53 protein-coding genes and 1 pseudogene (1 of these 54 cut by a window edge) are annotated in these 57,307 nt (G+C 59.9%); 26 read left to right on the top strand and 28 right to left on the bottom strand.

What is annotated here, in order from left to right:
• The 6 genes from NKL04_RS00270 to NKL04_RS00245 form a co-directional block, all read right to left on the bottom strand.
• On the bottom strand, window positions 1-984 hold the 5' portion of the coding sequence (locus NKL04_RS00270) for an ABC transporter ATP-binding protein (protein ID WP_023686268.1). The gene continues 21 nt to the left of window position 1, outside the view; 984 of the gene's 1,005 nt are visible here — the first part of the coding sequence; it begins with the start codon at window positions 982-984; its stop codon lies off the left edge, out of view.
• Window positions 977-2,005 carry an ABC transporter ATP-binding protein gene (locus NKL04_RS00265; RefSeq protein WP_031202375.1) on the bottom strand — a complete coding sequence of 343 codons (1,029 nt, stop codon included), beginning with the start codon at window positions 2,003-2,005 and terminating at the stop codon, window positions 977-979. The genes NKL04_RS00270 and NKL04_RS00265 overlap by 8 nt, the downstream gene beginning before the upstream one ends.
• Entirely contained in the window at window positions 2,002-2,877 is an 876-nt protein-coding gene (locus NKL04_RS00260) for an ABC transporter permease (protein ID WP_023683335.1), read from the bottom strand. Before NKL04_RS00260 ends, NKL04_RS00265 begins: the two co-directional genes overlap by 4 nt.
• Window positions 2,878-2,879: 2 nt before the next feature.
• The gene (locus tag NKL04_RS00255; protein ID WP_023686269.1) at window positions 2,880-3,818 is read right to left on the bottom strand and encodes an ABC transporter permease; all 939 of its coding nucleotides are present in this window, start codon (window positions 3,816-3,818) and stop codon (window positions 2,880-2,882) included.
• A gap of 64 nt (window positions 3,819-3,882) precedes the next feature.
• The gene (locus NKL04_RS00250) at window positions 3,883-5,445 is read right to left on the bottom strand and encodes an ABC transporter substrate-binding protein (RefSeq protein ID WP_031202376.1); all 1,563 of its coding nucleotides are present in this window, start codon (window positions 5,443-5,445) and stop codon (window positions 3,883-3,885) included.
• A gap of 171 nt (window positions 5,446-5,616) precedes the next feature.
• Entirely contained in the window at window positions 5,617-6,774 is a 1,158-nt protein-coding gene (locus tag NKL04_RS00245) for an NAD(P)/FAD-dependent oxidoreductase (RefSeq protein ID WP_081727304.1), read from the bottom strand.
• A 227-nt stretch (window positions 6,775-7,001) separates the two neighbouring features.
• On the opposite strand from NKL04_RS00245, the gene NKL04_RS00240 reads away from it, so the two are divergent.
• Both NKL04_RS00240 and NKL04_RS00235 read left to right on the top strand, forming a co-directional pair.
• Entirely contained in the window at window positions 7,002-8,012 is a 1,011-nt protein-coding gene (locus NKL04_RS00240) for an ornithine cyclodeaminase family protein (RefSeq protein ID WP_050593520.1), read from the top strand.
• Between the two features lie 4 nt (window positions 8,013-8,016).
• The gene (locus NKL04_RS00235) at window positions 8,017-9,153 is read left to right on the top strand and encodes an aminotransferase class V-fold PLP-dependent enzyme (RefSeq protein WP_023699720.1); all 1,137 of its coding nucleotides are present in this window, start codon (window positions 8,017-8,019) and stop codon (window positions 9,151-9,153) included.
• Between the two features lie 39 nt (window positions 9,154-9,192).
• On the opposite strand, the gene NKL04_RS00230 is transcribed toward NKL04_RS00235, so the two are convergent.
• Together NKL04_RS00230 and NKL04_RS00225 are read right to left on the bottom strand one after the other, a co-directional pair.
• Window positions 9,193-9,648, bottom strand: a complete 456-nt coding sequence (locus NKL04_RS00230; protein WP_245261772.1) for a RidA family protein — start codon at window positions 9,646-9,648, stop codon at window positions 9,193-9,195.
• Between the two features lie 40 nt (window positions 9,649-9,688).
• On the bottom strand, window positions 9,689-10,657 hold the full coding sequence (locus NKL04_RS00225; RefSeq protein ID WP_023699721.1) for a LysR family transcriptional regulator: 969 nt from the start codon (window positions 10,655-10,657) through the stop codon (window positions 9,689-9,691).
• A 684-nt stretch (window positions 10,658-11,341) separates the two neighbouring features.
• Here NKL04_RS00225 and NKL04_RS00220 point away from each other — a divergent pair.
• Genes NKL04_RS00220 through NKL04_RS00195 form a run of 6 tightly spaced genes read left to right on the top strand, consistent with a single transcriptional unit; the run spans window position 11,342 to window position 16,749 of the window.
• Window positions 11,342-12,913, top strand: a complete 1,572-nt coding sequence (locus NKL04_RS00220; protein WP_023686273.1) for an ABC transporter substrate-binding protein — start codon at window positions 11,342-11,344, stop codon at window positions 12,911-12,913.
• A 21-nt stretch (window positions 12,914-12,934) separates the two neighbouring features.
• Window positions 12,935-13,267 (top strand): ABC transporter permease family protein, encoded by a 333-nt coding sequence (locus NKL04_RS00215; protein ID WP_352629518.1) that lies wholly within the window; start codon window positions 12,935-12,937, stop codon window positions 13,265-13,267.
• A complete protein-coding gene (locus tag NKL04_RS00210) occupies window positions 13,264-13,869 on the top strand; it encodes an ABC transporter permease (protein ID WP_352629521.1) in 606 nt (201 codons plus the stop codon). The genes NKL04_RS00215 and NKL04_RS00210 overlap by 4 nt, the downstream gene beginning before the upstream one ends.
• Window positions 13,866-14,786 (top strand): ABC transporter permease, encoded by a 921-nt coding sequence (locus NKL04_RS00205; RefSeq protein ID WP_023683345.1) that lies wholly within the window; start codon window positions 13,866-13,868, stop codon window positions 14,784-14,786. The genes NKL04_RS00210 and NKL04_RS00205 overlap by 4 nt, the downstream gene beginning before the upstream one ends.
• Window positions 14,783-15,772, top strand: a complete 990-nt coding sequence (locus tag NKL04_RS00200; RefSeq protein ID WP_023683346.1) for an ABC transporter ATP-binding protein — start codon at window positions 14,783-14,785, stop codon at window positions 15,770-15,772. The genes NKL04_RS00205 and NKL04_RS00200 overlap by 4 nt, the downstream gene beginning before the upstream one ends.
• Window positions 15,773-15,777: 5 nt before the next feature.
• Entirely contained in the window at window positions 15,778-16,749 is a 972-nt protein-coding gene (locus NKL04_RS00195; protein WP_031198302.1) for an ABC transporter ATP-binding protein, read from the top strand.
• Between the two features lie 156 nt (window positions 16,750-16,905).
• Here the strand turns inward: NKL04_RS00195 and NKL04_RS00190 are convergent, their stop codons facing one another.
• On the bottom strand, window positions 16,906-18,105 hold the full coding sequence (locus NKL04_RS00190; RefSeq protein ID WP_023683349.1) for a trans-sulfuration enzyme family protein: 1,200 nt from the start codon (window positions 18,103-18,105) through the stop codon (window positions 16,906-16,908).
• Window positions 18,106-18,846: 741 nt separating this feature from the next.
• Window positions 18,847-19,722, bottom strand: coding sequence for a LysR substrate-binding domain-containing protein (locus NKL04_RS00185; protein ID WP_023686274.1), 876 nt, complete (start codon window positions 19,720-19,722; stop codon window positions 18,847-18,849).
• 416 nt (window positions 19,723-20,138) lie between these two features.
• Between NKL04_RS00185 and NKL04_RS00180 the strand changes: the two genes are divergently transcribed.
• Window positions 20,139-21,539: a M20/M25/M40 family metallo-hydrolase gene (locus NKL04_RS00180; protein WP_023686275.1), complete on the top strand. Its 1,401-nt coding sequence runs from the start codon at window positions 20,139-20,141 to the stop codon at window positions 21,537-21,539.
• Between the two features lie 1,339 nt (window positions 21,540-22,878).
• Here the strand turns inward: NKL04_RS00180 and NKL04_RS00175 are convergent.
• Genes NKL04_RS00175 through NKL04_RS00155 form a run of 5 tightly spaced genes read right to left on the bottom strand, consistent with a single transcriptional unit; the run spans window position 22,879 to window position 27,448 of the window.
• The gene (locus NKL04_RS00175) at window positions 22,879-23,262 is read right to left on the bottom strand and encodes an acyl-CoA thioesterase (protein WP_081731284.1); all 384 of its coding nucleotides are present in this window, start codon (window positions 23,260-23,262) and stop codon (window positions 22,879-22,881) included.
• Between the two features lie 41 nt (window positions 23,263-23,303).
• Window positions 23,304-24,239, bottom strand: coding sequence for a 3,5-dioxohexanoate:acetyl-CoA acetone transferase (kce, locus tag NKL04_RS00170; RefSeq protein WP_023683354.1), 936 nt, complete (start codon window positions 24,237-24,239; stop codon window positions 23,304-23,306).
• Between the two features lie 31 nt (window positions 24,240-24,270).
• On the bottom strand, window positions 24,271-25,377 hold the full coding sequence (locus tag NKL04_RS00165) for an ABC transporter ATP-binding protein (protein WP_023683355.1): 1,107 nt from the start codon (window positions 25,375-25,377) through the stop codon (window positions 24,271-24,273).
• Window positions 25,377-26,114: a GntR family transcriptional regulator gene (locus NKL04_RS00160; protein ID WP_023683356.1), complete on the bottom strand. Its 738-nt coding sequence runs from the start codon at window positions 26,112-26,114 to the stop codon at window positions 25,377-25,379. Before NKL04_RS00160 ends, NKL04_RS00165 begins: the two co-directional genes overlap by 1 nt.
• Window positions 26,114-27,448 (bottom strand): aspartate aminotransferase family protein, encoded by a 1,335-nt coding sequence (locus tag NKL04_RS00155; protein ID WP_023699722.1) that lies wholly within the window; start codon window positions 27,446-27,448, stop codon window positions 26,114-26,116. The genes NKL04_RS00160 and NKL04_RS00155 overlap by 1 nt, the downstream gene beginning before the upstream one ends.
• A gap of 121 nt (window positions 27,449-27,569) precedes the next feature.
• On the opposite strand from NKL04_RS00155, the gene NKL04_RS00150 reads away from it, so the two are divergent.
• From NKL04_RS00150 to NKL04_RS00120, 7 genes are all read left to right on the top strand, one after another.
• Entirely contained in the window at window positions 27,570-28,625 is a 1,056-nt protein-coding gene (locus tag NKL04_RS00150) for an ABC transporter substrate-binding protein (RefSeq protein ID WP_023683358.1), read from the top strand.
• 115 nt (window positions 28,626-28,740) lie between these two features.
• Window positions 28,741-29,856, top strand: coding sequence for an ABC transporter permease (locus tag NKL04_RS00145; RefSeq protein WP_198029275.1), 1,116 nt, complete (start codon window positions 28,741-28,743; stop codon window positions 29,854-29,856).
• Window positions 29,853-30,662: an ABC transporter permease gene (locus NKL04_RS00140; protein WP_023683360.1), complete on the top strand. Its 810-nt coding sequence runs from the start codon at window positions 29,853-29,855 to the stop codon at window positions 30,660-30,662. Before NKL04_RS00145 ends, NKL04_RS00140 begins: the two co-directional genes overlap by 4 nt.
• The gene (locus tag NKL04_RS00135; RefSeq protein WP_023686281.1) at window positions 30,659-31,837 is read left to right on the top strand and encodes a M20 aminoacylase family protein; all 1,179 of its coding nucleotides are present in this window, start codon (window positions 30,659-30,661) and stop codon (window positions 31,835-31,837) included. The genes NKL04_RS00140 and NKL04_RS00135 overlap by 4 nt, the downstream gene beginning before the upstream one ends.
• Window positions 31,837-33,270 carry an NAD(P)/FAD-dependent oxidoreductase gene (locus NKL04_RS00130; RefSeq protein ID WP_023683362.1) on the top strand — a complete coding sequence of 478 codons (1,434 nt, stop codon included), beginning with the start codon at window positions 31,837-31,839 and terminating at the stop codon, window positions 33,268-33,270. The genes NKL04_RS00135 and NKL04_RS00130 overlap by 1 nt, the downstream gene beginning before the upstream one ends.
• A 3-nt stretch (window positions 33,271-33,273) precedes the next feature.
• A complete protein-coding gene (locus NKL04_RS00125) occupies window positions 33,274-33,636 on the top strand; it encodes a EutQ-related cupin domain-containing protein (RefSeq protein WP_023683363.1) in 363 nt (120 codons plus the stop codon).
• Window positions 33,637-34,049: 413 nt separating this feature from the next.
• Window positions 34,050-34,949 carry a LysR family transcriptional regulator gene (locus tag NKL04_RS00120; RefSeq protein ID WP_198027037.1) on the top strand — a complete coding sequence of 300 codons (900 nt, stop codon included), beginning with the start codon at window positions 34,050-34,052 and terminating at the stop codon, window positions 34,947-34,949.
• Here NKL04_RS00120 and NKL04_RS00115 read toward each other — a convergent pair.
• The 9 genes from NKL04_RS00115 to NKL04_RS00075 form a co-directional block, all read right to left on the bottom strand.
• Window positions 34,933-35,637 carry a peroxiredoxin-like family protein gene (locus NKL04_RS00115; RefSeq protein WP_023686283.1) on the bottom strand — a complete coding sequence of 235 codons (705 nt, stop codon included), beginning with the start codon at window positions 35,635-35,637 and terminating at the stop codon, window positions 34,933-34,935. The genes NKL04_RS00120 and NKL04_RS00115 overlap by 17 nt on opposite strands.
• A 291-nt stretch (window positions 35,638-35,928) precedes the next feature.
• Window positions 35,929-37,323 carry an NAD(P)/FAD-dependent oxidoreductase gene (locus NKL04_RS00110; RefSeq protein WP_023686284.1) on the bottom strand — a complete coding sequence of 465 codons (1,395 nt, stop codon included), beginning with the start codon at window positions 37,321-37,323 and terminating at the stop codon, window positions 35,929-35,931.
• Window positions 37,324-37,362: 39 nt separating this feature from the next.
• Entirely contained in the window at window positions 37,363-38,520 is a 1,158-nt protein-coding gene (locus NKL04_RS00105) for a patatin-like phospholipase family protein (protein WP_023683367.1), read from the bottom strand.
• A gap of 22 nt (window positions 38,521-38,542) precedes the next feature.
• Window positions 38,543-39,325, bottom strand: coding sequence for a 3-hydroxybutyrate dehydrogenase (locus tag NKL04_RS00100; protein ID WP_023686285.1), 783 nt, complete (start codon window positions 39,323-39,325; stop codon window positions 38,543-38,545).
• A gap of 370 nt (window positions 39,326-39,695) precedes the next feature.
• Window positions 39,696-40,160, bottom strand: a complete 465-nt coding sequence (locus NKL04_RS00095) for a DUF302 domain-containing protein (protein ID WP_023683370.1) — start codon at window positions 40,158-40,160, stop codon at window positions 39,696-39,698.
• 99 nt (window positions 40,161-40,259) lie between these two features.
• Entirely contained in the window at window positions 40,260-41,462 is a 1,203-nt protein-coding gene (locus tag NKL04_RS00090; RefSeq protein WP_023686286.1) for an MFS transporter, read from the bottom strand.
• A 91-nt stretch (window positions 41,463-41,553) separates the two neighbouring features.
• A complete protein-coding gene (locus NKL04_RS00085) occupies window positions 41,554-42,036 on the bottom strand; it encodes a cupin domain-containing protein (RefSeq protein WP_023683372.1) in 483 nt (160 codons plus the stop codon).
• Between the two features lie 192 nt (window positions 42,037-42,228).
• Window positions 42,229-43,143 carry a LysR family transcriptional regulator gene (locus NKL04_RS00080; protein WP_023683373.1) on the bottom strand — a complete coding sequence of 305 codons (915 nt, stop codon included), beginning with the start codon at window positions 43,141-43,143 and terminating at the stop codon, window positions 42,229-42,231.
• A 237-nt stretch (window positions 43,144-43,380) separates the two neighbouring features.
• Window positions 43,381-43,812, bottom strand: a complete 432-nt coding sequence (locus NKL04_RS00075) for a hypothetical protein (protein WP_245261696.1) — start codon at window positions 43,810-43,812, stop codon at window positions 43,381-43,383.
• A 76-nt stretch (window positions 43,813-43,888) separates the two neighbouring features.
• Here NKL04_RS00075 and NKL04_RS00070 point away from each other — a divergent pair, with 76 nt between their 5' ends.
• The 5 genes from NKL04_RS00070 to NKL04_RS00050 all read left to right on the top strand — a co-directional run bounded on the left by NKL04_RS00070 (window position 43,889) and on the right by NKL04_RS00050 (window position 47,561).
• The gene (locus NKL04_RS00070; RefSeq protein ID WP_023699724.1) at window positions 43,889-44,728 is read left to right on the top strand and encodes a patatin-like phospholipase family protein; all 840 of its coding nucleotides are present in this window, start codon (window positions 43,889-43,891) and stop codon (window positions 44,726-44,728) included.
• Between the two features lie 229 nt (window positions 44,729-44,957).
• Entirely contained in the window at window positions 44,958-45,227 is a 270-nt protein-coding gene (locus NKL04_RS00065) for a BufA1 family periplasmic bufferin-type metallophore (protein ID WP_023683376.1), read from the top strand.
• Window positions 45,228-45,272: 45 nt separating this feature from the next.
• On the top strand, window positions 45,273-46,301 hold the full coding sequence (bufB, locus tag NKL04_RS00060) for an MNIO family bufferin maturase (RefSeq protein WP_023686289.1): 1,029 nt from the start codon (window positions 45,273-45,275) through the stop codon (window positions 46,299-46,301).
• The gene (locus NKL04_RS00055) at window positions 46,288-47,073 is read left to right on the top strand and encodes an HvfC/BufC N-terminal domain-containing protein (RefSeq protein WP_023683378.1); all 786 of its coding nucleotides are present in this window, start codon (window positions 46,288-46,290) and stop codon (window positions 47,071-47,073) included. Before bufB ends, NKL04_RS00055 begins: the two co-directional genes overlap by 14 nt.
• A gap of 11 nt (window positions 47,074-47,084) precedes the next feature.
• A complete protein-coding gene (locus NKL04_RS00050; protein WP_023686290.1) occupies window positions 47,085-47,561 on the top strand; it encodes a DoxX family protein in 477 nt (158 codons plus the stop codon).
• A 343-nt stretch (window positions 47,562-47,904) separates the two neighbouring features.
• Here NKL04_RS00050 and NKL04_RS00045 read toward each other — a convergent pair whose 3' ends face one another.
• The 3 genes from NKL04_RS00045 to NKL04_RS00035 form a co-directional block, all read right to left on the bottom strand.
• On the bottom strand, window positions 47,905-49,275 hold the full coding sequence (locus NKL04_RS00045; RefSeq protein WP_023691684.1) for a chloride channel protein: 1,371 nt from the start codon (window positions 49,273-49,275) through the stop codon (window positions 47,905-47,907).
• 188 nt (window positions 49,276-49,463) lie between these two features.
• Complete coding sequence (locus NKL04_RS00040) at window positions 49,464-49,763, bottom strand: hypothetical protein (protein WP_023683381.1); 300 nt, start codon at window positions 49,761-49,763, stop codon at window positions 49,464-49,466.
• 132 nt (window positions 49,764-49,895) lie between these two features.
• Window positions 49,896-50,801, bottom strand: a complete 906-nt coding sequence (locus NKL04_RS00035; protein WP_023683382.1) for a LysR family transcriptional regulator — start codon at window positions 50,799-50,801, stop codon at window positions 49,896-49,898.
• 172 nt (window positions 50,802-50,973) lie between these two features.
• On the opposite strand from NKL04_RS00035, the pseudogene NKL04_RS00030 reads away from it, so the two are divergent.
• From NKL04_RS00030 to NKL04_RS00010, 5 genes and pseudogenes are all read left to right on the top strand, one after another.
• Window positions 50,974-52,049: pseudogene (locus NKL04_RS00030) on the top strand (class I SAM-dependent methyltransferase).
• A 42-nt stretch (window positions 52,050-52,091) separates the two neighbouring features.
• Window positions 52,092-52,391, top strand: coding sequence for a putative quinol monooxygenase (locus tag NKL04_RS00025; RefSeq protein ID WP_023686292.1), 300 nt, complete (start codon window positions 52,092-52,094; stop codon window positions 52,389-52,391).
• A 142-nt stretch (window positions 52,392-52,533) separates the two neighbouring features.
• Window positions 52,534-53,172, top strand: a complete 639-nt coding sequence (locus NKL04_RS00020) for a DUF1326 domain-containing protein (RefSeq protein WP_023683386.1) — start codon at window positions 52,534-52,536, stop codon at window positions 53,170-53,172.
• A 9-nt stretch (window positions 53,173-53,181) separates the two neighbouring features.
• Window positions 53,182-54,045 (top strand): DUF2182 domain-containing protein, encoded by an 864-nt coding sequence (locus NKL04_RS00015; protein ID WP_245271337.1) that lies wholly within the window; start codon window positions 53,182-53,184, stop codon window positions 54,043-54,045.
• A gap of 121 nt (window positions 54,046-54,166) precedes the next feature.
• Window positions 54,167-55,612, top strand: a complete 1,446-nt coding sequence (locus NKL04_RS00010) for an adenylate/guanylate cyclase domain-containing protein (protein WP_023686294.1) — start codon at window positions 54,167-54,169, stop codon at window positions 55,610-55,612.
• Between the two features lie 698 nt (window positions 55,613-56,310).
• On the opposite strand, the gene NKL04_RS00005 is transcribed toward NKL04_RS00010, so the two are convergent.
• On the bottom strand, window positions 56,311-57,307 hold a 997-nt coding region (locus tag NKL04_RS00005; protein ID WP_352723107.1), incomplete at its 5' end, for a GNAT family N-acetyltransferase.

Here is a 57,307-nt window from a genome sequence, read left to right as displayed (position 1 = left end):
GTATTCCTGCAGGATACCCGCTTTGATCCGACCAGCGAAATGACAACTTGCGAGATGCGATTCCGACAAGCTGTTGACCGGAGGCGATGTCTCACAAACACTTTGCACGGCAGGGCAGCGCGTACGAAAACGGCATCCGGTCGGCGGATTCACAGGGCTTGGCACATCTCCCTTTAGAATGATCCGCTGACGTTCGCGCTCCTCAACTGGATTTGTCGACGGGACCGCGCTGAGCAGCGCCTGTGTATACGGATGTGCGGGCTGGCTATAGAGCGCGCCGCTCTCACCTTCTTCCATGACGCGGCCGAGATACATCACGTAGACGCGCTGTGCGGCCTGGCGAACGATGGCCAGATCGTGCGCAATGAGAAGACATGACATTCCGAAATCATCGCGCAGCTTCAGAAACAGGTTCATGATTTGCGCTCTGATGGAGACATCGAGCGAACTGACAGGCTCATCGCATATGAGTACGGTTGGGTTGGCAGCAAGCGATCGCGCGATACACACGCGTTGACGTTGGCCACCCGACATCTCGCGCGGATAGCGCTCCATTATCTGTTCGGGCAGCCCCACTTGGTCCAAGAGTTCTTTGACATGTGCCGCCCGCGCGGAATGGTTGTTCTCCCCATTGATGAGCAGCGCTTCATCGATCGCCTGACCAATCGTCTGTCGGGAACTCAGCGAGGAAAGCGGATCCTGAAAGATGTATTGGATCTTGCGCCTTCGTTCGAACAAATGCTTGCCGCTCATAGCCAGGAAATTTTCGCCCTTGAATCGGATCTCTCCGGATTTGGCGCTCTCGAGACCGACGATCGTGCGACCCAGTGTCGATTTTCCGCATCCCGACTCCCCGACCAATCCTACAATCTCGCCCGCGCCAATCTTCAGGCTCACGCCATCACAGGCCTTAATCTCAGCCCCTGTGTGGCGGTCGCGAAAGTGAGTTTTGAGATCGACGATCTCAATGAGGTTCTCAGGCATCTTCCATCACTCGCGCAAGCTTGTTGATGATGACCGGGCATGCGGCGACGTGCGTCGACGACTCTCCTGGTACTGAAAGCAAGTGCGGTTGAGTGGCGCTGCAGCTCTGCAGCGCCGAAGCGCAGCGTGGCGTGAACGCACAACCGCGTATCAACCGAGACAGATCTGGCGGCTGGCCAGGAAGACCAATAAATTTCGAACCAATGTCTGCATTTAGCGATGGAACTGAACCGAGCAGACCTTTGGTGTAGGGGTGGACCGGCGTCATCAGCACGTCGTCCACCGGACCCAGTTCTGACAGCCGGCCGGCGTACATCACCGCCACCTTGGTCGCCATGCCGGAGACCACACCAAAATCGTGAGTGATGATGACGATGGCCATCTGCAGGCGCCTCTGTAGGTCTTTCAGCAGCTCCACGATCTGAGCCTGAACCGTGACATCGAGCGCGGTGGTAGGCTCATCCGCTATGAGGAGCTTGGGCTCGCCGGCAATGCTCATCGCTATGCCAACGCGCTGGCGCATACCCCCGGAAAGCTCGTGCGGATACTGCTGCAGTCGGCTTAGTGGATCGGGTAGCCCGACCAACGCCAGCAGTTCGGCGGCTCGTTTGTCGGCCTGCGCCGCAGTCATGCCAAGGTGCAATTCCGAGACCTCGGCGATCTGCCTTCCAATGCGTCGGACCGGGTTGAGAGAACTCAACGGATCCTGAAATATGACGCCGATCTCGCCGCCACGCAGTTTGCGCATTTGTTGCTCAGGCGCTCGCAGGATGTCGAGGCCGTTGAATTTCACCGTCCCCTCTATTTCAGCGTCGAGTCCCGTCGGAAGCAGAGATAGCGGCGCCATGTTGAGGATGGTCTTGCCGCTGCCGCTTTCGCCGACAATCGCCAGGACCTCGCCTTCGTTCACACGGTAGCTCACGCCATCGACCGGCTTGACGCTGGTTCTCGCCGTATGGAGCGTCACCGACAGATTGGAGACTTCGAGCAATGCAGGTGTTGGGGAACTCCCAGTGCTCATGTCGCGATCTCCTTCATGAACAGTTTCTTGCGGGCGGCCAAGCTCCGCTTGGTCATCCGGCGCGGGTTCTTGGACAGCGCGATCTTCTCGCCGAACAGGTTGAAACCTACGACCATGATGGTAAGCGCGAGCCCCGGAAGGATCACCAGGCGCGGTGCTTCTTCAAGATAGGGCAGGCTCGAAACCAGCATCTGTCCCCACTCCGCTTGCGGCGGCTGCACACCGAGCCCCAGAAAGCTCAAGTTAGCGATCGCGAGGGCCAAAATACCGACGTCCGCGCTCGCGTAGATCAGCACGGATCCCAATGCGACCGGCACCAGATGTTTGAATATGATCCTGAGTCGGCTGGCGCCCAAAACGCGAAGGCTTTCGATATGCGGCTGGTTTACTGCCGCCGCCACCACACCTCGCGTCAGCCGGGCATAGATTGGCGTCCAGGCGATCGCCAGCGCAATGATCATATTCCAATAGCTAGGACCGAATACACCAACGATCGCCAGCGCCACCACGAGACTAGGCACACTGAGGCCGAAGTCGACCATACGCATGAGGATTTCGTCGATCCAGCCACCGAAATAGCCGGATATGGTCCCAACCAACATTCCAAATATGCCGGCAAGAAACAGGACAATGGTCACACCCACGAGCGTGGTCTGGGCACCCGCAATAAGTCGGCTGAGCACGTCGCGCCCGAGGTTGTCGGTGCCCAGCCAGTAGACTCCTGAAAACGATTCAGTTGGAGCAAGGAGGTTTTGCGTATTCGGGTCATAAGGGCTGACCAGTGAGCCGAAGGTCGCGATGAAGACAAAGAACCCGATCATCAGCGAGATCGGCCAGCCGACGCTGCGAAAGAATGATTTTATCGAACTCATGATCAGGCCCTCGCAGCTCGACGTTGAAGCGGATCGACGACAATGACGATCAGGTCGACGACGAGATTCACCACAATGAACAGCACGGAGAAGATCAGCAGGCACGCCTGCAGTACTGGGAGATCCCGGAAGCGAGCTGCCTCAACAAAATAGGCGCCAAGACCTTGCCACGAAAAAATCGGTTCGATGATGAACGCGTTGGGCACCATCTGGGCCAGCGCCATTCCAAACGCTGTCAAAACGACCGGGACGATATTCGGCAAGGCGTCGCGAAACAGAATTCTTCGTCTGCTGAAGCCTTTGCTGATCGCGGTGATGACATAAGGCTTGCTCATAGTTTCCTCCAGCGCGACCCGTGCGACGCGGCTGAGGAGCGCACCTGGAACAACCCCAATGGCGATGCTCGGCAAAATCCAACTGGAAAGTCCCCTGAAGCCGAAAGTGGGAAACACGTTCCACGTCACGCCGAACGCATAAATGAGCATTGATGCTAGGAAAAATTTTGGGATCGACACGTTCAAAACGGCGAAGGCGCGGATCATCCGGTCTGTCGTTCCGTTAGGCCACATGGCACCCATGAAGCTGAGCCCGACACCAACGATCAGCATGACAATGCCGCCGCCAGCAATAAGAACCAGAGTGGGCTCAAGGCGTTCCATTATGGCTTCTGAGACCGGCTGACCGGTTCGCAGCGACCTTCCGAAATCGCCCTGCAACACATCGCCGAGCCAGTGCACATATCGCAATGGCAGCGGATCGTTCAGGCCGTATTCGATCGCCACCTGCTCAACGACCTTGTGCGACACAAAGCCGCCTCTCAACTCAGCTATGAGCGCGGCCACGTTTCCGGGAAACGCTGCGATCAAGATGAAAGAGAACACAGAGGCGATGGCGATGAGGATGGCGGCGGAAACACCGCGCTTCATGGCTATTCTCAGCATGGCGAACCTTTGGCTTTCCTGAGACTGCGGGTGCCTCGGCGCGAAGCCGAGGCACAGGTACAGCTTAAAGAGATATGCCTTTCAGCGGCATCTCGTATTCTGTCGCGGGTATGGCAAAAGCCTTGACGCGATCATTGTGCGCCCAGATTCGCTGGGCGTGGAACAGCGGCATCATCGCCCAGTTGTCATGCAGCCAGGTGAAAACGGCCTGGAATGCCTCAGCCCGCTCGGGCTCCGGAGCCGAGAGTGCCTTGAGGATCAGTGGGTCAACCGCCTTGTCCTCGTAGATCTTTCCGTCCGTTCCCGGTTCGATCGTCGAGAGGACCATCAAACCAATTGAATTGAAGGGGTCATACGGCGCGCCGTTGGTTATAAACAGCGAGAGATCATACTTGAACTCCGGAATATCACCGTGACGCGTAGCGTGGTCGACGTTGCGCAACTTCACGCCGATACCGGCTTCCGAAAGCAACGCCTGTATAACCTCGCCTAGGGCCCGGGAGCTCGGGACCGCGTCTTCGGATATGACAAGATCGATGTTCAGCTGCTTGCCGTCCTTGGATCGGACAGGCTCTCCAACCCAACCGGCCTCGTCGAGCAGGCTCTTAGCTTTTTCCAGGTCACGCTTCGGAACTTCAAATCGGGTTCCCGAATAGGCGATCACCTCGGGATAAAGGTTCATCGTAGGCGTGGCAAAACCCTTCATCACTGCCTTGCAGATGCCCTCGCGGTCGATAAGCAGGTTGAACGCCTCGCGAACACGCACATCCTTAAAAGTATCGATGCGCGGGTTGAAGCCGAGCACAATCGTATCCGTGCCCGTGTCGGTCACCACGGTCATGCCGGAAGACTCAAGGGTCTTCGCATCCTGAGGACTGACGGGAGCGATGAACTGTCCGCCCATCGCGTCGATGTCGCCTGCTCGTAGCGCCGACATCCGACTGCGTGCGTCCGGCATGACAATCAGCGAAACCTTGTCAACAGAAGGCTTTGCCCCCCAGTACTTTTCGTTGGGAATGAGGTCGGTGCCCTCAGGCGCGTCCTTCTCGATCTTCCACGGACCGGTTCCCACAGGAGATGCGTACTTACCCTCTCCATCAACTGCTTTAGGGCTCAGGAACCTTACGGGCCTGACATAGGAAAACTCTACGAGAGCCGTGGGAGTCGGCTGCTTGAAATGGATTGCGATCGTCATCGGGTCGACGATCTCGATCTTGTCGAGATTCGCGCTGATACGCATCCAGTTGTAGTCTTCCTTCGGAAGCCAGCGATCCAGATTCCACTTTGCCGCTTCGGCGTTCCAAGGCTCGCCATCCGTGAACGTCACCTCGGGGCGAAGCTTGAACGTGTATACTTTGTCATCGGGTGACTTGTCCCACGAGGCAGCCAGAGCCGGTTCGATCTTGCCGCCCGAAGAGTAGTGCACGAGCGGGTCGAAGATCATATCCTGCACGGCGAAGATGCCGACATAACGCTGCGGATCGAGATTTCCCGCTGCGCGACCGATCGGCAGTCGCAACGTGTTGCCTTCTTCTGCCGAAGCTTGATTCGTACCAACACCGGTGACCAAGAGGCCGCCAATGGCCGCCGATCCCAGCAATAGAGTTCTGCGTGAAAGAAGTGTCATCTGAGTTCCCCTGTTATGGTTATGACCTGTCTTCTGCGTAGCCTTCGACCCTTGCGCTTCCTTTTGATTGTCGCCCCTTTCCGAGGCTGCGCTCATTTGTTCGATTCGAATTCCGGACTGGTTGATCTCCTACGGCAGCGCCACACCTCGGTGCTTGACTTGCCTGAATGCTCAGTCGTGGCTGGGGCCGGCAACCGCGGATTTGGGTACGACGCTGCCAGGGGCTCCGCCGAAGAAGCGCGCTGGTCTGAACATGGCGAGTTCTTCGCGGATGTTCCCGTGAACAATCTCATCAGCCAGCAACCGCGCCATCTGCGGGGCGATCGTGACACCGCTATGTGTCACGCCAACATAATACCCATCGACTTGCGGCATCGGGCCGGCGCAGCTCAATCCGTCGCCGGGAATCGGGCGAACCGTCGTCCTGACGGCCTCGATGCTGACTGCCTCGAGCGCTGGAAGCAGCTCACGTGCAGCATTGAGGATGGTGGTCGCTTCGATGCCATCGGGCCGAAGCAGTTTCGGTTCGGAGAGCTGATCGTCGACTGATATTTTATGAAGCATCAGGCGGCCTGCGCCGTCGGGACGGACATCGAGATCGTCAGCGTGGAACTGCCGTCTCAAGGTCATCGCCACTGGCTGAGTGAACGCCAGAACGCCGATTGACGACTTCATTGGGATGCCGGGAATCTCGCCCAAGCTGTCTTTGGATGCCCCCCCTGCGCAATTCACCACAATGTCAGCTTCAAATCGTTCGCCGGCCGCCGTGCGCACGCCTGAAACGCGTCCAGACCGCGTCTCCAACGACTTGACTTGCGTGCCGGTGTACACCTGCGCGCCCCAGCGTTCGCACGCACTGCGCAACAGGCAAGCTGCGTACAGAACTGGATCGATCCAGCCCTCTTCGGGGTAATAGACGATAGGCGCCTCACCTATCGCCCGAACATCGAGGTCGGGCTCCATCGCGGCAACGCGATCCCGGGAGATGAAATCGACGCCATACCCCCATTCCTGTTCAAGCTTTACTCCCGCCAGCTGCTTTGCCTGTGCAGCCTCCGTGGTCCACCATTCGAAACTGCCTGTTTGGTTGAACCAGCCCGCGCCCTCGAACTCACGGGCGAGATCGATATAGGCGCGCATACCAGCGACATTGAGCGCATGGTATTCGCGAGGTCTTTTGCCGTTGGCATTGGTCCAAGCAAAACTTACCGCGGAAGCGCCAGAAGCAACTCTACCCTGCTCAAGGACAGAAACTTTCGCTCCCGCTTTCGCCAACTCGTATGCAACGGAGGTACCAATAACTCCTGATCCTATAACGATAGCACGCATATATTATTGCTCCGAGCGCTTTATCCCAGGAATGCTTTCGGCATCTCAGCATGCAGCCGAGTTCGTCTTGGAAGCGGCTGTCTCTGCTGGCGTATTCTGCTGAGAGCGACATGCATCGTCAACGATCCAGCAACGTGTGGTTTATGCTTTAAAGTTATGAACTTCGCGGATGAGTCCGGTAGTGCCGGTGATAGGCTGCACGAAAATTGCCCAGGGACGCATGCATCATGAGTGCCGATCATCAAGCACCAGCTTTTATGGTGCTCGACAAAAATGCCATTCGAGCTGCGCTCTCGATCGAACTGTCGCTCGAGATCGCAGAAGCAGCCCTACGCAAGACGTCGAACGGCGTTGCGAGCCAAGATGTCCGACGAACGCTGACGCTGCCTGGGTCGGAAGGAACTTGCCTATCCGTAATGTACGCGGCGCTCTCCGACCGTGACCTGTTCGGTGCGAAAGTCCTCTCTATCTTTCCTGACAACTTCGCCCTGGGGCTGCCTTCTCATCGAGGAGCTATCATCCTCTTTGATAAGGAAAATGGCAGTCCGGTTGCACTGGTCGATGGCGGGGAATTGACCGCCTGGCGCACAGCGGCAGCGAGTGCCGTCGCTACCAGAGCACTATCTCGCGCCGACTCCTCAATCCTTGCGATCTTTGGATATGGCGAACAGGCGCGACGCCACATAGAAACGATCTCGAAGGTGCGGCCTATCAAGCGGCTTCACATCTGGGGGCGAAATCCTGGGAAGGCGTCGCGTTTCGCCGAAGAACAGGCGAGCGCAGGCTTTCAGACATTGGTCTTCCCATCCGCAAGAGACGCCCTGGTAGAAGCGGACATTGTCTGCACCACAACCTCGGCGCAGGAGCCGGTACTGTTCGGCGAATGGCTGCCTCCGGGGATTCACATCAACGCCGTCGGCGCAAGCGTGTCTCAATGCCGCGAACTCGACCAGGAATGCGTGCGCAGATCGAGCATTTGGGTCGACTACATGCCAATGGCGCTCATCGCGGCCGGAGAGATGGTCGAAGCTTTCAAGCTCGGGGTTGCTAGCCGAGACGACATCCGCGGAGAAGTCGGCGCGATGTTGGAAGGCGCCATCCCCGGCCGCACTACCGATGCGGAGATCACTCTATACCGTTCTCTCGGCGTCCCGGCGCAGGATATCGAACTTGCGAATTTCGTTTACTGCGTTGCCCGCGAAAAGTCGCTTGGCACGCCCATTGATTTCGAGGTGTGATCGTATGCTGGACTGCCAACGTGATCTTTTCGATCTCCCAAGGTCGATCTCCTATCTCGACGCCGCATACATGTCTCCAATCCCGAAAATATCGCTGCAGGCTGGCATAGCCGGGACGGCGGTGAAAGCGTCGCCCTGGAAGATGTCCATCGGGTCGTACTACGACGAGGTCGAGGATGCACGGACACTGGCCGCTTCGATGATCAACGCGGATGCGGACGATATCGCAATCGTTGCTGCCACAAGCTACGGTACAGCAGTTGCCGCGGCCAACGTGCCTGTGGAGCCCGGCTCGACGATCATCCTCATGGAGAACGAACATCCGTCGCATCGGTATGTCTGGTACGAACTTGCGGAGAAAAAAGGTGCGTCGATCACAATCGCGAAACGGCCCGCCGACAATGACTGGACGTCTGCGATCATCTCGACGATCGGGTCGTCCAGCGTGCCGGTCGCTGTCGTCGCAGGTACGATGGTGCACTGGTTCGAGGGAATGTCGGTTGACCTGGAGGCAATCGCATCCGCCGCACGGGAGGTTGGCGCCTGTGTCGTCGTCGATGGAACCCAGTGGGTGGGAGCGCTGCCTTTCGATGTCAAGACGGTGCGTCCGGATTTTCTCGTTTTCGCGACCTACAAATTCCTTCTCGGGCCATATCGGCTCGCGTTTCTTTACGCGGACCGCCGATGGCATTCGACAGGCAAGCCTCTCGAACACCATTCGTGGAACCGTGTAGGCGGCGATAAATCGGACTTCTATGCGGTAGATGTGGCTGAGTTTCTACCAGGCGCCCGGCGATTTGACATGGGCGAACGCTCCGATTTCGCGGTACTGCCAGTTGCGACCGCTTCTCTTCGCCTCTTGAGTGAGTGGAGCGTCCCAACCGTGTTTTCCCGGCTTGATTACCTCAACCAATTGATCTGGGACGAAGCTGCGAAGCTCGATGTAACGGTGTCTGACAACCGCTTTCGAGCCCCGCATATTGCAATCGTCGATCTTGGCGACAGGCCGATAGAGGGACTTTCCGAACACCTCAAGAGCCAGGGAATTTTTGCGACCGTGCGTGGAAAGAAACTACGGATCTCTCCTCACGTCTATAACGACGAAGAGGATGTGAAGCGCCTCTTCGCAGCTATTGCATGAATTGCGGGGCCGCAAGACCCCTCCCCTTCGCTGACACGGTCAGACGGCGGCAGTGAATTGGATTTCCACATGGATGTCCGGGAGCGCGAAGGTCGCGCCCACGGTAGCGCGTGCGGGAGGAACCGTGCCTTCGAGCCATGTGATCCATGCCCTGTTCATCTCATCAAACTCGTTGATGTCGCGCATCCAAATTTGCGCTGACAGAATTTTCGATTTGTCCGACTGAGCCTTGCCAAGAAGCGCGTCAGCCTTCCGCAGCACCTGTAGAGTCTGCCCGAAAGCATCGGCACTTCTGTCATCGGCTGTCAGGCCCGAGAGATATGCCACCCCCTGATGGATAACCACACGGCTCAATTTTTCGTTTGTTTCTAGCCTTTGGATGTCTGACATCAATTTGGTTTCCATTGCTGTTGCATCGGCGGCCAGAGCTTGCTGAACTAGCTTTTTGCTGCCGCCAGATGCGGCGACAGTCGCTTCGGGATCAAAATCGGTCAATTGAGTTGGGGCCGCACGCATCGGGCGAAAAGTTATGAACTCAGCGCACGAGGTTCAGGATGCCTTCCTCTACCCCGTTCATATAGCTGCGCGTGCCCTGGATGAGATGTTCGGTGAACGCATCGGCTGCCGTGGATGCGATCACGCCCCATGGTCGATAGACACTGAGATTGAGATCGAGATGAGGCCGGAAATCCCTGATCTCGATCGGTAGGTCGCGCGCCGTCCAGGCGGACAAGCGATCAACGACGGTTACGCCCATGCCGCACGCCACAAGACTGATGCAGGTACTTGAAAGGCTCGACTCCACTTTGAGTGAACGGTTCACCCCACGCTCCACGCACAAGGCGTCGAGTTGCCGCCGCATTGGATCTGATGATCCCATCGAAATGAAGTTGATGCCGTCGAGATCGTCCGCCTGAATGACCTGCAATTGTGAGAGCTTGTGGCCGGCAGGCATCACGCAAACCGGCGGAGTTGCCGTCAAGGCGCGGCGAACGATTGATGGGTTTTCTTCCGATGAGGTAACGCCGATTCCGATGTCCAACTGGTTACGGCTCGCCCGCTGGATAACGGTTATCGAGCTCCGGATCTCCAGCGAGATCGAGACTGATGGATGAAGTTGGGAAAAGCTGGTGATCAGCGACGGAAGTAACGTGAGTCCAAAAGCTGGTAATGCACATACGTTCAGCCGGCCGCTGCGTAGTTCACGGATATCTCTAGCCGCACGCGAAATAACTCGTGCCGACTCAAAAACCCGTTGCACTTCAGCGTGCAGCATATGCGCCTCCGGCGTCGGAATGAGACGTTGCCGGGTCTTCCTGAAAAGCTGGAAGCCGGCCTTCTCCGCAAGGTGCTGCAGCATCTTGCTAACGGCCGGTTGCGTGATGTCCAGAGCGTCCGCTGCCTTCGTCGTTGTTCCGTGCAGCATAACCGAGGCGAACACCTCGATTTCGCGGGGAGTGAATTCCTCGTGTTTCCCTGGATCAGTGGCACTTCGATTGCCCATCCAGAACCACCCTTGTTATCAAAAACCAGATACTTGACGCTATGGCCAGGCGAGTGTCTCTACTAATAACTTTGGGGAATAATCTCATGCAAGCAGTTCATAGATAATGAGATCATTGCCAGCCGTTCGTATCTTTGGCCCTTTTTGCAGGCGAACATGAGGGTGCGTTGTGGCCGCGCTGCCTCAAGGATGCGCCCGCAAGCCTTGCGATCCTGATCGGCGATCACACAAAATCGGAGAAAACCTCACGGGCGCTTGGGGCGATGCCTCGCCATTTCGCCTGCCCGTTACCTCGGAGAGCGGGCGGAGGGAGGCCAATCATCCCTGCGGTATGGGAGATTCTGCCAGGGTCAACGCAATCTCATTGCCCCGACTTTATGAACGTCGATGATCCCATCCTATAACCCTCGAGAATAGCTCGTGCTGATAAAAATATTAGACGGCATGATCTGCGCCATGTCACCTTCCTTAAAATTACATGTGACAGCTGGAGTGGATACCGGCCGTGCCGAATTGGAAAGAGGTTCTGCCCTTGGTTCGGACGGCGTTTGCGGAAACGATCGCGGCAACACCACTTCGGCGACTCACCAAAATAATCCGGCAAGAGGAAAGATCGGAACCGCGCGGAGGCAGCCCGTCCGGCTCGCGAGGTAAAATGGGGAAAAGGGCGATGGAGAAAGCTCAATGACACTTACGCGTCGCAACATTCTAACGTCTTTCGCCACTGCACCACTCCTGTTGGGGTTGGACGGCCTGATCAGGTCTGCCATGGCCGACAACCACACGGGAACCTTGCGTGTCGCGGTGGCCAAAGCGTCCACCAATCTGGACGCGCGTGACTATGTCGCCCAGTTCCAACTGCAAGATCTCATTTACGAGCCATTGATCAGATATGGGGAAAGGGGTGCTCCGGTACCCTGCCTCGCAGAATCCTGGAGCCTTTCCGACAACGACACTCGATTGACGCTGAATTTGCGGAAGAATGTAAGCTTTACCGACGGGCATCCCTTCGACGCGGATTCGGCTATCTGGAACCTGAAACTCTGGATGGGTGTTGCGGACAATTCCTGGATCAACGCCTCCAAGTTTTTCTCGGGTGTCCAGAAGATCGACGAGCACACGATCGAGATCAAGTTTACGCAGCCCGTACCGGGGCTCATGTATGAACTCAGCTATGTTCGGCCCGTACGTTTCCTGTCTCCCATTTCCGTCAACGAGGACGGAACCCTCAAGGCACCGGTTGGAACTGGGCCGTGGATTGTTCAAGCAAATTCGACCTCCGGCAGTTCTTTCATCCGCAATGATAAATATTGGGGAGATAAGCCATCTTTTTCCGGGATCGAGATTACCGTTATGCCGGATTCTCGTTCCCGTGTTGATGCCATGCGTTCTGATGAACTGGACATTGTCGGCGGCGGAGCCGCTGCGCTGACATCGCAGGAGGCGGACACCTTGCGGCGGGCGGGAATCAACGTCATCACCGCGCAGGGCTCGATGACGATGGTGCTTTCCTTCAATACTCAAAGGAACCCCGCCCTTGCGGAGAAGGCCGTACGACAGGCGATTGATGTTGGCTACGACCGGACTGCCGTATCGGCTGTGCTCTTCAATGGCGACGCCGCTCCGGCTGGTGATCTTCTCGGGCCCACCGTGCCCTTGTCTGGCACGAGGCATGACGCACCCGTTCGCGACGTCGAGCAAGCGAAGCAACTGCTCGAGAACGCCGGTTGGACGGGCGCGCCGTACCGCTCGAAGAGTGGCAAGAACTTGTCCCTGGAGCTTCTAGTTTCAGACGATTTTATCGCCGGCTCCAAGGTGTTTGGCGAAATTCTTCAGCAGCAGCTTGGTGAAATAGGCATAAACGTCACGGTGCATTCCGTCGACCATGCCTCCCGCCATTCCGAGATTCCTAAGCGCGAATATGACATCGCAATCTTTCAGACCTATGGCGCTCCCTATGATCCATTCGGCTCGGTGACACTTCTGTTCCTATCCACGATAGAAAGCGGGTCCGACGGCAAGGTCGCGCTCGATCCAAGTCTGGATCCACTCATCGCAGCTGCCACTGAAGCGGTGGGAGTTGAAGCTCAGTTGGCCGCATTGCAGGTCTTCTACGACAAGCTTCGTGAAGATGTCCTATATTCACCAGTCCTCTACCCGCCGACATATTGGGCAGCTTCGAGTCGGGTCGAAGGCTTCAACGTCCCTCCCACCGATACAGAATTCCCCTATCGAGGTATGGTGTTGAAGTCTTAGTTTCGGGGAGGTGGCTTGTTCATGTTTATTTATCTGAGGCGCCGATTGCGAAACTCAGCACTGCTGCTGCTGATGGCGTCAGTATTGTGTTTCGGGCTCGTCGTGGCTGCCCCGGGAAATGTCGCGCAGCTCATCGCCGAGCTGCGCTTTCCGGGCGCATCCAAGGCTATGGTAGACCAGGTCGCGCAGGAGCTCGGGCTGAACGATCCTGTTCCTGTTCGCTATTGGCACTGGTTGCAAGGCGTCGCTCAAGGTGACTTCGGCATTGCCTATATAACAGGCGAAGATGTCGGCAACGCCATCAGAGACAGGGTTCCGACCACGATGAAACTCATTCTCGGGGGAGCATCGTGACGATAGTCTTGTCGGCAGCGATGGGACTGATCGGTGCGGCTTGGCCAGGACGTTTCCCCGACCACATAGTGCGGCTCATGGCTCTGCTAGGCGCGTCGACACCAGTGTTTTTCGGAGGCGCAGTTCTGATCCTGATTTTCGCCGTCAATTTGCGATGGTTGCCTTCGTTTGGCGACAGCTCCATTTTGAGTTGGGTACTCCCATCAATCGCGATGGCGGCGCCTTCCGCTGCTGTGCTTTCTCGTGTGCTCCGGATCGGCATTTCCGAAGCGATGACACGGCCTTATGCCCTGACGGCGCGCGCGAAGGGGTTCTCGGTCCTGCATATCATGCTCCGCGATGCCTTACCCAATGCAGTTCCCGCATATGTCAGCGCGCTGGGCAACATGATCGGCTCGATGACTATCGGAGCGATCATCGTCGAACCGCTTTTCGCCCTTCACGGCATAGGCGAGCTCTTTGTATCAGGCGTTCGCACCAGAGATTTCATGGTCATGCAGGCCTGTCTCCTGGCGTTTGTACTGTATGTCTCGCTGGTGAACCTGATAGCCGACTTGCTGATGATTGCGGCGGACCCTAAGCTGCGGAGGCAGGTGGCATGAAGCGCTTTTGGCATTCCGTTGGAGAGGCGTTCAGCAACTTTCCAAAGTCCGCGCTGATTGGGGTAGGTCTGTTTCTCTTTCTAGGAGCATTCGGTCCGTGGCTGGTCCCCCACGACCCCAACCTACAGGATCTTACTGCTCGCTTCGCCGGTCCCTCAGCCGATCATTGGCTCGGGACGGACCATATCGGCCGCGATGTCTTCTCGCGCTTGATTGTATCGGCTCGAACAACAGTCGTCGCAATGACCATTGTCGTGACTTTCAAGCTCCTTATCGGAGTCACGCTGGGTACTTTCGCCGGCTTCGTCAAAGGGCGGACCGAAGAGATCCTGATGCGCTTCGTGGAACTCTTCATGGCGCTTCCGTCGCTCATCATAGCTCTCGCAATCATCGGCATGCTCGGAACGGGCTACTGGAACATGGTGCTGGCGCTGATCCTGGCGTTCTGGGCAGGTTCCACTCGCGTCGCCCGCGGCGTGGCGATCGGGATATTGAACCGGCCGCATATCGAAGCACTCCGGGTTCTTGGGGCCAGCCCGCTGCGAATCTATTTCCGTCATCTGCTTCCATCAACGCTAGGAATGGTGCTGGTCTATGTTTCAGCGGATGCAGGAGGGATTGCACTATCAATTGCGACTCTTTCGTTTCTCGGACTGGGCATACAACCGCCCACTCCGGAGTGGGGGCAGATGCTCGTTGATGCGTTGCCGTACCTCGATCTCAATCCGTGGATGGTATTGCTTCCCGGCTTTGCGATCACAGGAGTCGTCGTCAGCTTCAACTTGCTTGGCGAAGCGATTGCACTGAACCGTGTGCCGCGCGACTTGCGACGTTCGGTTTTGCGGCGCGGCCGGCTTGTCGCTGCCTCATGGGAACGAGCACCAATCGAAGATCCGAAAAAGCGGATTGCGACATGAGCACAGATAAAGTTCTGGAGGTAAGAGACCTCAGTGTCGATCTCTTCACCAAGAATGGTGCACTTAGGCCTGTTGACCGGGTCAGCTACAGCGTGCGCAGGGGAGAGACGCTAGCCATTGTCGGCGAGAGCGGCTCCGGCAAGACTGTGATGAACTTCGCGCCACTCGACCTTATGCCAGTTGGGCTGGCGGTCCAGATCAGCGGTTCATTCAACATCGCCGGTACTAATATTGCAGCCTTGCCGCCTTCCAGCCTGCGCCATGTTCGTGGGAAATCGGTTGGAGTGATTTTCCAAGATCCGATGAGCGCCCTGAATCCGGTCAGGCGGGTGGGCCGACAGATCGCGGAGGTGGCGCAAAAGCAGCTAGGCTTGACCACCCGGCAAGCTGAGAAGCGCGCTGAGGAATTGCTCTCCCTGGTAGGAATGTCGGACCCAGTCCAGCGCATGAGACAATATCCTCATGAACTGTCGGGGGGTCTACGACAGCGCGTCATGATTGCGATTGCGGTTGCGAGCGAGCCGCCTCTGCTAATCGCGGACGAGCCGACAACGGCGCTGGACGTGACGATCCAGGCGCAAATACTCAAGCTCCTGCAAAGCCTTCAGAAAAGATTGAACATGGGTATCGTGCTGATCACGCACGATATGGGCGTCGTTGCCGCCATCGCGCATCAGGTCGCCGTGATGTATGCGGGACGTATTGTGGAGTACGGCCCCGTAGCGGACGTACTAGTGTCACCCTCCCATCCTTATACCTGTGGTTTGGTCGACGCGATTCCAAGAGAGGAAGATCCTTCCGGGTCACCCTTCAGGGGAATTGCCGGGCTTCCGCCGAGCATGGGAGCGCCTCTGGAGGCATGCGCATTCGCCGAGCGGTGCGCATTTACCCAGCCGGTTTGTCTCAACGGCCGGCCCCAACTGCACTCCATTCCGCAATCATCTGTTTCGATGGCGTGCACTGTAAAATACGAGCAACTGAGGTAGGGACAGTGAAAAGCATCCTCGAGGTAAAGGACCTGACCACCCGCTATAAAAGCGGGGAACGGGACAAATGGATCACCGCTGTCGATAACGTTTCAGTTCACCTAAATGCCGGCGAGATCGTTGGACTTGTCGGCGAATCCGGGTGCGGCAAATCCTCTCTCGGACGAACCATAGTTGGTCTCGAGAATCATCAGCATGGCAGCGTAGTGCTGGACGGCACCGATCTTTCAACCCTCCGGGGGCGCGCGCTACGAGATCGGCGACGTACAATCCAGTACATCTTTCAAGATCCCTATGCCAGCCTCTCCGAACGTCAGACCGTCGGTGAGACCCTGGCCGAGGCACTTGTCATTGCCGGCAAGGTTTCGGCCAAGCAAATCGACACCAAGGTCGGCAAGTTGCTCGATCAGGTTGGGTTACCCTCCCAAATGAATAGCCGGTTTCCTCGCGAACTGTCGGGTGGACAAAGGCAGCGGGTCGCAATCGCCAGGGCCTTGGCGGTCGAACCGAAGGTGTTGATATGCGATGAGCCTGTGTCCGCTCTTGACCTGTCAATCCGGGCTCAAGTCATGAATCTTTTCTTGGAGCTGCAGCGTGATCTGGGGGTGGCGATGCTTTTCATTGCTCACGACCTAGCGCTGGTTCGACAGGCCGTGACGCGGCTCTATGTGATGTATCTCGGGAAAATCGTCGAGGAGGGTACGAGCGAGGAGGTCTATCGGACACCTCAGCACCCTTACACCCGGGCTCTGTTAGCTTCGGTTCTGCAATCGGATCCTCGTGTTGCCGCTGAACGGGGACTTGTCACGCTGGCGGGCGAAATCCCCAGCCCGATCAATCCTCCCTCCGGTTGCCGGTTCCACTCGCGATGTCCGATTGCGCAGAGCATTTGTTCGCAGACCCCTCCTGAGATGAAGAGTGGTGGCCGCGGACGTCAGTTCGCGTGTCATTTCGGCACCGATTTGAAGGCGGCGTGACCGACAGGAACTGTGCGCTTCCAGAATGGATCGCAAATGGGGAGCGGCCTGCTGGCTCCGGTCTCGCCTCGATCGCGTTGTCATGCCTGCGGAGAAAGTCCGGGCGCACCAGCTTTCTCCCCTCTCTCCATGAGTCACGTCGACGACCGGAAACAACTAGCCGTGGACGGCGCTGCGCGGTTCATTTCTCTCGCCGTCGATCAACACCGCGAAGAAGCGCTGCAAATCTTCCTCAAGATCGTCAGGGTGTTCAAGCCCGACATTCAAGCGAAAGAGATAGTCCGGACCCGTCCAAGGCCGAACCGTTCGCAGTGCCTTCACGGTTGATGGCGCGATCAGGCTCTTGGTTCCTCCCCAAGAAGCGCCAATGGAAATTATCTGTAAGGCGTCCAATGCAGCGAATGCTTGGCCCGCATACTGTTCCTTCAGTATGAACGTGAAGACACCGCAGGAGCCGCTGAAGTCTCGCTTCCAGATTTCGTGGCCAGGGCTGCCAGGCAGCGCAGGGTGGATCACCGTTTCCACGCATGGATGTTCGGCTAGCCAAGCCGCGATGCGAAGGCCGGATGTGTCGGATCTTGCGAGGCGTATTGCCAAGGTCTCCAGTCCGCGAGCCAGAAGCACACAGTCGTCAGGCGACGTGCCGATGCCCAGTCTTCCAAGAGAGGCTTTGATTTTCAGGCCCAAGGCGTCGTCCCTTGTGGTGATCGAGCCCAAGACCAGGTCGGAGTGACCGGAGAAATGTTTGCTGAGAGCTTCCGCAACAATATCCACGCCATGGCGGATCGGCCTGAAATTGAGGGGAGAAGCCCATGTGTTATCGCACCCGACGAGTGCGCCTTTGGCGTGAGCTATCAGGACAATCGCCGGAATGTCTTGCATCTCCAGCGTTATTGACCCTGGAGACTCTGTCCAGACGAGGCGCGTGCGCGCATCAATCAGGGAATCCAGTGCGCGCAAGTCGACGGGATCGTAGAAGACGGCCTCAATGCCAAGCGACGCCAACTCATGGGTGGCAAAATCGCGCACGGGGCCATACACGGTGTCGGGTATGAGTACTTTCTCGTGTGCGGCAACAAGGGCCAGCATGGAACAAGCGACAGCAGCTTGACCGGAAGGCACCAGCAGTGTGCGGGCGCCCTCTTCCAGTTCGGTGATCTTCTTCTCCAAGTACCGATGAGTGGGCGTTCCATAGAGCCCGTAAACATATCCATCAGCACTGCGCTCGAACCGGGCGGCGAAGGACGCGGCATCCGGATACCGGATTGTCGAGGCGCGATGTATCGGAACGGTCAGGCTGTCATAGCCTTCCAGGCTCACCGCGAACCTCGCCACCGATCTTGTGTCATCATGCATTCGATCCCGTCTCCGTTAATGACGCCATTGTTGACATGCGGGGATGTATCCCGTCCAATAGCAACAAATGGCGCTGCTATTCTCTTAGGTTATGGGCCTACGGAGTTCTCTGGAGCGCGGGTCGGCTTCAAGTCCGCCATTCGGCGCTTTGCCGTCGCAACAAGAGCATGCGATGCATGCGAGTGCTGCACTTAGCAGAAGGCATCATTTCGAGACCTGTTCGCAACAGCTTGAGAGACGCAATTCGAGGTCATCCAGAAGACCTTGCGTGCGGCCCGAGCCAATTGTGAGCTACGATGGGGCACCGTTGGTGTGCCTTCCATTGTCGAGCGCCGAGCCCGTGTAGGAGGTCGTGATCGCGCATCCCGGTGAGGCGACGCTTTCTCAGCCGCCGGCCACCCAATAACCTGACGGAATAGGAGGCCTAAATCTTACCATTGGACGAACCTGTGCGTCCTTCCCATGATGCAGTCGATGGACGAGTGGTGGGAATACTTTCAAGCTTGAGCAGCCGATACTCGCAACGGCACGCCGCTTCTCTTCATCAACTAGTTGGATGCATCTCAGCCGGGAAGCGTGTTGGTGAAAGGTGGGTTGCAGGGTTTCGTGGAGCGGGATGTGAGCCGTGGAAGTGTGATGGAGGGAACTCTTCACGTAAAGGACTGGTCATCGGAGCAGGCAAGAGCCGATGCAGATCCACTCATCCGGAAGCAACCTGACGCACGAGTGTGTTCGACCATTTCAGATCGCGGCTCGCAAATCCTCGAGGAACTCCGCAATAATACGAGAGGGGAGACGATTGGGCGGCCTGATCAAGAGGGTTCGAAAGTAAAGTGCGGGCTCGAACGGCCGCAAGGTCAGCCCGCGGCCCTCATACGGCTGTGCGGTCAAAGGATCGACAAGGCCGACGCCGACACCAGCAGCCACCATCGCACAGATCGTTGTCGAATAGGGCGTTTCCATCACAGTTCGCACCGCGACGCCGGCTTCCTTGAGAACGTGCTCGGCGTCGCGTCGGGTCGTGTCTTCCGGGGCGAGAGCGATAAATGGACAGCCGGCAAGATCGATTGGGCGGATGATGTCCAAGGACTCGAGTGGATGTCCCTTGGGCACCGCCACGGCTACTGGAAACTGCGCAAACTCGCTCACCTCAACACCCGTGCGATCGATCTCGTCAGCGACAATCCCGAGGTCGAACTGGCCGGAAGCGACGAGGTCGCGCACATTAGAGGACATGCGCGTCTGGAAGGTGACGGCGATGTTCGGATTTCGATCCATAAAGGCGCGAAGGGCGCGCGGAAGAACATTGGTCGAGAGCGCCGAAAGACAAGCGATCCTGAGTTCGCCGGAGCCGTAGTCTCGAATGCGGGCGGCCGCCCCCCTGAGATGGCTGAGGCCAACAAAAGCCTGTTCGACCTCGCGGAAGAAAAGCTGTCCCTCGGGAGTAGGGTGGAGTCTACCCTTGATCCGCTGGAAGAGATCGAAACCAAGCGAGCGTTCCAGCTCTTGGATCATCTTGCTGACCGCTGGCTGGGACACATGCAAAACGTCAGCCGCGCGGGCCGTGGTACCGTTGGTCATCACTACCCGGAAGACCTCAACCTGCCGAAAATTCATCGATGCCGCCACTTCAATTCAATAACTCACGCGAATAGATGTGCGGAAAATTCGCGTCCTTTTCGATCGAAATCCGTACAGCGTTCACAGTGGTTTGGAAAGGCGCTCTCATCCAATTCGTTGTTACACCCCAAGGGCCAACCGAGGACTTTGCATCTCTTGGTGTTGGAGTGCATCCAGCGCCTGTCCATCGACGGCTTCCGAAGCGCGACGTCATGGCCAGGGGCCCGACGCAACATTGCGCCTGAGTATCGGCCTGGAGGACGAAGGCGAGCTCTGGGGCGATATCGAGCGCCTCCTGACAACAAGCATGGGATCAACGGGAACGAAAAGCGCGAGCGAAGGATCTCTCAAGGTCGTCCGCTGCGTCTGACGGCGTCCGCGATAAAAATTTTTGCGCACTTAAGGTGATCAACATGCCGGATGTGGAAAATGTGCTCCGTGACATTGACGACAATTTTGAGGTTTCAGTCCGCAAACTTCTGGAGTTAATCTCTATCCCGTCGGTTTCGAACGAGATTTCGGGCGAACCAGAAATTCGTCGCGCGGCTCACTGGCTCAAGTCGGAGTTGTCAGCGATCGGGCTTTCCGCGGAGATCATCCAGACCAACGGTCACCCGGTTGTCCTCGCCAGTTCTCCCGCAGGCTCCATGATCGAGCGCCCACGTTTGCTGTTTTACGGACACTACGATGTGCAGCCGGTCGGCGACTTGAAACAATGGACGCATTCGCCGTTTGAGCCGCGCGTGATCGAGGAAGAAGATGGCGCTCATCGCTTTTACGGCCGAGGTGCATCGGACAGCAAAAGCCAGCTCTGGACGTTCATCGAGGCTCTCCGTGCATGGAAAAGTATCGAGTGCAGTTTTCCAGCCGACATCATCGTGATGCTGGAAGGGGAAGAGGAGTCGGGTTCGGCAAGTTTGCCTGCCTTCATCGAAGCGCATCGGCATGATCTTCAATGCGACGTCGCGTTCATCTGCGATGCAGAGATGTGGTCGCCCACCCAGCCAGCCATCACGACACGACTCAAGGGGCTGGTCCACGAGCGAGTGACCATCTTGGCGCCCAATCCCGATCTTCATTCAGGCCACTACGGTGCCGTGGCCGCGAACCCCATCCGCATACTGAGCAACATTCTGACAGACATTCATGACAAAGCTGGGCGAGTGCGCATTGAGGGGTTTTACGACGGAGTTCGCGAGATTCCGGATAATCTGCGTCGGCGATGGCGGGGGCTCGAACAAGACGCAGGCCGGTTTGAAGAGGTCAACCTGAGCGGCGGCATAACGGAAGAAGGATATACCACGCTGGAAGCAATGTGGGCACGCCCCACCGTCGACATGAACGGCATCACGGGAGGCAATCAAGGACCGGGCGGACGGTCAGTCTTGCCTGGAAGTGCAACAGCACGTCTCAGCTTCCGGCTCGTCGATGCACAGGAACCGGGGAAGATCCGTGCCGGGTTCAGGGCCTACGTTGAATCGAAGCTTCCGAAGGGTTGCACTGTGGAATTTGAGGGTGATGACGGCAGTCCGGCGGTAGTCCTTTCGCACGACAGCCCTTTCGTAGCTGCCGCTGCGCACGGACTGGAACGCGAGTGGGAAACACCTGCCATTCTGAGAGGGACAGGTGGTGCGATACCCTTAGTCCACCAACTAAGCGAGGTTCTTGGCGTTGAGTGCGTCGTCATCGGCTTCATCTTGCCCGGTGACTTCATCCATGCGCCAGACGAACACTACGATACGCGACGTCTACGAAAGGGCGTTCGCAGCTGGGTTAGGATCTTTGAAGAAATCCAACTGCGGATCGCAGGATAGACGCCGTGAGAGGTTCATAAGTAAAAAACCGCAGCTTTCGAAAGGCGGCGCTGACCCGATCGTTGCCGTCGGTCGGCAGCGGGAGGCATCCACACCAATCGCTGCCGGCCGGTCGGCACAATTAGCAACCTTCGGCAGTCGTTTTCATCTGCCCAGGGGCGGCGGACTTGGCGCTTGTGTCATCCTGCTGACCAGGAGCCGCCTGCTTCGCACTGCCACTCTGCTGGCCAGGCGCACAGTCCTTCGCAGAGTTCGAGTTTGTCGACTTCGTTGTGGTCGAATCCGTGTTGCTATCTGTCGTCGGCATCGTTGTGGTTGTAGTGGAGGAACCACTCGACGTCGTCCCTGTTGTCCCTGTCGTCCCGGCTAAAGCAAGCCCGGTGGAAAGAGCCATCATGGTAGTAGCAAAAAGAAGCCGTTTCATCGTTCATCTCCAAATGACAAAGCAATGTCCCTTCCGTTCGATAACAAGGGTGCCAAGGATCGGTTCCGTGCGCTAATGGATTCTAGCGCAAAGTGGTGGGCTTTTCGGTCGGGTTTGCCCCTGCCCCCTGGCCTCGCGATGTGCTGTTTCGGCAGGGCTTGGGGTCAGGCTTCGGAATAACCATCGGCAGCCGCTTGCGCACCGGTGCGATGCGGATAATGCTGGGTATGGCTGGGCTGGAGCGGAACTCTTTCCAGCCTGGCCCGGCTGCTTTCCCCCTCAGGCGGCAGCGTCTCTGCGGCGGGAGGGCATGCCCATTTGACCGTTTCCGCCCCCTACAGACGCACGGCGGCCTGCGGTGTTTCGGCCAGACAAGGGCTGCGTGTTGACCTGGATCGTGCCCGGCGTATCAATATTGTTTCGAGGCCGACTGCTTGGCGACGCGATATGATTGGGTTGTGGGAACCCTGCGATTTCTCGAAAGTACCGGCATAGGGTATCCTGGGGACGATAGGGAGCGGCCAAATCGTCGGCAGAAGAACGTCCGAAAGGGCTATCGGCAGCTCCGTCGTGGGAACGAAAAAAGTAGAGAAGCAGAACTTTCGTGTGCGATTTTTGCACACGCCTTCCGACAACCATCTGATAGACGTATCTGCCCCGTCCATCATTGCGACGAGTCTTGTTTTTCAACGTCGTGACACTCGATACCGAATTGCCGTCACGCTGGCTGACGATAGCAAAAGAGCGCCCTTGCGAATGTCCCGCTACCAATTCAACCCCGCTATCGTACGCAACGGCCCGATTGTGTCGGCCGCCCAATGCGGTGTCTGTGCAATTGCGGCTATATTTTGCCCTTCCTATGGCGAGTAGAAGCCTTCCGCGACCTACCGCATCTCGCTCAAGACATTCTCGCCGTCACCCATGCGCATCGGCTTCACCCCTCGGGAGATTTGCGCTCGCTTGTCGGGCCTTGCCTTCGATCTCGATCTTGCTCCGCGCTTGAAGATCGAAGCGCACCGTTACGGTGCGCATGCGTGCATGCAGCACATCGTCCAGCGTGCCGCGCATTTCATGCAGATAGGTCAGCGACGACTTCCCAAGCTTTTCTATAACGGTGCGAACGGTGACCAGAGTTCCCACCTCGGTTTCGTGCACGTAGTCGATCTCCATCCTCACATCCGCCCAGCCGAGCGTCGGCGTCAAACGGGGATCGGCGATCCTGCCGAGCAGCTGGAAACTGGCGTCGTCGAACATAGCGACGTAGTGACGGACGTTGAGATGGCCCATCGCGTCACACATCCAAGGATGGACGACGCCGACATAAGTTTCAATCGGGGGCGTCAAAACCCGACCTCGTTTCCGCCCTTGAGATCCAGCAACTGGCGGGCTTCGTCGGGGGTTGCGATTTCAAGCGACAGTTCGCCAAGGATGCGCTTGATCTTGGCGACCTGCTCGGCATTGCTCTTGGCAAGCGCGCCCTTGCCGATATAGAGACTGTCTTCCAGCCCGACACGCACATTGCCACCCATGATCGCACCCATCGTGCAGAGGTTCATCTGGTGCTTGCCGGCGGCAAGGATCGACCAGAGATAGTCGTCTCCGAACAGCCTGTCCGCCGTCCTGCGCATGTGCATCATGTCTTCGGCGTCGGCGCCGATTCCGCCCAGAAGCCCGAAGATCGTCTGGACGAAAAGCGGCGGCTTCAGCAGCTTGCGGTCGAGAAAGTGCGCCAGCGTGTAGAGGTGACTGACGTCATAGCACTCGAACTCGAACTTGGTGCCGTAGGCCTGGCCAACCTCGAGGATGATGCGCTCGATCTGCTCGAACGTGTTGGAGACGATGCCCTTCTTCGTGTCTTCCAGGTAGCCCTTCTCCCAGTCGTACTTCCAGTCGGTGTATTTCGGCGCGATGTGGTGCAGGGCGAAATTCATCGATCCCATGTTGAGCGAGCAGAGTTCGGGCTTGGCGGCATGGGCGGCTTCGAGACGTTCGTCGAGCGTCATCTTGAGGCCGCCGCCGGTGGAGATGTTCATCACTGCGTTGGTTTGCTGCTTGATGCGGGGCAGGAAGTCCATGAAAAGCCTGGGATCGGGGGTGGGTTTGCCCGTCTCGGGGTCGCGGGCATGTAGATGGATTACCGAGGCGCCAGCTTCGGCTGCGCCGACAGCGGCATCGACGATCTCGCTCGGCGTTATCGGCAAATAGGGACTCATGGTCGGCGTGTGGATCGATCCGGTGACCGCACAGGTGATGACGACTTTCGGCGATTTCTTCATAGCTGGAGCCTCCCTTGTCTGCCTTTTGTTGTTATCGATCGAGCGCGAGGCAATCCTCGCGGCCACAACCCAGCCGGATCGCCGTACCCGGATCGAGCTTCGGTTGAGACGATGAAGTGGCTAGCTTGACGATGAGTTTCTGGCCGCTCGCGGTCGCGGCGATGAGCCGGACATGATCGCCGACATAGATTGACTGAACGACCGTCGACGGGATCTCGTTGAGTGCCGTGACGCCGTCCTGCAGAACGGACAGGCGCTCGGGCCTTATCGACAGCGTTATCTTGGTGCCCGCGGCAAGCGCAGCGCCGCAGGACATGGCGTTCAACACAACGTCGCCGTCGTCGAGACGGACGGATACGCCGCCATCCTCGCTCCCGGCCAGCACGGCGCCGAACATGCGGTTGTTCTCACCGATGAAGCTTGCGACAAAGCTCGCCGCGGGACGCTCGTACAGTTCGCGCGGCGTCGACAGTTGCTCGATGCGGCCGGCGCTGAACACCGCGATCCGGTCCGACATGGTTAGCGCTTCGGTCTGGTCGTGCGTGACGTAGACGAAGGTCACGCCCAGCCGGGCGTGAATATCCTTGATCTCGAACTGCATCTGCTCGCGCAGCTGCTTGTCGAGGGCGCCAAGCGGTTCGTCCATCAAGACAAGATTTGGTTCGAAAATTAGGGCGCGGGCAACCGCCACACGTTGTTGCTGCCCGCCCGAAAGCTGCGCTGGCCGCCGATTGCCGAATTCGGGCAACTGGACCATGTCGAGAACGTTCCCGACACGTCGCCTGACCTCCTCGCGGCCAAGTTTGCGGACCTCGAGCGGGAAAGCCAGATTTTCGGCGACCGTCATGTGCGGGAAAAGCGCGTAGTTCTGGAACACCATGCCGATGCCGCGACAATTGGCGGGAACGTTGTCGATGCGCTGACCGTCAATGAGAATTTCGCCCTCGGTCGTATCTTCGAATCCTGCCAGCATCATCAACGCCGTCGTCTTGCCGGACCCGGAAGGGCCTAGCAGCGTCAGGAATTCGCCGCGCATGATTTCCAGGTCGAGCTGGCGCACCGCCTGGACCGCATGCCCGTAGCGCTTGCTGACGCCGCGAAACTCGACGTGAACCGGCCCACGCGGAGATCCGCCCATCACCGCGCCTGCGCCTTCGGATCACGGCGCACCGAAGTCGGGCGCTTTCGAGCAGGCTGCACCTCAGCCGCCGCCGCGGCGCGAAGAATGATGTCGGCGGCCTCGCGCAGATCGGCCACCAGGGCCTTGCGCGCAGCCGCGCCATCGGCGCGACGCAGCGCCGCGAGCATTTCGTCGTGATGGTCCAGGCCCAGGCCGTAGGTCACGTCCGAGCGGACGATGTTCAAGAACGGTCCTGCCTGCAGCCACAATTTCTCGATGATCTGCTGGATGAGAGGTGACCGCGCGGCATGGTACATCGTGAAATGGAACCGCCTGTTCAGGCCGAGATAGTTAGCCATGACGTTGCTCTCGACGCACTCGCGCATCAGGCTGTTCAGCTTCGCCAATTCATCGAGTTCTTCGGGCGTGATGGTCGTCGCAGCCCATTCGGCCGCCGTCCCTTCGACGCTGCAGCGCACACGCACGAGATCCGAAATACGCGCCACCGTGGCCTCGGGGACGATGACGCCCCGGTTTGGGTGGTCGAACATCGCCTCGTCGCTGACGAGTTGCCGCAAGGCCTCGCGCACCGGCATGGCGCTGGTCCGGTACTGTTCGGCAAGCTGTCGCACGACCAGTCTTTGGCCGGGCAGGAAGTCACCGTTCATCAGTGCTTCCTTCAAGCCCGTATGGACACGAACATGAGCTGTCTTTTGCGCGGCCGAGCCGGCGGTGGCATCCTTGCGATCAAGCATCAGTTTGTCCGGCGGGGCAGTATTTTGAGGTTGCTCGACAGGAAATCGTCGAATGCGGCGGCGAAGCCGTCGAGTTCGGCGTCGCCAAATGGCAGTGACAACGCCAGCATGCCGCGCGGCGTCACGTAGTACCCTCGCAACAGCATCTCGATATGCCAAAGCGCAATCACCGATGGATCGGCATCGTCGAGCCGCGCCGGCGTGTCCACCGGCCCCCTGACGAAATGCAGGTTCATCAACGACCCGCGCCCTATGACGATGCCCTCGACGGCATGTCGTTCAAGTGAGACGTTCATCGCTTCACGCAAGCGATCGCCGCGCGCATTGATGGCGCGGCTCGCCTCTCGCGTCAGCACCTGCGTCAGACCGGTGAAACCAGCAGCCATGCTGAGAATATTGTTGTTGAACGTCCCGCCATGCGAGAACGCATCAGGCAAAGCCGGATCGAAGCGGTCGACGAGGTCGGCGCGTCCACCGAATGCGCCAAAACTCGCACCGCCGCCGATGTACTTTCCGAGCGTCACGAAATCGGGAAAAATTTCATGCGCGCCATGGAGCGCTCGATAGTCGAGGCGCGAGGTCATGACCTCGTCGAAGATCAGCAGCGCGCCGGTCTCCTTCGTCGCTGTGCGCAGCGCTTGCAGGAGCTCGCAGGTCGCCGGGATGCAGCCGCCACCGCCCATCATCGGTTCGACGATGACGGCGGCAAGGTCGTCGCCCTGTTCCTTGATGAGCGCCACGGCGCCTGCACTATCGTTGTAGTCGGCGAAGACAAAGGGGAAAGGCAAATTGAGCGGTGAGCCGCCATGCGCAAAAGTCAGTACGCCGCCGTGATAGCCTTCCCGGAAGGCGAGTATCTTCGAACGCTTCGTGATGGCGCGAGCGGCGGAAATCGCCATGATGTTCGCCTCGGTGCCCGAGTTGCAGAAGCGCACGCGCTCGATGGCTGGAAAACGCTCGACCACCGCCGCTGCCAGGCGCGCCTCGTAGCGGTTGGGTGCACCCAGCATGATGCCGCCCTGTATGACGTCCACAAGGGCCGCCGAAATCGCCTTGTCGGAGTGGCCGTAGAAGCCGGCGCTGTATTCCGAGACCAAGTCGACATAGGTATGGCCGTCGAGATCGGTGACCCTGCAGCCCTCGCCGGAGACGAACGAAACAGGGAATGGCGGGTACCAAAGTACAGCCCTCGTATTGCCGCCCGGCAAGGATGCCGCGGCCTCGTTCTGACGCGCCAGGCTGTTCGGGTTGGCGTCAGCGAAACACTGTCGCGCCTCGTCCAGAACAGCAGCGAGACTGACATTGGCGCGCACGTCTCTAGTGCCTTGCAGCATTCGATCAAATCCCCTTATCTTTTTAACTTTTTTGCACCCTATCGCAAATTCCTGTTGCTAATCAATCCATTTTGCGTTTGAAATTTGATCAAATCTACAACGATAAGAAAGGGGAACTGCAATGAGGACTTATCTGCAAGCCGTATCTGCCGCCGCGATCTGCCTCGCGACCTCGACTTTTGCCGCGTCCGCGGCCGATCCCGTCACGGTGGTCGGCTGGGGTGGTACATGGGACAAGGCCTACAAGGATGGAGTCTGGGACAAGTACACCGAAAAGACGGGCGTCCCGATCGTCATGGAAGAGTGGGGCGGCGAGGTCGCCAAGGTGCGTGCCCAGGTGCAAGCGGGCAACATTACTTACGACGTCGTCTCGGTGGAAGCGCCCGCCATGGAAGTCGGCTGCGCCGAAGGCCTGTTCGTCCCGCTGACACCCGAGATCACAGGCGACGCAGCGAACTATCTCCCAGGAACCCTGCACGAATGCGGTGTCGCGTCCGACACATGGGCAACGGTTCTTGCCTACAACACGGATGTCTATAAGGGCGACGCCGCGCCAAAGAGCTGGGCGGACTTCTGGAACGTCGAGAAATTTCCAGGAAAGCGCGGCCTCTACCAGCAAGCGCAGTTCACGCTGGAAAATGCGCTCATGGCCGACGGCGTGAAACGCGAGGACATGTACAAGGTGCTGGCCACGCCGGAAGGTGTCGACCGGGCTTTCGCCATGCTCGACAAGATCAAGCCGAACGTCGTCTGGTGGTCCACCACGACGCAGGGCATCCAGAACCTCGACAGCGGCGAAGTGACGCTCAGCGACGCGTTCAATGCACGCATCACCAACGAAGCCATCAACGAGAAGAAGCCCTACGCCATCGCGTGGGACGCCGGCTTCTTCTACGGCACCGACTACTGGGCCGTGGTGAAGGGCGCACCACACCAGCAGGGCGGGCTGGATCTCCTCAAGTGGTTTTCCATCCCTGAAAACCAGGCCGGCTTCTCCAAGCTCTATGCCTATGGCACCGGCCGCAAGGAAGCCGCCGACCTCATTCCCGCGGACTGGAAGGCCAACCTGCCGACGTCGCCGGAGCACCTCCAGTACGGCGCCGCCTATGACAACGACTTCTGGACCGAGCACAAGGAAGCGTTGGAAGAACGCTTCAAGGCCTGGCTCGCGAAGTAACTTGGGCATGTTGGTCGGGACAAAACCGGCTATGAAGCGACGCCAACGGGGCGGCATGCTCGCCCTGTTGACGGCTCCGCTTATATTATTCGTCGTCATTCTGTTTCTGTGGCCGGTGGCGCGCTTCCTCGCTCTGGCCGTCGACAACTCGGATTTCTCGAACAACCTGCCGCGCACCATTGCCGCTCTGGCCGGCTGGAAAGCAGAGAGCGGCCTGCCTGGCGAACCCGTCTTTGCAGCACTCGTCGAGGACCTGGCCGACGCGCGGCGCGCCGGGAAGGAAGGCGTCCTGGCGCAACTCGTGAACCAGCGCGTTGTCGGTAGCCGTTTCCTCGTCATCAAGACGGCAAAGGATGCGGCCGACGGCAAGCTCGGCATGCGCCCCGTGCGCGACGAGGTGCTCGCCAAACAGGCCGGCTGGAAAAACATCGATCTCTGGCAGGTCATAGCGCGTCAGCAAAGCGCGCGAACGGACTATTATCTGCTTGCGAGCCTCGACCTGAAGCGCGGCGCGGACAATTCGATCGAAGCCGTTTCGGCCGACCGCGCCATCTTCGTCGACGCGCTGCTGCGTACGATCTGGATCAGCATCGTGGTGACGGTCATCTGCGCGGTGCTCGCCGTGCCGCTGGCGCAGGCGATCGTCAGCGCGCCGCCTGCCTGGTCGAAGCTGATGTTCGCGCTGATCCTGTTTCCGCTCTGGACATCGCTGCTGGTGCGCACCGTCATCTGGATCATCGTGCTGCAGAAGAACGGTCCCGTGAATTCCACACTGCTCGGATTGGGTATCGTCAGCGAACCCCTCGACCTCATCTACACCCGCTTTTCGCTGTACCTGGCGATGGTTCAGGTTCTGCTGCCCATGATGGTCCTCTCCGTCGTCGCCGTCATGCGGCGGGTTCCGACCACCTACATGCGCGCGGCGCTGTCGTTGGGTGCCCCGTGGCTCACGGCGTGGCGCCGCGTGCAGTTGCCGTTGATCCTGCCCGGGATCCTGTCCGGCGGGGCGATCGTTTTTGTCTTCGCGCTCGGCTATTACATCACCCCGACGCTTGTCGGCGGGCCGACGGACCAGATGATCTCCAGCTACATAGCCTTCTACACCAACAGCACGCTGAACTGGGGCATGGGCGCAGCGCTTTCCCTGCAACTGCTCATGATCCTCGTGTTGTTTGCGTTCCTGTTCTGGACGGCATCCGTCCTCTTCCGCAGCAAGGCGCATGTCGCATGAGCGCCGACCGCTTCCGGAAATGGCTGATGTATGCCTATGCGGCGACGTTGCTGGCTTTCATCATCCTGCCCCTGCTGATCGTGGTCCCCATGTCACTGACCTCGAGCAATTCGCTGGCATTTCCAACGCCGGGCTGGTCGTTGCGCTGGTATGCCGAGCTGTGGGTCGACGAGCGCTGGCCGAACGCGCTGTGGAACTCGGTCGTCATCGGGCTATCCACCACGGTTCTGGCTTTGCTGCTCGGCATACCTGCGGCGATCGGGCTCGCCTGGGGTGATTTTGCCGGGAAACGTATCCTCTACGCGATCATCGCCGCGCCTTTGGTGACGCCGGTCGTCATCGTCGGCGTCGCGGCCTTTTCATTCTTCGCCACGCTGGGACTCGTTGGCAGCAAGCTATCGATCATTCTGGTGCACACGGCGATGGCCGTGCCTGTGATGCTGACCACCGTCGTCGCCAGCCTTTCGACCTTCGACCGGACGCTGGTTCGTGCGGCGGCATCGCTGGGCGCCGGCGCCATGCGCACCTTCTTCAAGGTGGTGCTGCCGCTGATAGCGCCGGGCGTCGTTACAGGGGCCATCATCGCCTTCATCATTTCTTTCGACGAAGTCGTCGTCGCAAGCTTCCTCTCGACGGGCGCGGAGCGAACCTTGCCCCGCATGATATTCTCCGGGTTGCGCGAGTCCATCAGCCCTGCCATCGCGGCCGTCGCCGTGCTGCTGATCGCTTTCTCGGCGATCCTGCTTGGGGTCATCGCCATCCTGCAGAGCCGCTCGCAAGCTCTCCGCGCAAAGGCATCGGCATGAAACTGGTTCCGTCGGTGCAGCAACTCGAGACCGAGATGACGGCATGGCGGCGGCATCTCCATGCCAATCCCGAACTCGGTTTCGAAGAGTTCGAGACGGCCCATTTCGTGGCGGACAAACTGCGCGCGTGGGGCATCGAGACGACCGAAGGCGTCGGACGCACAGGTGTAGTCGGGACGCTCAGGGGCAGGCTCGGCGCTGGTCGGAGCCTTGGCATCCGCGCCGACATGGATGCCCTGCCGATGACAGAGGCACGGCCGCTGGCGCATGCGTCCCGCACCCCCGGGCGGATGCATGGCTGCGGCCATGACGGCCATACCACTATGCTGCTCGGCGCAGCCTCGGCGCTTGTTCGCTCGCCCGACTTCGCCGGCACGGTGCATTTCATCTTCCAGCCGGCCGAGGAGGGTCGAGGTGGGGCGCTTGCCATGCTGAACGAGGGCCTTTTCGAGCGTTTCCCCTGCGATGAAGTCTACGCGCTGCACAATTGCGAACGGCCGCTCGGCGAGATCGCCGTCCACCGCGGAACGGTGGCCGCGGCGGCCGATCGCTTCGAGATCGTCGTCCACGGAAGGGGCGGCCATGCGGCGATGCCGCATCTGGCGATCAATCCACTCCCCATCGCCGCGCGCATCCTGCTGGCAATCGAAGCCCTGCCCGGCCGCGTCACCGATGTGCATTCTTCCGCAATCGTCACCGTTGGCAGCCTGCGCGCCGGCGAAGCCTTCAACACCATCCCCGATACGGCGTTTCTGACCGGCACCGTGCGCACCTTTGACCATCAGGTTCAAAAGACGCTGGAGACGGCAATCCGCCGCATCGCGAAAAACGAAGCTGAAGCTTTTGGCGCCGACGTCGACATCCGCTACGAAACGCCCTTCGCACCGACGATAAACACTGCGGCGCAAGCCGACGCGATGATCGCAATTGTGAACGAGGTGATGGGACCGGCAAGTCTCGTCATCGATCCGCCTCCCGAGATGGGTTCTGAAGATTTCTGCTACATGCTGGAACAGCGGCCCGGCTGCTATTTCCTGCTCGGCCAGGCCGACGATGCGCACCAGGCTGCGGCTCACGACACCAACTACGATTTCAACGACGCAATCCTGCCGATTGGCGCGAGCCTTTGGGTCAGGCTCGTGGAGCGCCGCCTATCAGCCAGAGGCGCATCGTGATGCAACTGACGGAAAAGGACATCGTCTGGCGAAGCCATTGGCTGCGGCAGGCCCTGCCCGAGGACCCAGACCTTGCGCCTCCGCTCGAAGAGGCGACCCAGGCTGACATCTGCATCGTCGGCGGCGGCTATCTGGGCCTGTGGACCGCCATACGCCTCAAGGAGCACAATCCCGCCTTCGATGTTGTCATCGTCGAGCGCGACATTTGCGGCGGTGGCCCGAGCGGCCGCAACTCCGGCATGGTGCTCTCGGCATGGACGAAATACAGCGCGCTCGCCGCGCTGCGCGACGGAAACGATGCACTTTCGATCATCAAGGCATCCGAAGCCGCAATCGGCGGCATCGAGGCTTTCTGCAAGGCCGAGGGAATAGACAGCTGGTTTGATCGCATCGGCTGGATCTGGGGTGCGACGTGCGAAGCCCAGCTTGGCGCCTGGGACGACGCGTTGAACAAGCTGGCGGCGCATGGCTACGTGCCGGCGCGACGAGTTTCGCGCGAGGAGATCGCAGCGATGGCCGGCACGACGAGCCACTTCGGCGGCGCGTTCGATGCGTCGTCGGCAACCGTGCACCCCGGCTACCTGGTGCGCGGCCTGCGCCGGGCAGCACTGAAGCGCGGCGTGCGCATCTACGAGAAATCGCCGATGACGCGTTTTTCACGCGGCGGCAAGCTCAAGGTGGAAACGGCGAGAGGAACTGTGTCCTGTGGCAAGATCGTGCTTGCCATGAATGCATGGTCCGGCGCCATTCCCGAACTTGCGCCGGCAATCTTCAACATCTCCAGCGACGACGCCATGTCGAAGCGCATTCCAGACCTTCTCGACAAGGTCGGCTACCGCCGCGCGCCGCTGATGATCGATTCCCGCGTCTTCGTTGGCGGTTGGTCGCCGACCCGCGATGGCCGGCTGTCTGTTGGCGTCAGTGGCGGCGTCATCGGCCTCGGCGGCATCGTCGACCAGCGATTTCATGGCCAATCGCCACGGGTTGCCGACATGCGCCGCGTGTTGCGGGACGGTCACCCGGCGCTCGCCGGCTTTCCGCTCGATACATCGTGGAACGGACCCATCGACCGGACCGTCAGCGGCGTGCCGCTGTTCGGCGCCCTGCCCTCTAACCGCGACATCATTTACGGCTACGGCTTTTCAGGCAACGGTACGACGATGGCCTATCTCGGCGGCAAGATCCTGACCACCCTGTTGACCGCAGGCGAATCCGAACTAACCCATTCGGCGCTCGTGCGTCCGGTGACGCGAGGCTTCCCACCCGAACCATTCCGTTTCGTCGGCGCGCATTTCGTTCGTGGCGCGGTGCGGCGGCGCGACGATCTCGAACATGCCGGCCGAAAACCCGACCTCTTGACCAGATGGCTCGCGGGACTGGCCCCGTCCGGCGTCACCCCTTCGAAAGCCAACCTCCGCGCAAGGAAAGGATAAACGGTGTCCAAGGCCAAGATCTTCAAGCACAGCGAATTGACCCTGAAGCCGTCCATCACACCGACCGGCACATCCTCGATTGCCCGCGTCATCAATGCCGATATCAGTCGGACCATGGGCGGCGGCATCGAGTATCTCGAGAACGCCTCGATCGACTGGACCGTGACCTACGACGAGGTGCTGTTCATCCACGAGGGCACCTTGACGATCGAACTGGACGACGGTCGCCATGAGTGCAATCCCGGCGATATCGTCTGGCTGCCAAACGGCACCCACCTGAAATACATCGCCACCGAGCGTACCGGCTATTTCTATTGCCTTTACCCGTTCGACTGGGCAGCGCGGCAGGGAACGGTAGAACCCTGAACTGACAGGCACTCCTTTTCCATGCGTTGGCCATCCGCAGCGCAGTTCCGAACCCGGGGCGTCCAGAAATCGACTCCGGCTCCCACTCCTTGGGTTGTCACCACACGGCTTAGACGTGCAATCTCAAGTGACTCTTTGCGACCTCAGCTTGCCTGGAAGGGAGGTCTCGTTGTTACGAGACCTCTGCACAGCTGAGCACGACCTTCGGAACTTCAAAGCTGGAATCCAGGCGAGGATGTGCCAAGTGCCCGACAACCCGCCGGCCAAAGCCGGCGGCACTTCAGAGCCCGATTGCACCGTTTCGCCTCCGCAAGCCCTCCGCCTTTGCCTTAGCGTCCTGTTGCGCTAGCATAGATAGAAGCTAGCTACGCCTGACGAATCGGATTTCGCTGAGGGGGCGGAAATTCATGGAGATGCAGCAGGTTCGCTATTTTCTGGCCCTGTCCAACACGCTTAATTTCACCAGAGCAGCGGAAGAGTGCAATGTCACGCAGCCGGCTCTGACGCGCGCAATCAAGACCCTCGAAGACGAATTGGGCGGTGAGCTGCTTCGGCGCGAGCGCCAACATTCCCATCTGACCGAGCTTGGCCGACGCATGCTGCCCTTGCTGCAGCAGTGTTACGATGCTGCCACTTCCGCTAAATCGCTCGCCAAGGCGGTGCAAAGCAGCGACGTGGCCCCGCTTAATGTCACCATTTCCAACAGCGTCAACATCGCACTTCTGGTCTCGCCGTTTACGGAGCTTTTCCGGGCCTATCCCGGCGTGCATCTCAAGATCAACCGCGGCTCGCCGAACGCTGTGATTGATGCGCTGAAGAACGGCGATGTCGAACTCGCCGTTGCCGGTCCGCTGGGGGCGGCATGGGACCGGCTCGACACCTGGCCGCTGTTCCAAGAAGGCATAGAGCTCGTGGTGAATTCCGATCATCCGCTTGCACGCCGCAACGAGGCCGATGTCGCGCTGATCCAGCTTGTCGCGGAGCCAGTGTTGAGCAGGATCGACTGGGAAACGAGCGAGGAGCTGTCACGCTGCCTGTCGGCAAATGGACTGACGCCACGGTCCGCGCATGAGGTCGAGACCGATCATGATCTCTTGGCGCTACTGGAAGCAAACGCCGGCGTTGGTTTTGTCTCGGTGACTGCGCCACGCTCGCCAAACGTCCGTAGGCTAAAGCTCCGCGACTTGGACATCTCGCGGGTCGTTGCCGTCTATGCAGTCGCCGGCCGCCACCGTTCCCCAGTGGCAACGACGCTGCTAAACCTGTTGCGATCGACCGACTGGTCGACCTTTGGCGTCAGTGAGCCCGCCTAAGCGCCCCGATCAAGTCTTCAATGTCCATCCGCCGGCGGTAGTCCGGATCAACGAAGCGGTCGGTGATGATGCCGTCCGTGCCGACGACGAAGGTCGCGGGGATCGGCAGGAACCAGCTGGAGTTGCCTTGAAAGTTTGGGATGTCATAGGCAACGCCCATCAACCGCTCCATCTCGGCCCCGATCCAAATCGCAAGGTTGAGCGAGAGGGCATAGCCATTATCCATGTCGGTGAGGAATGGAAACTTGGCGCCCACAGCTGCCTTCATCGCCTTCGCGAACCTGCGCCGCTCCGGCATAATCGCCACAATCTGGCCGCCCAAAGTGGTAATCTCCTCCTGAGCTTCAACGATGCCAATCGCATTCAACCGGCAATATGGACACCAGTGCCCGCGCTGAAAGGTGATCACGGCCGGACCTTGGGAGAGGATGTCGCCCAGGCCAATCAGTCTCCCCTCGTCATCGGGCAGCAGGAATCCCGGCATGATATCGCCGGGAGTCGGCGCCATGGATCCAGCCCCTTGCTGCCCTAGGCGCGTCACCAGGCGGTCCACCGCATCCGCAAAATCCGAGTTTAGTCGGCGCACGGCACCGGCAATCACCGCCAGCCGGTCGTTGAGAGGTGCGTCGAGTTCGATGGCAGCCTGCACGGACTGTTCAAACGTCATTGCCTGGTCGTCGGCGTCCATTTCTGCACTTTCGCAATTGCATACAGCCTATCATTGAAGCCCCACGGGCACGGCCATGCTTTTCTTGCATGGAGTCGATGCCTTGCGTGCATCGAAACTGCACGGATTCACCTTCTGTTCGTTATTTCCGCTCGAGTTGTTACGTCCGGTCTGGTTGGGACAGCTGCTGCCGAGATCGCGCGCCTCGACTTTTGCCTCCGACAGGCCGGCAGCAGGTCTAGCGACCTTCACAGCCATACCGCCACCAAGGATCGCGACATCAAATTCTCCACCGTCCCGGCCTATCGAGATTCAATGCAATTTGACCCGCGGTTTGGTGCGGTGCGACAGGATTCCGGTGACCGTGTCCAGCACGGTCTTGAAGGTCCCGTGCACTGCCTTGAGATGCATCTTGTAGAGCGAGCGATACATCAACCGGGCAAGCAGACCCTCAACCTTCAATCCGCCGATCAGGTTGCCGAAGGTGCCGTAATCGGCCAGTGAAACCAGGGAACCGTAGTCGCGGTAACGGAACGCCGGCGCCACCTGCCCTTCGAGGCGCGCCGCGATCACCTTGACCATATGATCGGCCTGCTGATGGGCCGTCTGGGCGCGCGGCGGCAAGGGAGCTTCGCTGCCGGGGAGGACACAACTCGCGCAGTCGCCGATCGCAAACACGTTTTCATCCCCTAGCGCTTGCAGGGTCTCATCCACGACCAGGCGGTTGATGCGGTCTGTCTCGAGGCCATCGAGTTTCTTAAGGAAATCCGGCGCCTTGATCCCCGCAGACCAGACGACGAGTTCGGCCGGCACGAATAGCTTCTCGCCGAGACTGACACCGCCCTCCGTCACTTCGGTGACCTTGATCCCGCACCGTATCTGAACGCCGAGATCACGAAGCAGATGCGCCGAGGCGCGCGCCAGGTGCTCGGGCAAGGCCGGAAGGATTCGTGGCCCGGCCTCGACGAGGGTGATGCGGATAAGTCTTTTGAAATCAATGTTGTCGAGGTTGTGCGACGCTATCTCCCGCATCGACCTGTGCAACTCGGCCGCCAGTTCGACGCCGGTGGCTCCAGCGCCAACGATGACGCAATGGAGTTGGCTCGGCGACAGCTGCTCGTATTGAGCGTTGGCCCTCAGGCAGGCGTCTATCATGCGCTTGTTGAATCGAACGGCCTGGGTAGCCGTATCGAGTGCGATTGCGTGGCGGGCCGCCCCTGGCGTGTCGAAATCGTTGCTGACGCTGCCGACGGCCAGCACCAGCGTGTCGTAGCCCAGCACGCGCGGCGGTATGATCTGCCTGCCTTCGTCGTCGAAGCTTGGCGCAACAAAGATCTGCCGCTTGGCGCGGTCGATGCCGACGACGTCGCCAATCCGGTATCGATAGTGATGGCGACTGGCATGGCCAATGTATTCCACCGCATCATTCGACGCGCTCAGTGCGCCCGAGGCGACCTCGTGCAGAAGCGGCTTCCAGATGTGCGTGCGATTGCGGTCGACAAGCGTAACGGAAAGACGCCGCTTGCCGAATTTACGGCCGAGGCGCGTTGCCAGTTCCAACCCGCCGGCACCGCCGCCGACGATGACCACGCGATGCCGAGACCTGTCCGCATGAGATGGTGTCTCCGGTATCGCGCGAAAAAGCGCGGCGTTGTTGGCGAGCACGGCTTCTGGAACCAGCCGCATCCCGGGAGTGATGATCTGCATCGGTATTCTCCGTCTTTCTTCCCGCCGCGCTCGAAGATGTCACTCTTGCGATTCGTGGATGACGATGCCCTGCAGCATGTCGACTTCGCACTCCCATGGCTTCTCCGCGAGAACGCGCTGGCCATGCTCGTAGCCGGCCTGCCAGCGGGTACGGATGCCGGCGCGGGTGAAGTCGATATCCTTGGTGTGGTCCTCGCCGTCGAGGCGCGGTGAAAGCAACCGCACAAGGTGCATGACCGACGGGCAGCCATAGGAGGCCAATTCCTTGAACATCGGATCCTCGCGCCGCTCGTCCGGGACGAGCTTTCCCATTTCACGCACGACGTGGCGCAGACGATGCAATTGCTCCTGCCGGGCCACGTGGCTCTTGCCGCGACTTGCGAATTGAAGGTCCTTTTGCCGGCCCATGACTTGCCAGATCGATTTCGGCTCGGTGGCGCGGGGCTGCCACATGTTGACGGCAAAGATCAGCGCGTCGCGGCGCGGACGCGCGTCGAGCACGACCTCGATCGGCGTGTTCGAATAGATGCCGCCATCCCAGTAAGGCTCGCCGTCGATACAGACCGCCGGAAACGCCGGCGGCAAGGCACCCGACGCCATGATGTGCGCCGCCGACAGGGTCATCTCGCGGGTGTCGAAGTATTTGAGTTCACTGGTGTTGACGTTGACCGCCCCGACCGTCAGCCGGGTATGGCGCCGGTTGAGATAGTCGAAGTCGATCAGGTCATTCAGCGTCCGCTTGAGTGGATCGGTCGTGTAGTAGGAGGCGTTCTCGACACCCACTTCGCGGTTCACTCCGAACATGGCACTTGGATTCGGTTCGAAGAACCCCGGTATGCCGCGCATCACGGTGCCCATATTGGCAAAGACGTTGCTCGGAACCATCATTGCGAAAAACTCATCGAGCGGGCTGATCCGGCTGACGCCTTCCCAGAACTCTTGAAGCCTCGCGAGCCGAACCGTTGGTTCGTTTCCGGCGATCAACGCGGCGTTGATAGCCCCGATCGACGTGCCGATAACCCAATCCGGTTCGATGCCACCCTCGACCAGCGCCTGGTAGACGCCGGCCTGATAGGCGCCGAGCGCGCCGCCGCCCTGAAGAACCAACACCGTCTGCCGCTTGGCGGCGCTGTCTGCCAGACGGTCGATCTTTGGCTCGGCCTCGGACACGGGCGGATTGCGGGTGATCTTGTTCATGGTCTTTATTCCTCGTTCGGGTTCAGTGAGCCGTCCAACCGCCTTCGATCGGGATGATGGCGCCGGTGATCGAAGCTGCATCGTCCGAGGCCATGAACAGGCAGAGCGCCGCAACCTGAGCAACTGTCACGAATTTTTTGGTCGGTTGGGCAGCGAGAAGGACGTCCTTGATCACCTGCTCCTCGGTGATCCCGCGTGCCTTGGCCGTGTCCGGTATCTGCTTCTCGACCAGCGGGGTCAGCACATAGCCCGGGCAGACAGCGTTAACGGTGATGCCCTGCTCGGCGACTTCCAGCGCGACCGTCTTGGTCAACCCGGCAACGCCGTGCTTGGCGGCGACATAGGCTGACTTGTATGGCGAAGCGACGAGAGCGTGTGCCGAGGCGACATTGATAATGCGGCCCCATTTGCGTTCTTTCATGGCCTGCAACGCGCGCCGGATCGTATAGAACGACGACATCAGGTCGATCGCCACGACTGCTTCAAATTTTTCGATCGGAAAGTCATCGATCGGCGCGACATGCTGGATGCCGGCATTGTTGACCAGGATGTCGATCGCGCCGAACTCGGCGATCGCCTTGTCCATCATCGCGGTGATGGCGTCGCCCTTGCTCATGTCCGCGCCGTCATAGCGGACGGTCACACCGTGCTCCGCGGCAATACCCGCCCGCAGCTTCTCGATCTCCTTGGCATCGCCAAAACCGTTGAGGACGATATTGCAGCCTTTGGCGGCAAATGCTTCGGCGATCCCCTGGCCAATGCCACTGGTAGAGCCTGTTATCAGCGCGGTTTTTCCTGTGAGCATGGTGATCTCCTTCGATCTGAGCGCGAGCTGGTCATGACCGCCTGCCGCCGGGTGGTTTCCGAGTTCTGTCTGTTGATGAAAAGTATGACCCCTGGCCCCGGACATCGGAAATGCCGTTGAGACATGGATTCGATAGCCGACGGTCAGATCCGGTCTCATTCCTCCGGCGGGCTGAGACCCCAGCCGGCTGGCTTTTTCACCGGCCGGCGAACCACCTTTCGTTCGCGTGAAGGACATGAGGTCAATCTCGTCACGGCGCGGCCGCAGACACCGCCGGCGGTCGGCGCGCTCCTGCAAGAGAAATGGTTCGGGGAACCGGCGAGCACTCTGCCCGCCGCTGTCGCCGAATAATCTCGCTGGATCCCGGGCGCTAGTTCTTCTTGATCGTCGAGGTAACCGACTGGATGACTTCCGTGGCCATTTTGAACTGCGGCGCCCGGTCGGTGATGCCATGACGCTTGGCGATCCAGTCGAAATCGGTATAGGCGGCGTAGACCCCGCCATCGGCCGTCTGATAGACCAGCACGCGCACCGGCCAGTCGAGGCCGGCTTCGGGGTTGGCCGTGATGAAGGTCGTGCCCAGGGCCGGATTGCCGAACATCACAAGACGCGACGGTTTGACATCGTTGCCTGCTTTGTTGCCAAGCTTCGCTTGGTCGATGACGCCGAAGAACATAATGCCTTTCTTGAGGACGTCCTTCTTGATGCGGGCAACGGTTTCAGCGACGGAGTAGTCGCTCTTCACCGTCACGACGCCATCCGAGGCGGCGGCAGGGACGACGATCGCCACCAGTATGGCAGCGCCGGCAATCAGGGTTTTCATATAAGTGGTCATGTCAGTCTCCTTGGGTTTGTCGTGACGTTAAGTTGAGCGATGGAATTCACAGCGCCTTGCTCGTCGGCGCGACTTTCTTCGGCTCACCGTTCGTGCCGGTCAGACTGTTGGCGTCTTCAGCACCCCCGCGACAGCAACCGCACAGGCAAGCACAGCGACAAGCACGGTCACACATGCGGTCCAGCCAATCCGGTCATAGATCTGGCCGAGGACGAAACTGCCCGCGAGCCCGCCCGCATAATAGGATGCGAGGTAAATGCCGCTTGCCGCGGTGCGATCACGCGATACGGTCCGGCTGACGTGGCCGGTGGCTATCGCCTGCGCCAGGAAGGTGCCTACGGCGACAAGCGCCATCCCGGCAAGAACGATCGGCAGACTGGTCGCAAGCAGCAGAAGCAAACCGAGGATCGCCAGCGCAAGTGTTGCACCGATCCCCACCCTGGGGCCTAGGCCGGCAGCAACGCGCCCTGCCAGCGGCGTGGTCAGCATGGAGGGCAGGAAGACGAAATAGACAAGACCCAGTGCCATCGGCGACAGCGATAGCGGAGTGGCGACAAGCTGGAAGTTCACATAGGTGAAAGTGCCGATGAACACGAAGAGGATCATGAAGCCGATCGCGAAACAGGCGCGTAGCTCGGCGTCCTTCAGTGCGCCTTTCCAGGCCGCGCGCGCGGGTTGGCCCATGGCGTCGGCGCCCATAGTTGCGGATGTCTTTTGCAGCGTAAACCATACAAGAGCCGCGCCAATCAGATTGAGGGCGGCGAACGTCAGGAAGTTGGTGGAGATGCCGAACGTATCGGCGACGGCGGCCGACATAAGCCTGCCGAAGAAATTGCTGGCGACGTTGCCGGTCACGTAGGCCGCAAGCGCGCCGGTCGTTTGGCGCGATGAAAAATGTTCGGCCAGATAGGCCATCGTCAGCGTGAAAGCGGTTGACATGCATAGGCCCTGTGCGACCCGCAGCAAGGCGAACACGATTATGTTGTCGGTCTGCGAAAGCAGCGTCGTCGGTATCGACAGGACGGCCAGGCTGATCCAGATGCCGTTGCGGCGATCGATGCCGCGCCCGAAAAGCGCGACCGCGATGCCGGCCACAGCCATGCCGAACGTGCTGGCATTGACCGCGAGACCCATCGTGGCGCGGCTGACGCCGAACTTGATGACCAGCGACGGCAGTATGGCCTGAGTGGCGAAGAGATCGACAAGCGTCAGGAACGCAATCAGGGCGATCAGGCCGAAGCGCCGGCCATCCGCAGCAACCATTCGGAGCCGCGTTGGTTCACTCAATCCACTGGTCGTCATGACAGGGCTCCGTGGCCACACGTCCCCAGGCGGCTGCCCGAGGACGCGCTTCAATGGGGGGTTACGGGAAGACGTCGTCGAAAGACGCGGATCACATCATGTGGTCGTCGGGCATCGCGGGCGGCAGGACGTCGGCGGAATAGAGCACGGCGGGCACCTTGCCGTTGTTCTTCCACCAATGGGCGAGCTGGCCGAACTCGGCAGTCACATCGCCAGCCGGGTGCTCGATGCCCACTTTACAGGTGCTGCGGTATTCGGTGATCGAGCCTTCGATGATGAGGATGTTGGCCGGGCGGACGTTGTGTTCATGCCATGGCACGACGCCGCCGGGCTGAACGACGAGCTTGCGAAGGCGCAGCATATTGCCCTTCCAGGCCTCGCCCTTGCTGCTCAGATCGATCGCAGAGAGAACCGTGTCGACAACGCCAACCGGTTTGCTGGGATGTTCCTGGATATCAGTCGTTGCGGCCTGGCCGGCTGGGCAGTCGCCGGCGAAGGCCGGGGCAGAGGAAAATGCAGCGGTTGCCGAAAGCAGACCTGCCGCAAACGCCAGAGTGAGTTTCTTGGTAGCCATCTTGTATCTCCTTTGTCGGTGCCCAAACGCGGGAGGCGGGGCATGACGAGGAGAGTGACGGGAGCGATCAGAAAAGAGAAATGCTGACTGGCTTTCAATTCGATACCTGAAAACTATCGTCGAACGACGCGAGCGCATAAAAAAGCGCACGACAAGACTTGTCGCACGCTCCCAGAATTTGGTCGTTTTGCTTCAGGCTGCGTTTTTGTGGATCGCCTGGGCTATTGGGCTCTCAGGCCAGCCATGCGCCTTGACGCTGTTCACGAAAGCCGACGCCGCAGGCGAGAACCTGCGTCCCGCAACGACGACCAGGGATACTTCCCGCCAGACCTCAGGATCGATGACGGGACGGACCTGCAGGCCCGGAATCACCGCACTGAATTCAGGGATGAAGCAGATACCTAGCCCTCCGGACACCATGTTCTGGATCCAGTCCTCGCGCTCGCTGGCGTAGGAGATCCTGAGCTTGACGCCACGATCATTGCAGAGACCAGCAAGATGATCGCGATACTCACAATTCAGGCGCCTGAGATAATTTTCGCCATCGAGTTCGGAGATGGCAACGTTGTCATTGCGGGCCAGCCGATGGCCATTTGGAAAGGCGAGGACAAAGCGCTCGCGATAAAGCGGTGTGACGTCAAAGCGGTCCGGGAAGCTGTCGCTCGAGGCCATGATGGCGACGTCGATCTCGCCGGACTCCAGAAGCTGGGAGAGCGATGCCGGGACACCCTCAACCAATTGCAGCTGGATGCCCTGCTGACGCCGGTTGAATTCGGTCAGAAGACCGGTGAAGCGACGGGGGCCGATTGTGCACATGACTCCGACCTTCAGGTTGGCGTTTTCCAGGCACAGGAATCTCGATGCCTCCTGCCGCACTCCAGTCAGTTCGTCGAGAATCTGCTGAAAACGGGGGCGAAGCAGCACACCCAGGTCGGTCAGGTGGGTCAAGCTTCGTTCACGGCGAAACAGCAGCCCTCCGACCTCTTCCTCGAGTTGTTGAATCGCGCGGGACAGAGCCGGCTGAGTGACGTTGCACTTTTCGCCCGCGCGCGTGAAGTTTCGTGTCTCGCACACTGCCAGGAAGTAGCGGATGTGGTGAACGTCCATGCCGATTTATCCCCAATTGCACGAGGTTGTTCGCGCTTCGGAGACTGCCGCAAGGCTCGCTTTGGCGCCAATGCACTGCGGCTATAAAGTCGATAGCGGTCCGTCATGGCGCCGCGACAGCGCGCGCTGCGGACTACTTGCGTTGCGCAGCAGCTGGCCATCACCAAAAGACGGTGGCGAGCAGACCGCTCGCCATTGTGACATCATTCCTGTGTTGCCCGGCACAGTCGGTGCAGCTCAGTTGGCGCCGCCAAGCGCCAATACATTGGCGCAGAACGCTGCGTGCGGCTTGCTCATGGCTGCGTCATTGCACATCTTCATCATCTTGTCCCGATCACCCCGGGGCGCAGTCAGCCAAGCCTTTTTGAAACCGGCCATCGGCTTCATCGTTTTCATGCCGGCATCGCTATAGAATGACGGCAGCGACGCCAGATCGCTGAAGGCATCGGCGGATGCAGGCCCGGCTAAAAGAGCGAGGGCGAACGCCCCCAAACAGACATTTCGTATTCTCATGACACGCTCCTTTTGGTGCTGAAGGCCTGCCGGCGAAGGTCGTGGCGCCAGCTCCAAAGCGAGATCGTCGGATACTCGCCAGCCTCGCAAATCTTGCGGCGCGGAAGAGATTGCCGCCAATGCAATCTGACTATGGAGTTCATGCCAGCTTGGCATTTCGCCAATGAAGGATCATGCGGCAGTGTCTCCATCAAACGCCTTCCCTGGCGTTCTTCGGGAGGAGATCCAAAAGATGCAAATCCAGGCCGCAACCGACCATGGCTTTGTTGCCGGTGCAAGACCGGCGACGGAAGACAGCCAGCTGATCGACATTACGCTGACAAACGACGCACACGGCGCATTTGTCTGGGGCGTGCTCGATCGCTTGCTGGATGAGCCTCGCCTTTCCTTCCGCAGCATCACTGCATCCGGTTTCGGAGGCATGGAGGCAGCGGTTCTTGCCTACGGACTGGCTCTGGGCGGCAGGCGTGGGGCAAGGACGGCGCTTACCAATTTCTGGCGGCGTGTCAGCCATGCAACGATGTTCGCGGCCGATACAGCCAAGCCGCTGAGATCGATCCTGGAACAGTCCATCGACATTGCCGAGATCCGCAAGGAAAGCTGCCCGTTGAAGCTCAACATCCTGGCTTCGAACGCCCTCACCGACACCGTCACGATTTTCTCCGGCGACCAGTTGTCGATCGACGCGATCCTGGCGGGAGCGACAGTCCCATTCCTCTTTCCCGCCGTGGAAATCGATGGCGATCCATATTGGGGTGAAAGCGATTTTTCGGCCTTGCCAGCAGTGCAGCAAATCGAGGCTGGGCATTGGCTGATTGTCAGCGGCAAACCCTCCGAGGGCATGACGCCTTGTGCTCACCGCCTCGCCGCAAATGCCTTGAACTCTGCATCTGTCCTCTTCGACAGTCATCACAGAACAAGTGCTGCGCTGTTTACCAGGCCCTGGACCGACTGGGGCGAATTGACCGACATGCGTGACCGTGGACGGCAGCGGGCCGAGGAATGGCTTCTCGCTGACCATCCAAGCTTGAGCGAAAGCTCAGTCGTCGACAGCAAAAATCGATACGTCTAGGCGCCTCCCTCCGCTTGGCCGCGCCTGCCTCTCCGCGCTCACGAAGTGTAGGCGCCAAAGCCCTCCGGTTCCCCGCCGGAGGGCTTTGGTCGTTACCCTCCTCAACATAGTGACCGCGTATCAAATCCATGCCGAGACAGCATTTCAGCTTCATCGCGCATTGGACAACACTGCTTGCAGACAGGCCGCCAGGTCAGTCTTCCCTCTAAACGCAACCAGGAGAACGACCGTGATCAACACCAAGACCCTCATCGGATCGGCCCTCGCAGCCGCCACCTCGCTTGCTGCATCTGCAGCCTATAGCGGCCCGGCTGCTCAGCCCAGCTTCTCGTTCGAGAAGTGCTATGGCGTCGTCAAGGCCGGCCAGAACGACTGCCAGACCGCGACGCATTCATGTGCCGGCACCTCGACCGCCGACAACCAGCCGGACTCGTGGCTCTACGTGCCGGCCGGCAGCTGCGCCAAGATCACCGGCGGCAGCGACAAGCCGAAAGCCTGACCGACCCAGACTTCAAGCCAACCCCCTTTGGAAGGGAGCAGACCGATGCCCCGTGCATTTCAAGGTGTCGCCATCCCCGCAACCGCGGGCATCGGTCTTCGCTCTCCTCATATCAGCGAAATGTTGAGCCGCAGGCCCTCCGCCGGCTGGCTCGAGGTGCATGCCGAGAATTATATGGGCGACGGCACCGCCGTCGAGGCGCTTGAACGGCTGCGCCAGATATATCCGCTGTCAGTTCACGGTGTTGGCCTGTCTCTGGGCAGCGCGCAAGGCGTGGACCGCGATCATCTGGAAAGGCTGCGAAAGGTCTGCGAGCGGTTCCAGCCCGATCTCGTTTCGGAGCATCTTGCCTGGAGCGTTGCCGACGGAGCCTATCTCAACGACCTGCTGCCGCTTCGCTATGACGAAGAGGCGCTGGCGATCGTGGCGCGAAACATAGCGACCGTCCAGGATACGTTGAAGCGACGTGTGCTGATCGAGAACCTGTCCGCCTATGTCGCGTTTGCCGACTCCTCCATGAATGAAGCTGAATTTCTGGCCGAGCTGGTGGCGCAAACTGGCTGCGGCCTGCTTCTGGACGTCAACAATGTCCAGGTTTCGGCGCACAATCTCCAATACGACGCAAAGACCTTCATCGACGCTTTGCCTGCCGATGCCATCGGTGAGATCCACCTTGCCGGCCATGCGACCAATCAGGTCGGCGGCGACACCGTGCTTATCGACGACCACGGCTCTCGCGTGCCGCCGGTTGTCTGGGGGCTCTATCACCATGCCATCAGCCATCTCGGGCCGCGCCCTACGCTGATCGAATGGGATACCGATGTTCCGGTTCTCGACGTGCTGCTCGGCGAGGCTATGTGGGCCGACATGCTCTCCGCTTCGATCATGTTCGGCCGCAAGCAGGCCGCGAGGCAGACCGCCCCAACCACGGTCCTGCCGGTGTCCAGCCTGCCAGCTTTCGAAAGCACGCGAACCAGCATGCCTGTGCTTGCGGCATTTGCCGCTGCCAGAGCCAGACCGGCCATGCACATGGCCTTGCCGACAATCGAGGGAGGATATCATGCTGCCGCTTGAACATCTGCAGACCATGGTGGCGCGCTCGGTGCTGGCCATGGAGCCACTGATCGACGCGAAAATGCTGACCGCTGGCAAGGCCGACCCAATGGCTCGCCTGCGCATCTACCAGAACAACACGCGCAGTTCCTTGACCGCCGTGCTGATGGCCGTCTTCCCCGTTACGGCCCGCCTCGTGGACGAACGTTTCTTCCGCTTCATGGCGAGCGAGTTCATTCGACGGCATCCGCCGGCGGAGTCACGCCTGGCGCGTTATGGCGCGGGCTTCCCTCGCTTCCTGAAGACCATCGACACCCTGTCCGACATGCCGATCGTCGCCGAGACGGCTCGGCTCGAATGGGCCATTGCCGAAGCGCTCGATACAGCTTCGCTGCCGGCCCGCAGTCTCGCAGAATACGACAGCACCGACCTTGGGCTGTCGCCGGATATCCTGCTCCAGCCCTCACTGCGACTGATGGTCTCCCACTGGTCGATCCTATCGGTATGGATGGAGCATCAAAAGGAGACTGCGGTCGATGAAAAAATCACCTGGACAAGACGCCCTGAACGGGTGGCGCTGTGGCGATCGGGGAACTACGTGCGGCTTTTTCTGCTCGACCGCGCGAGCTTCGGCTTCTGGCATTCGCTGAAGCACGGCTTCGGCCTTGAGCATGCCACTGGCCGCGCCTTGGCGCTCGACCCGGCCTTCGACCTGGTTTCAGCGCTTGTGCGTCTGTTCCGCGACAGGCTCGTCACCGACGTGCGCGTCCCGGTGCCCCCTCTCTCAAACTGAAGGAGACGATCATGACTGCGATACCAGAATATTCCACGCCTCGCCCTGCCGGCCTTGTTGGTGTTTACCGACGAGTGATCAGCTTGCCGGAGCGTATACCATTTTCGCTGGTCCAGCTCGCGGCTCGAGTGGCGATTGCGCATGTCTTCTGGCAGTCTGCACAATCGAAGCTGGCGTCTTGGCCGGTGACGCTGCAGCTGTTCGCCAGCGAATACAATCTACCCCTCATCGATCCGTCGATCGCGGCGCCGCTGGCGACAACGGCAGAGATCACCGGGGCGGTGCTGCTTTTCCTGGGGCTGTTCTCGCGTCTCGGCGCGCTGATGCTGCTCGGCGTCGTTTCGGTTATCCAGATCTTCGTGTTCCCTGAGAACTGGGCCGAGCATCTGCTGTGGGCATCGCTGTTGCTGCTGGTGCTTACGCGTGGTGCTGGGGTTTTCTCACTCGACTATATAGCCGATCGAATCTCTTCGGCCTCCAAAACCTGAATATTTCAGTCGAGGAGGCTGACCTGATGTGCATCTTCACCCGTGCACTGAAAGCTGGATGAAGGAGCCTTGTCCAACCCACTGGACACCGCGTCGCAGTCCGCCGTTCCTAAGCTAACACCTCTCACCTGAGCTAGGTGCACCTCAAAGGTTGACGTATCGATCTTCGGTCTTGCCGTCGCCACTAACTCCGGCAACGGTCGCGTTGCTGTGAGGCCGTAACGGGCACTCGCCGCGGGGCGAATACGGATTTATGCAAGTCGTCTCGCCTCTTCAGACGATGTTGATTCTCGCACACCGGATCCACAAGAAAGTTCGCCAGCATGTCTTTCAATCGACAAACTCAAGCTGGGCTCCAAGCGGCAGAGCCGGATGTTTCGAGATTTCTGGATCTTCTCCGCCGGATCGCCTCGGCGATGAAAAGGCGAGATAGGGCGTGGTAGAGCGGCTCGTTCGAAATCAATCGCGCTGTCCCATAGCCCAGCATCGATGCGCACATCAGCGCAATGACATTGTCGTGGTTGCCGGTCATTTCGAGGATGATGACGAAGGCTGTCATCGGAGCCTGCACAACGCCGGCGAAATAGCCGGCCATGCCAAGCAGCGCAGCGGTGCCGGTGGCGCCGCCGAGGAGTAGGCCAAGCGTGCTGCCAAGGCCGGCTCCTACGGCCAGCGATGGCGCGAAGATGCCGCCCGGAATGCCCGAAACCATCGAGAGCAGGCCAGCTGCGAATTTCCCAGCAAAGAAGAACGCCGGCAGCGGCGTGCCTTCGATGGCTCCCCGCGCCTGCGCATAGCCGGTGCCGAAGGTGAGGCCATTCGAGGCGATCCCGATCGCGGCCACCGCCAGCCCGCAAATGCCTGCCACAACCATTGTGCGCCAGAGCGGCTGGAACGCGTTCCAGCGCCGGATGCGGCGCATCGCGTTCAGCGCCAGCAGAGAAAATAGCGCGCCGACACCGCCGCCGATGATGCCACAGGCAAGCACCAGCGGCCAGTCGCTGGCAAAGGCCACTGTTTCTTTGGCGACTCCGAAGTAAGTGTAGTTTCCGACCAGGCCCAACGAGGCAAGTCCAGCGAGGATCACCGCCGTTAACACCAGCCCATTGGTCCGAGATTCATAGGCGCGACCCATCTCTTCGATAGCGAAGACAATGCCGGCAAGCGGTGTGTTGAAGGCTGCCGCTATGCCTGCCGCCGACCCGGCCAGGATCAGCCCGCGCGCCTGCGCCATGCCACCCCAGCGCGCGACCTGCAGCATCAGAGAGGCGCCGACCTGCACTGTCGGTCCCTCGCGGCCAATCGAGGCCCCGCAACCTAGACCGACGACGGTGAGCGCGATCTTGCCCACTACCAGCCGCAACGACAGGATATGGCCGCGGTCGTCGTCATCACGCAGATGGCGCGCGGCGATCGCCTGCGGAATGCCGCTGCCCTGCGAGCCTGGAAAGAAGGAATGCGCAAGCCAGGCGCAGAGAACGAAGCCGAGCGGCGTCAGCACGAGTGGCAGGTAAAAGCGCCAGCCGCTATCGGTGTCGATGACGGAATGGAATAGCGCCTGCGCTTGATCGGCAAGCACCGCGAACAGCACGCTGATCAGTCCGATCGAAATGGCGCCTGCCCAGAAGACAATGCGCGGCTGCCAGACGCGACGCGAAACCCACATCGCCTGCGAGCGTCGCAGCATCGGATGTCGTCGCGATATGCGTGCCATGTTGGGTCCCTTCGTAATAGACCCGGCCTAACACACCCACCGAGCCGATCAACCTTGCGAAGCAACAGCTTTGGCTGGCGAGGACAGCAACCACGGCAGTGACATGGTCTCGATGGCGGAGGATCGATGGGACATCCCGCCGGCGCGCGTGCCGGCGGGATGGAAGCATTGACGGGCGCGATGGCTCCTCACATCGCCATTTTTTCACACTCGGCCTGGGCCTTCTTGGTCGATGTATCGACCATGTAGGTTTTGCCCTTGGCGTCGGTCATCATCATCATGCAATGCTTGATCGGCTTGGCCATTTTCATCATTTCGGCGCTCATCTTGGCGTCCGGCATCATGGTGCCCATATGCCCGTCGGGCATGACGGCTGTCACTTGCCCGCCCTTCATCATGGACATCGTGCCCATCGTGTCCTCGGCGAATGCTTGCGAGGCGCAAAGAGCGGCAATGCTGGCGGCGACGAAGATTTTCAACGAATGCATTCGGAATACTCCCATTTTTGCGGGGCACAGTTGCCCCATTCGTGGGTTCGCCCGACATTGCGGTCAGTTACATCGACACGAAGATGTGATCGTATGGCGCATGTTTGCTGACGCGGAAGGCGGACTGTGGACTTAGAGACCAGTCGATCCCGCCGTCATCGGTATGTGCCAGTCATACTCCATCACCGCCTTGGCAAATGCAGAGATGGCGGGCGAAGGCAGTCGATCCGCGACGGAGACCAGTGACACCTCGCGCACGATCTCTGGGTCGACGACCAGCCTGTGGCAGACGCCCGGCTGGCTGGCGGAGAATTCCGCGATGAAGCAGACGCCCATTCCCGCGGCTACCATAGCCAGGATCCAGTCCTCGCGCTCGCTGCGATAGGCGCTCTTGATCTCGAAGCCGAGGTTTTGGCAGAGCTCGTCGATGCGATTCCCATATTCGCAGTTGATACGCTCGAGATAGGGCTCGTTGCGCACATCCGTCAGTTGCAGCGTATTCCGCGTCTCGAACGGATGCCCGGTTGAGAAAGCGAGCCCGAAGCGTTCCGTATAGACCTGCTCCGCCCTCAGCCGATGATCGAATGGCTCCGGGCGCGCCAAGAGCGCGATGTCCAGCTTGCCTTGCAGCAAAAGGTCGGTGAGGTGGTCAGCGGCGCCTTCGATTACGGTCACCTCGATTCCGGGAAACCGTTCGCGAAATGCATTGAGGAAGCCGATAAAGCGCAGCGGCCCGATAGTGCACATCACGCCGAGCGTCACCGGCGCCGTCTCGAGCGACAGAAAGCTTCTGGCGGTGCGCTTGGCATGCTCCGAGCGCTGCGCGATTTCGTCGAGATGACTCCGCATCAGGCGACCGAAATCGTTGAGCTGGACATGGCCCTTGTCGCGATGGAAGAGCAGTCCGCCGAGTTCCGCTTCCAGCTTCTGTATGGCGCGGGTGAGCGCAGGCTGAGTGATATTCACAAGGTCCGCCGCCTGGCGAAAGTTGAGCGTCTGGCAGGCGGCCAGAAAATAACGAATTTCGTGCATTTCCATGACACATCCCCGCTGATGCCCGGCATGCATCGCCGCAATCAGAACTCGGCATTATCGGCAGGTGCTATCCTTAGGTAAACTTTCTCCGCTGTCCATGGCCAGCCCATCCCGGCGGCGGGATCAGGCGTCCAGCCTTGGGCCGATGTTTGGGATCGAGCCGGAGGAAAAGCCGATGCTGGAGCGCAACAAGGACAAACAGCCCGACCAGGAAAAGCTGGAGGCCCTGCTGGGAAAGATGGTCGGCGATCTCGGCGCCATCACCACCGGGGCGGCCGTGCTGCTGGGAGACAGGCTCGGCCTGTTCTCGGCGATGAGCGAGGGCGGCAAGATGACCGCCGGGCAGCTTGCCGCAAACACCGGCACGCAGGAGCGGCTTGTGCGTGAATGGCTTTCGGCGCAGGCGGCCGCCGGCTATGTCGAATACGACGAGGCCAGCGACAGCTTCTATCTCAGCCCCGAGCAGGAACAGGTCTTCGTCAACGAGGACAGCCCCACCTTCATGGCCGGCGCCTTCGAGGTCGTCTCGACGCTATGGCTTGACGAAGAAAAGGTGCGGCAGGCGTTTCGTTCGGGCAAGGGCCTGGGCTGGCACGATCACAGCGCCTGCCTATTTCGCGGCACGGAACGGTTCTCCCGCCCGGGCTAAAACGCCAATCTGATCGGCTCCTGGCTGCCGGCGCTCGATGGCGCGGTCGAGAAGCTGGAGCGTGGCATAGACGTCGCCGACGTCGGCTGCGGCCACGGCGCATCGACCGTGCTCATGGCCAAGGCATTCCCGAATTCGCGCTTCACCGGCTTCGACTATCATGCCCCGTCGTCGAACGGGCGCGCGCCGCAGCCAGAGAGGCCGGCGTCGCCGGCAACACCCGCTTCGAAGTGGCGGCGGCCAAGGATTTTCCTGGCACCTACGGTCTTGTCGCCTTCTTCGACTGCCTGCACGACATGGGCGATCCGGAGGGTGCGGCCAGGCATGTGCACAAGGCACTGAAGCCGGACGGCACATGGATGATCGTCGAACCCTTCGCTCATGACAAGCTTTCAGCGAACCTCAATCCGGTCGGGCGCATCTATTACGCCGCCTCGACCTTCATCTGCACGCCTGCCTCGCTATCGCAGGAGGTTGGGCTCGGCCTCGGCGCCCAGGCGGGCGAGGCAAGGCTGCGCAAGGTGGTTACCGGCGGCGGCTTCCGCCGTTTCCGTCGCGCCACCGAGACGCCGTTCAACATGGTTCTGGAGGCTCGCCCGTAAGCCTGGTCGATTTATTAATTTGGCTATGGATTGGAGGAAGGCATGACCGCTTACAATGTCGTTCGGTTTCGCACCAAGCCCGGCAAGGAACAGGCCTTCATCGACGCGCACAAGAAGGCAACGCTCGACGTCAAGGGCTTCCGCAAAGCCGCGCTCGTCAGGACCGGCGACCGGACCTTCTGCGTCGTCGGTGAATGGGACGACATGAACAGCCTCGCCGCGGCCCGGCCGCATATGATCGGCCTTCTCGATACGATGCGCGATATGCTGGAGGATCTCGGCGCCGAGCTCGGCGTGACGGATGCCGTCTCCGGCACGTCCGTCGTCGAGATCCGGACCTGAAGCGCCCCAACTGCAGGTTTTGGCATGCACAGCTCGACCACCGGGGTGGGGCCAATCCATCAAAGTCAGTGGCGACGCACGAACTGCTGGAGCGCGACCAATCTTCGGCGTATAACTAGGCCCAATCTCCGGAGGATGAGCCATGAATGCAGTGCCTCAATGGCGGCTCGCAGGCGACTGGTTCGACATCTGCAGCTGCGACATCCCTTGCCCTTGCGAGTTCGCCCAGCGGCCAACCGGCAATCACTGCCAGGGCGTGCTCGCCTGGCATGTGCGCGAGGGTCAGTATGGCGGCGTGAAGCTCGACGGCCTGACGCTGGTGGCGCTCGGCGAGTTTGAAGGCAATCTGTGGGCCGGCGAGGCAAAGGCCGTGATGGGCATGTATCTGGACGAGAAGGCTGATGAGCAGCAGCGCGAAGCCCTGCAGGTGATCTTCGGCGGCCACGCCGGCGGCTGGCCAGCGGGTTTTGCCGCCAATATCGGGGAGATGCGTGGCATGGAGTTCGTGCCGATCACTTTCGAGGTGGCGGGCGACCTGGCCACCTGGCGGGTCGAAATTCCTGGTCTCGTCGTTGGACGCGCAGAGGCGCTTTCCGGTCCCACCACCCCGCCCGGCAAGCGAGTGCAGACGATCAACCCGCCGGGTTCGGAGGTCGGCCCGGGCCAGGTTGCCACCTGGGGGCGTTCTGTCGAGGTGAGCACCAAGGGCTTCGGGCTCGACTGGACTGGCACGGCCCGCTCGAGCAAGCACATTCCGTTCGACTGGACCGGCCCGAACTAGGGCGTGACAATGGCTGACGCGTTCCCCAGGAAATCGCGGCGGTTCACCCGGAATCTGCGCGGCATCCCGCTCGGCCTTCTCGCATCGCTCGTCGTGCTGACGGCAGCGGCGTGGACGCTCACCCTCTACCAGACATTCAGCATGGATATGCCCATGGGCATTGCCGCGCGCGGCGGTATGGAGGGTATGGAAGGCATGGCTGGCATGGCGATGGCCGGAATTGCCGCCGACGACTGGTCATTTGCCGGCGCCGCCGCTTTTCTCGCTGTGTGGACCGTGATGATGGCGGCTATGATGCTGCCAGCCGCGGCGCCCATGATATTTATGTTCGCGGCGGCGCAGGCTAGGCGCGAACAACATGTGGCCATCCCGACGTGGACCTTCGTCGCGGGCTATCTGCTCGTCTGGGCGGGGGCGGGCCTTGTCGTATATGTCCTGGTCCAGTTCGGTAGCGACGTTGCAACGAGCCTCGATCCGCCCCAGCGTGCGAAATGGGCACCGCTCGCGCTCGGTGCCACGCTTGGCGTCGCCGGGCTCTATCAATTCACGACCCTCAAGCACATTTGCCTCAGCCATTGCCGTTCGCCGCTCGCTTTCGTTGCGCAGCACTGGCGCGACGGGCGTGTTGGCGCGCTCAAGATGGGGCTGCGCCACGGTCTCTATTGCTTTGGCTGCTGCTGGGCGCTGTTTGCCGTGCTGGTCGCGACCGGCGTCATGAGCGTCGCCTGGATGTTGCTTTTGACGCTGCTCGTCTTCGTCGAGAAGCTGCTGCCCAGTGGCCGCCGCTTCGAAGGTAGTTTGGGCATTGCTTTGGTGGTCCTCGGGATCGTTGTATCGCTCGGGGCGATCGATATGCCTTGGATGGTCGGTTAGACGAGTAGGAGCATAAGCATCTCAGCTGTGCCGGCAGACGCTTTCGATGGCAATCCATTCGCATCGCGCTGGTTTTTTAGTAGGCTGTCGCACGGCAAGGCGGCAAGGTTGAGGGTCCGATGTGACGGTAGTCGACGATCGTCTTCTCGAAAGCAGGATGACCAAAGTAGAGCAGGCGCGAGTCTGGAGCCCACGCGTCATCTCGAAATTCGAGACGCTGATCAGGAGCGCCGACGATCAGGCGCTCTATCGTGTCAATCCGCTGGCCTTCGCCCGCGACCGCGCAATCGCCGAACCTGAAGCGATCGACCTCTTCCTTCATGCCGCCCGCTGTGGCTTATTCGACATGAGCTGGGATGTGCTGTGCCCCCAGTCTGGGATGGTGCTCGATAGTTTCGGCGCCTTGCGCACGCTGAAGACCCACTATGTCTGTGGCTTGTGCGATGTATCGGGCGACACCGACCTAGACGACTTCATCGAGGTCACCTTCTCGGTATCGTCGAAGTTACGGCGCCTGCCGCACCACGATCCCCAGACGCTTTCCGTCGAGGATTTTCACTGGAAGCTCCACTTCGGACATGACGGGCGGCTACCGGGGCAAGACGTTCGCTTTCTTGACGTTCTGCGTGGCTTGGTTCGGGGCATGACGTTTCTGCAGCCCGGCACCATCACAGTGCTCCGCACTGACTTGGGACTAGGCGCCCTTTCGGGAGTCAACGTCCGGACGCAGGCTGCATTCGCCGTGCCAATATCAGGCGATCCGGTGTCGGCACCCACAGTTCTGAAGATCGATTATGACGGCAAACGCTTCCTGCCGGCATTGCCCGCCGTGCCACCCGGTCCGATCGTTATAGAGGTAGCAAATAGGGGGCCAGCGCGTGGTTCGCTGCTTGTCATCAACTGGCCGCCCGAGCTTGTCGCGTTGACGACCAAGCCGGCCCTCGATTTCGATCCTTATGTTTCCGGTGGAGCGCTGCTTGCACGGCAAACCTTCCGCCAGCTCTTCCGGTCCGAACGCGTCGACGAGAATGAGGGGCTCGGTATCCGGCAGATCACCTTCCTGTTCACGGACCTCAAGGGTTCGACCGCCATGTATGAGCGCCTTGGTGACCTCAACGCCTATGCTTTGGTCCGCGAGCATTTCGCTCTGGTCAACGCGGCGGTTCAGCAACATTGCGGCGCGGTGGTCAAGACGATTGGCGATGCGGTGATGGCTGTATTCTCGCAGCCGTCGGATGCGATTTCGGCTGCACTCCACATCTTTGAAGAAATCGATCGCTTCAACGGCGACCATGACGGGCCGGGGATCATTCTGAAGATCGGAGCCCATTGTGGCCCATCGATCGCCGTGACGCTCAACGACAACCTCGACTACTTCGGTCAGACCGTGAATGTCGCCGCGCGCGTGCAGTCCCTAGCAGAAGCCGGACAGATCTGCATTTCCGAAGCGCTCTATTCCGCGCCCGGGGTTAGCGAAATGCTTGCCGGCCATCGCGTCGAGGCGTTTGAAGCGCCTCTTCGGGGTGTGGAGGGTGATGCAACTGTCTATCGTATTATGCGGGGATAGACTCGGTCGCATGCCAACTCCCGAGGAACTGCTCGACCATCTTAGATTCAAATCGCCTGCCCCAACCTTCGTATCAAGCACGCACCAGTTCGCCTCATTTCGCAATGCTCTGCGAACTGCCGCCTTGCATCGGTCCGACGATGATTGGCGCAAAGCTGGCTGTGCCCTGGATTTAGCGATGTCGGCTTTTGGGTGCAGGACGGGACGGCAGGAATGTCTGATATGGGGCGCAAAGCTGCCGTTCGCATCGTGGATAGCTTCCGGGTCAGACTCTCCCTTTGCCTACCGGTCTTTGCAGCACCGAGAAGGGCCCACTACGCCCGACACTGTAGAAAATATCGCATGGTCTCCGAGTGGGGGGAAAGGCGGTAGCGCTCTCCCGCTACCAGCCTACCTAAGCTGTTGAAATCACAGTAAAAACGCCGACCTGTGGTAGGCGCCCTGTCCGAAAAAATCTTCAATGATTTTCAGGACCTAGCCTGCTACCATTGTGACGCCAACGAACGTGTTGCGACGCTTCGCAGACAACAAACTGCGCATCGAGAGACGTGATTTGCGAGAATTGGCTGAAGTCTCCACCTGCGGACCCATTCGGTCCCGATTCCGAGGCGCAATCGACGCGGATTTTCGAATGGCGCGCCCATGTCGCACGCCAGCCCTCAACGCTCGGCGGCTTATGCCCAAGTTATCCAGCTAAATTAAGCAGTCTCATCGGGCGGGCGCTCTGGATTCGCCGACGCCAATCCGCGTGAGCGTACGCGGATCGTCTGACAGATACGATCAGCGAGAGAAGCGAGCGCGCCCTGCACAGTGCGTGCCCCAAGAACGGATTGGAGGGTAACGGCCTGTGTTGCAAACCTATGTTTGAAGGCCTCTCCGCCACAGAGGAAATCGACCAGTCCCAAGCCGTGATCAAACGACCACTGTATATACTCCGTAATCAGGACCGCACCCGGCGACGCTCGGCTAAAATCAGGGTCGTAGGTGGTAACGAATGCCATCATGACGTTGTGCTGGACGATGTTGATGGAAACCGCGACCATCGCACCATTGCATTCAAGTACGAAAATGCGCAGCACACCGGCGCGTGACAGCGCGTCCACCAGGGCGGCAAGAACCGGCTCGCCCTCTTCGAAAAGGTCGGATTCACGCGTGTGCTTTTCCAGCCATCTGCGCTTCAGCGCCGACAGTCGCTCCAGCAATGGCTGCAGCGGCTCGTCGGCCGACAGGAGGCGGAATTTCACTTCGCCTGTTTCTTCCAGTATCTTGATGCCGCGCCGATAGTTCTGGCGCATCTTTTTCGACTGGTCCGCCAGCCATGCTGCTCCGCTGGCCCACTGTCCAGCGACGCGATAACTGACTTCCTCCCGGTGATTGGCGCGAAGCTTGACGCCGCTGGAAGAGCCCGGTGTAAAAATCCTGCGGGCTGCCGCATCCGGCGACAGACGATTGATAAAAGCAAGATCGAAGCCACCCGCCGAACAGATCCGGTTCCAGAGGTTCTGGAGGGCCGATAGGGAGCATTCCGGCGCGACAAGAATATCACCATAGTCCGTATAGCTATTGGCGGCCCATTCGAGGAGCCGAAGTCCTTTTCGTCTGCCGATCGCCAGGGGAATGACAGCGACCAGCCTGTCATCGCTCCATACCAGGCCGATCCGCAGCGAGCGCCGGTCGCGGTCGCGCACGGTGCTC

The sequence above is a fragment of the Mesorhizobium sp. C264A genome (genome assembly GCF_040324515.1).
GTDB lineage: Bacteria > Pseudomonadota > Alphaproteobacteria > Rhizobiales > Rhizobiaceae > Mesorhizobium.
Note: the sequence above shows the minus strand (reverse complement) of the source record. Positions and strands in the feature narration are given on the sequence as shown.

Excerpts from the sequence above, each read along its gene's own strand:
- NKL04_RS00080 (WP_023683373.1), bottom strand. The coding sequence starts at position 43,143 with ATGGACGTTCACCACATCCGCTACTTCCTGGCAGTGTGCGAGACACGA.
- NKL04_RS00205 (WP_023683345.1), top strand. The coding sequence starts at position 13,866 with ATGAAGCGCTTTTGGCATTCCGTTGGAGAGGCGTTCAGCAACTTTCCA.
- NKL04_RS00050 (WP_023686290.1), top strand. The coding sequence starts at position 47,085 with ATGACTGCGATACCAGAATATTCCACGCCTCGCCCTGCCGGCCTTGTT.
- NKL04_RS00200 (WP_023683346.1), top strand. The coding sequence starts at position 14,783 with ATGAGCACAGATAAAGTTCTGGAGGTAAGAGACCTCAGTGTCGATCTC.
- NKL04_RS00055 (WP_023683378.1), top strand. The coding sequence starts at position 46,288 with ATGCTGCCGCTTGAACATCTGCAGACCATGGTGGCGCGCTCGGTGCTG.
- NKL04_RS00180 (WP_023686275.1), top strand. The coding sequence starts at position 20,139 with ATGCCGGATGTGGAAAATGTGCTCCGTGACATTGACGACAATTTTGAG.
- NKL04_RS00260 (WP_023683335.1), bottom strand. The coding sequence starts at position 2,877 with ATGAGTTCGATAAAATCATTCTTTCGCAGCGTCGGCTGGCCGATCTCG.
- NKL04_RS00025 (WP_023686292.1), top strand. The coding sequence starts at position 52,092 with ATGACCGCTTACAATGTCGTTCGGTTTCGCACCAAGCCCGGCAAGGAA.
- NKL04_RS00160 (WP_023683356.1), bottom strand. The coding sequence starts at position 26,114 with ATGCTTGATCGCAAGGATGCCACCGCCGGCTCGGCCGCGCAAAAGACA.
- NKL04_RS00130 (WP_023683362.1), top strand. The coding sequence starts at position 31,837 with ATGCAACTGACGGAAAAGGACATCGTCTGGCGAAGCCATTGGCTGCGG.
- bufB (WP_023686289.1), top strand. The coding sequence starts at position 45,273 with ATGCCCCGTGCATTTCAAGGTGTCGCCATCCCCGCAACCGCGGGCATC.
- NKL04_RS00215 (WP_352629518.1), top strand. The coding sequence starts at position 12,935 with ATGTTTATTTATCTGAGGCGCCGATTGCGAAACTCAGCACTGCTGCTG.
- NKL04_RS00250 (WP_031202376.1), bottom strand. The coding sequence starts at position 5,445 with ATGACACTTCTTTCACGCAGAACTCTATTGCTGGGATCGGCGGCCATT.
- NKL04_RS00240 (WP_050593520.1), top strand. The coding sequence starts at position 7,002 with ATGAGTGCCGATCATCAAGCACCAGCTTTTATGGTGCTCGACAAAAAT.
- NKL04_RS00105 (WP_023683367.1), bottom strand. The coding sequence starts at position 38,520 with ATGAACAAGATCACCCGCAATCCGCCCGTGTCCGAGGCCGAGCCAAAG.
- NKL04_RS00220 (WP_023686273.1), top strand. The coding sequence starts at position 11,342 with ATGACACTTACGCGTCGCAACATTCTAACGTCTTTCGCCACTGCACCA.
- NKL04_RS00085 (WP_023683372.1), bottom strand. The coding sequence starts at position 42,036 with ATGGCTACCAAGAAACTCACTCTGGCGTTTGCGGCAGGTCTGCTTTCG.
- NKL04_RS00115 (WP_023686283.1), bottom strand. The coding sequence starts at position 35,637 with ATGGACGCCGACGACCAGGCAATGACGTTTGAACAGTCCGTGCAGGCT.
- NKL04_RS00190 (WP_023683349.1), bottom strand. The coding sequence starts at position 18,105 with ATGCATGATGACACAAGATCGGTGGCGAGGTTCGCGGTGAGCCTGGAA.
- NKL04_RS00175 (WP_081731284.1), bottom strand. The coding sequence starts at position 23,262 with ATGTGTGACGCGATGGGCCATCTCAACGTCCGTCACTACGTCGCTATG.
- NKL04_RS00020 (WP_023683386.1), top strand. The coding sequence starts at position 52,534 with ATGAATGCAGTGCCTCAATGGCGGCTCGCAGGCGACTGGTTCGACATC.
- NKL04_RS00150 (WP_023683358.1), top strand. The coding sequence starts at position 27,570 with ATGAGGACTTATCTGCAAGCCGTATCTGCCGCCGCGATCTGCCTCGCG.
- NKL04_RS00165 (WP_023683355.1), bottom strand. The coding sequence starts at position 25,377 with ATGGGCGGATCTCCGCGTGGGCCGGTTCACGTCGAGTTTCGCGGCGTC.
- NKL04_RS00185 (WP_023686274.1), bottom strand. The coding sequence starts at position 19,722 with ATGAATTTTCGGCAGGTTGAGGTCTTCCGGGTAGTGATGACCAACGGT.
- NKL04_RS00040 (WP_023683381.1), bottom strand. The coding sequence starts at position 49,763 with ATGCATTCGTTGAAAATCTTCGTCGCCGCCAGCATTGCCGCTCTTTGC.
- kce (WP_023683354.1), bottom strand. The coding sequence starts at position 24,239 with ATGAAGAAATCGCCGAAAGTCGTCATCACCTGTGCGGTCACCGGATCG.
- NKL04_RS00265 (WP_031202375.1), bottom strand. The coding sequence starts at position 2,005 with ATGAGCACTGGGAGTTCCCCAACACCTGCATTGCTCGAAGTCTCCAAT.
- NKL04_RS00245 (WP_081727304.1), bottom strand. The coding sequence starts at position 6,774 with ATGCGTGCTATCGTTATAGGATCAGGAGTTATTGGTACCTCCGTTGCA.
- NKL04_RS00035 (WP_023683382.1), bottom strand. The coding sequence starts at position 50,801 with ATGGAAATGCACGAAATTCGTTATTTTCTGGCCGCCTGCCAGACGCTC.
- NKL04_RS00100 (WP_023686285.1), bottom strand. The coding sequence starts at position 39,325 with ATGCTCACAGGAAAAACCGCGCTGATAACAGGCTCTACCAGTGGCATT.
- NKL04_RS00155 (WP_023699722.1), bottom strand. The coding sequence starts at position 27,448 with ATGCTGCAAGGCACTAGAGACGTGCGCGCCAATGTCAGTCTCGCTGCT.
- NKL04_RS00225 (WP_023699721.1), bottom strand. The coding sequence starts at position 10,657 with ATGGGCAATCGAAGTGCCACTGATCCAGGGAAACACGAGGAATTCACT.
- NKL04_RS00110 (WP_023686284.1), bottom strand. The coding sequence starts at position 37,323 with ATGCAGATCATCACTCCCGGGATGCGGCTGGTTCCAGAAGCCGTGCTC.
- NKL04_RS00255 (WP_023686269.1), bottom strand. The coding sequence starts at position 3,818 with ATGCTGAGAATAGCCATGAAGCGCGGTGTTTCCGCCGCCATCCTCATC.
- NKL04_RS00135 (WP_023686281.1), top strand. The coding sequence starts at position 30,659 with ATGAAACTGGTTCCGTCGGTGCAGCAACTCGAGACCGAGATGACGGCA.
- NKL04_RS00070 (WP_023699724.1), top strand. The coding sequence starts at position 43,889 with ATGCAAATCCAGGCCGCAACCGACCATGGCTTTGTTGCCGGTGCAAGA.
- NKL04_RS00140 (WP_023683360.1), top strand. The coding sequence starts at position 29,853 with ATGAGCGCCGACCGCTTCCGGAAATGGCTGATGTATGCCTATGCGGCG.
- NKL04_RS00075 (WP_245261696.1), bottom strand. The coding sequence starts at position 43,812 with ATGCCAAGCTGGCATGAACTCCATAGTCAGATTGCATTGGCGGCAATC.
- NKL04_RS00235 (WP_023699720.1), top strand. The coding sequence starts at position 8,017 with ATGCTGGACTGCCAACGTGATCTTTTCGATCTCCCAAGGTCGATCTCC.
- NKL04_RS00095 (WP_023683370.1), bottom strand. The coding sequence starts at position 40,160 with ATGACCACTTATATGAAAACCCTGATTGCCGGCGCTGCCATACTGGTG.
- NKL04_RS00045 (WP_023691684.1), bottom strand. The coding sequence starts at position 49,275 with ATGGCACGCATATCGCGACGACATCCGATGCTGCGACGCTCGCAGGCG.
- NKL04_RS00090 (WP_023686286.1), bottom strand. The coding sequence starts at position 41,462 with ATGACGACCAGTGGATTGAGTGAACCAACGCGGCTCCGAATGGTTGCT.
- NKL04_RS00015 (WP_245271337.1), top strand. The coding sequence starts at position 53,182 with ATGGCTGACGCGTTCCCCAGGAAATCGCGGCGGTTCACCCGGAATCTG.
- NKL04_RS00120 (WP_198027037.1), top strand. The coding sequence starts at position 34,050 with ATGCAGCAGGTTCGCTATTTTCTGGCCCTGTCCAACACGCTTAATTTC.